The following is a 57,671-nucleotide window of genomic DNA, read 5'->3' as shown; positions in this document are numbered from 1 at the left end:
GTAAGCATTACGCTGAGAAGTACGATAACTATTCCGATAGAAAGAACCACCCAGCCGAATATCTTCCTGTCCATAAGGAAGAGCATTGCGATACCTGCAACTATCGGAAGCATTATCAGTCCGTTGGGAAGTCCGAAACCGCCTATCCTGAAGAAATAGCCGCCATATCCCCATGTGCTCTCTACGACTATATTCTGGAATACCATGAACAAGCCGCCGCCCAGCATAAGCAGTCCCACAAAGAATTTCAGCAGTCGGTTGCCCTCATCTTTTCTTGCGTGGATACTGTCACGGCTCTCAAGAAGATCCTTGTACATTTTATCCAGCTCTTTGTCTTTTGTTGTTTTCGGCATAATACCGCACCCCCTATATCAAATTTACGAGTATATTATACACGAAAACTCATATATTGTCAAGTATACCGCTGTAAAATCATACTGCATAAAATGAAAGTTATGTGAAATTAACAACGTGCTCTTGACAGGGGCAATTAAATAAAGTATAATAAGATTTGAAAATGATTATCATATTCATAAGTGATATACTGATAAAGACTGATATCCCCGCCGTCGGTGGGGATAAAATATGCTTAAAGGAGAATTGAATGACATATAACATGAAAGGTGCTGCGGCGTTATTAGTTCCCGTATTACTCTCAGCCATGCTCATAGGCTGCGCAGCTAAAAAGCCCTCAGACAAGGACGGTAAGCTGAGCATAGTCTGCACAAATTTTTCTGAATATGACTGGACACGGGAGATAATAGGCGAAACAGACAGCGCAAATGTCACCTATCTCCTTGAAAGCGGCATGGATATACATAATTATCAGCCCAGTGCTGAGGATATAATGACTATCTCGGACTGCGATATGTTCATATATGTAGGCGGCGAGTCTGAGAGCTGGGTAGATGACGCACTCAGCACCAAGACCAACAAAAATATGAAGGTAGTAAAGCTTTTTGAAGCTGTAAACGATAATATCAAGCTTGAAGAGCACAAGGAAGGCATGGAAGAAGAGGAAGAACATTACCATGACGAAGATGAGCCCGAATACGACGAACACGTATGGCTCTCCGTAAGAAATGCTGAGTTGATATGCAATGATATCTGCGATAAGCTGTGCGAGCTCGACTCCGCTAACGCTGATACATACAAGGCTAATCTTGCCGATTACACGGACAAGCTCAGGGCACTTGACGGAGAATACAGCAAAATGGCTGAAAACGCAAAGGTAAAGACTCTGCTTTTCGGCGACCGCTTCCCTTTCCGCTATCTTGTTGAGGATTACGGACTTGATTACTACGCAGCATTTAAAGGCTGCTCAGCTGAGACCGAAGCAAGCTTCGAGACTATCGCAAAGCTTGCGGAAAAGCTTGACGAGCTGAAGCTGAATAACGTATTTATAATAGAAAACTCCAGCGATGCTATCGCAAAATCAATAATAAGCAGCTCAGGCAATAAAAATGCAAGCATAGAAAAGCTCAATTCGCTACAGTCCGTAACTTCGGACGATATCAAAAAAGGAGCTACATATATATCAATAATGAAGAATGACCTTGAAACTTTAAAGAAGGTGCTTAACTAAAATGGGAGCATTGTTAAAATGCGAAAACGTCTCTCTCGGATACGAAGGAGATGTAGTTACAAAAAATCTTAATTTTACCGTAAACAGCGGCGATTACCTATGTATAGTCGGCGAAAACGGCTCAGGAAAGAGTACGCTCATAAAGGCTCTTCTCGGACTCAGACCACAGCTCAGCGGTAATATCACCCTCTGCGGCGAAGTCGGCAAGAACGAGATAGGCTACCTGCCGCAGCAGACTATGGTACAGCGCGATTTTCCTGCATCTGTACGCGAGATAGTGCAGTCGGGCTGCATGAGCAGATGCGGCTTCCGCCCTTTTTATAATAAGGAAGAAAAGAAGCTCGCCCACGATATGATGCACAGACTTGAGATAGAGCCCCTTGCAAAACGCTGCTACAGGGAGCTTTCGGGCGGACAGCAGCAGAGAGTCCTCCTTGCAAGAGCACTCTGCGCCGCAAGAAAGATGATACTCCTTGACGAGCCTGTAACAGGTCTCGATCCAAAGGCTACCAATGAGATGTACGAGCTTATCGACAGCCTCAACAAAAAGGACGGCATAACAGTTATAATGGTATCACACGATATGAATGCGGCTGTAAAATATGCTTCCCATATCCTTCACGTAGGCAGAAAGCAGCTGTTCTTCGGCACTAAAGAGGACTACCTCACCAGCAAGACAGGACAGGCTTTCCTCGCTGTAATGGGAGGTGATGACGATGAGTGAGATGATCGAAAAGCTTCAGCTTTACTTCCAGTACCCCTACGTAAGATATGCCATGATAGTAGGACTTCTCATAGCCCTCTGTTCCTCGCTCCTCGGCGTTACCCTTGTAATGAAGCGTTTTTCATTCATCGGCGACGGACTTTCCCACGTTGCATTCGGCGCAATGGCAGTTGCTACAGTAACAGGCATAACCAACAATATGCTCATCATCATGCCTGTGACAATAGTCTCCGCAGTACTGCTCCTTCGAACAGGCAGCAATACCAAGATAAAGGGCGATGCCGCAGTAGCCATGATATCAGTTGGCGCACTTGCTCTCGGCTATATGATGATGAATATAGCAGCTCAGAGCGGTAATAAGCGAATGACCAGCAACGTTTCCGCAGACGTATGCAGCACCCTTTTCGGTTCGACCTCGATTCTGACTCTTTCGCTTACAGATGTGTGGATATGCGTTGCTATGTCCATAGTTGTCGTAACCGTTTTCCTTGTATTCTACAACAAGATATTCGCAGTAACATTCGATGAAAACTTTGCAAAGGCTACGGGAGTACGTTCGGATATGTACAACCTACTTATCGCAGTCGTTATCGCAGTCATCATCGTTATCGCAATGAATTTCGTAGGTTCGCTGCTTATCTCAGCACTTATAATCTTCCCTGCACTTTCGGCAATGCGAGTTTTCAAGAGCTTCCGAAGCGTAATAATCTGCTCTGTCATAATCTCGCTCATATGCGCAGCTACAGGTATCATCGTTTCCATACTTGTGGGAACTCCCGTAGGTTCTACCATAGTTTCGGCAGATATCTGCGTATTCTTCATTTTCAGTCTCATATCAATGGCTCTGAAAAGAGGAAAATGATAAAACACATGACATATATACCAAAAATACTTCCGCAGAAACGGAAGTATTTTTTTTGCAGTATCGCCTGATTACTAAGTGCAAAACCTTGACAAGCCTTTACCAAAAATGGTATAATAAAAGTTACATACACAGAGTAAAAAACTGATTGTCTGAATTGAACAGAAATATGCATGAAAAGCATAAATCTTCTTCTATGAGGCAGGATGATCAGCTTCTGCTGTTTAAAAACTATTATCCAAAAGGAGGTCACGCTATGGAAACTATCAATGAGATCACCGCACGTATCCGCGAGCTTCGTGAGATATGTGACTATACACAGGAAAAGCTTGCAAAGGAGCTGGGACTTACTACAGAGCAATATGCAGGCTATGAAGAGAATGGTGATTTTCCCATAAGCGTCATCTATGAGATCGCAAACAAGTTCGGAGTGGACTTCAATGAACTGGTCACAGGCGAACCGAGCCGTATTGACACATTCCACGTCGTCCGCCGCGGCAAGGGCAGAAGTATAAGCCGTTACGAGGGATACCGTTTCAAGGATCTTGCCTTCCGCTATGCAGATAAGGTAATGCAGCCTCTTCTCGTAACTCTCGAGCCTTCCGATGAACCTGCAAAGCTCGTTACTCATGCAGGTCAGGAATTCAACCTCGTGCTAAAGGGCACTATAGCCGTCACATTTGAAGATCAGGAGATAATCCTGAACGAGGGCGACTCTATATACTTCAACCCCACATACCCACACGGACAGCGTTGCGTTGGAGACAGCAAAGCAAGATTTCTTACCGTTATTGCCGAATGATCGGCTGTATTACGCTTACATAAAAAGGAGTATTTATTATCATGCTTTTAGACCGCTACCTTCCCCGTATAGAATTTGATTCTTACGAGGATTTCAAGGAAAATTACCGCGTTAATGTTCCCGAAGATTTTAATTTCGGCTGGGATATCGTTGACGAATGGGCTAAGCAGGAGCCTGAAAAGAAGGCTCTCATCTGGCTCAGCCACGATAAACAGGAGCGTACCTTCACATTTACAGATATATCCAAGCTGTCAAATCAGACTTGTCACTATTTTAAAAGCCTCGGACTCAAAAAAGGCGATGTAGTTCTTCTCATACTCCGCCGCCGCTGGGAATACTGGGTAATTGCGACAGCACTTCACAAGCTTGGCGTTATCCTTATCCCCGGAAATCTTCTTTTCACCACACATGACATAGCATACCGCGGAAATATGGCAGAGATATCTGCTATCATCGCCTGCGATGACGAGTATATCCGCGGACAGATAGACGCAGCTGCTCCCGAGATAAAGACTCTCCGCGAGAAGATCGCAGTTGCAGAGCCTCGTGAGGGCTGGGACTACTTCGAGGAAGAGATCGCAAAGTATCCCGATACATTTGAGCGTCCTACAGGCGAAGAAGCTACAAAGGCAACCGATACCATGCTGATATACTTCACATCAGGCTCAACAGGTATGCCCAAAATGGTATGTCACAACTTCGCACACCCACTCGGTCACATCGTTACTGCTAAATACTGGCATCAGGTACAGGAGAACAAGCTCCATATGTCTATTTCCGACTCAGGCTGGGCAAAGTTCGGCTGGGGCAAGATATACGGACAGTGGATATGCGGTGCTATCCAGTTCGCATACGACTTCACAGGCAGATTTAACGCAAAGGATATCCTCGAAGTTATCAGCCACTACAAGCTCACTACTTTCTGCGCACCTCCTACAATGTACCGTTTCATGCTCCAAGAGGATATGACAAAGTACGACCTTTCATCTATCCAGAACTTCTGCAACGCAGGTGAACCTCTCAATCCTGAGGTATTCAACCGTATCTACGAGCTTACAGGCAAGAAGATGCGCGAGGGCTTCGGACAGACAGAGGGTACCGTACTTATCGCAAACTTCCCTTGGATAGATCCTAAGCCGGGCTCAACAGGAAAGCCTTCACCTCTTTACAATATCCACCTGCTCCGTGCTGACGGAACAGAGGCTGAGGACGGTGAAGAGGGCAGCATCATGGTATGCGGCATCGACAAGGAGCGTCCTACAGGACTCTTCTGTGGCTACTACAAGAATCCCGAGCTCACAGAAGCTGTTCTCGGCGGCAAGAACTACGATACAGGCGACGTAGCATGGCGCGACTCAAAGGGCTATTACTGGTTCGTAGGAAGAAACGACGACGTTATCAAGTGCTCTGGCTACCGTATCGGACCATTCGAGGTAGAGAGCGCACTTCTCACCCACCCTGCTGTAGTTGAGTCAGCTATCACAGGTGCTCCGGATCCTATCAGAGGACAGGTAGTAAAGGCAACTGTCGTACTTGCTGAGGGATACACTCCTTCACCCGAGCTCACAAAGGAGCTTCAGGATCACGTTAAGCGCGAGACTGCACCATATAAGTATCCTCGCGTTATCGAGTACGTCAAGGAGCTTCCAAAGACTCTCGGCGGCAAGATAAAGCGTGCCCAGATACGTCATCAGGACGAAGAAAACACTCAGAAATAACCATAACATTCCGTTCAGCCATAAAGAAGCAGCCGCATCTTTATGGCTGTTTCTGAACATAAGCTGTTAATTCGGAATGCGGAATTAGGAATTATGAATTAATGGTGTCCGCTATCTCGGACAGATTTAAATATATGTATCATAGGACCATTGAAAGCAACATATATCCAGATCATCGTCGCAGACGATACAACAATTATGAATTCTGCATTCCTAATTCCGAATTTTTTCACTATTACCCCGTTTTTCAAATTATCACTGCGTAAACTATAAGTAATATTGGGGGTGGCAAATATGAATTTTGATGCGCATCAAATCATATCCCGGGTCTACAAGGCAAAAGAAGACAGCCACGCGGCAGACGAACTTATCTCAGATTATATGCCGTTTATAAAATCAGAAACCGCAAAATTCCTCAATCGTCCTCCCGAACAGAGCGATGACGAGTTAAGTATAGCTATGTTCGCATTCTATGAAGCTATCAAGAATTATTCAAAGCTTCGCGGCTCTTTCCTTAAATTTGCTGCATTGCAGATAAAGAACCGCCTGATCGACAACTACCGAAAAGAAAAACGTAATAAAGGACAGATCTCGCTTGACGTTTCTGATGACGAAAAAACAGACCTGAAGGATACAATTCGCGATGAGCACGACGACTATGAAGAAAATGAGATTCGCGAGGCGACCAAACAAGAAATAGAAGAGCTTTCTGCACAAATGAACGACTTCGGTGTATCCATGTCCGATGTTGCGGAAAACTCGCCCCGTCAGCGGCGCACTCTTGAAATATGCAAGAAAGCCGTTGCATACGCCAGAAATAACCCCGATATTCTCGAGGATTTCCTGAGAACAAAACGTGTTCCCCTTGCAAAGCTCGCAGAGGGAGCAGATGTGGAAAGGAAATCTCTCGAAAGACACAGAAGATATCTTGTAGCTGTACTGCTCATATGTACAAACGGCTATGAGATAATGCGCGGACACATCATGCAGGTACTCAAAGGTGGTGAAAAAGTATGAAATATATAGTTATGGAATGTCATGAAGGTTACGCAGTTCTTATGGACGAAGAATCACGTTTTGTGAACGCTGCCAATATGCACTATGAGGTCGGACAGTCCGTCACGGATCCGATCATTATGAATGAAGAACATACTGCAAGAAGAATAACATTCACCGCAGGAAAGCTTATTGCTGCCGCAGCCTGTCTGGTCATCTTCGCTTCCGCAGGCTCGATATACTATTCACGCAACCTGAAGCCTCATTCAACTGTACTTATCTCATCTGATGCAAATATCAGAATGGAGGTAAACAAGAAGGGCAAGGTTTTGCATATCGTCAGCGACAGCGAGATAGGAAAGGATATACTTAAAGACTACGACGGCAAAGGCAAGGATAAACTTACAGTAGCAAACGAGATAATAGAGCTTGAGAAAGAAAAAGGCTATATCTCAGACGGAGATACCATAGATGTATATATTTCGTCTGATAATTCCGACGATTACCGAAGCATAAAGTCTGATCTTGAAAACGGCATCACAGATATAAAGGTAGAGGTACACGGCATAGACAGCCTGAAAAAGAATACAAAGCCAACAGAAGCTGTCAAGAAGCCTGATCCGCCAAAGCCTGATGCTGAAAAGAAACCGGATTCAGGCAAGGCTGACACACCAAAACAGCCTGCTCAGTCAGCAGTTGCACCTCCTGCTCCCGCAGAACCTCCTGCACCTGCTGTACAGCCGCCTAATGCTAATAATAATAAGGTAGAGCCTCCTGCTCCGCCTGTACCTCCGGCTGATGCAGCTGAACCCGAGCCGCCAAAGGCTCCCGAAAAGCAAGCAGAAGCAGGCAAAAACGAAGCTCCGAAGCCGGATACTCCTGCTGAGCCTGCAAAACCTGCTCTCCCCAATGAGGGCGAGCTCCCACACCCTGAACATGAGAAGCTTTCCTCTGATATAGATAAAGAACAACGAATAAGCTTCAGTGATATGAATCCTGTTATGCTCCTGCCCGAGCCTATACAGGAAGAAGAACCCATAGCTGCGGCTGAACCTCCAATGGCAGAGCCTCCTGCTCCCGAACCACCCTCTCCGGAAGCAGAGCTCCCACCTCAGCCGCCAATAGTTCCGTAAGAAAACATGAATATATATAAATGAACGTCCCCGAATTGATCCACCGATCATTTCGGGGGCTTTCTTATTTTTAATAACATTCATAAATGTATTTTTTCATCACTGCGAACTTATAACTAAGCCCTAAACACTAAAAAATAATCACTGTTTTAAGGCTATATACCGAGACATTACAAAACTTTGAAATTTTTTTGAAAAAAATTTCCGTAATACCCCTCTTTTTTATATCCCACTTCGTAAACTGTTTATGTAAAGCAAAACAAAGCTTTTAAACTCCCGGCACGGAGTTAAAAATAATTAAATTGTAAAGGAGTAACCCACAATGAGAAACAAGAAAGTTCTTTCCGCAATCGCAGCTGTTTCTGTTCTTTCATTAGCAACAGGCGTAACTGTATTTGCAGCAACAGCTTCTCCGGAAGCTAAGACAACTGATGAGGCAGTAGTAGTAGAAGAGACAACAGCAGCTGCTGTTGAAGAGACTACAGCTGCAGCTGAGGAAGCTAATGAAGAGACAGAGGCAACTGAAGTAGTTGCTGAGGAAGTAGTACTCGCACCTGTAGAGGCTGAAAAGCCACTCGGTCCTGTAGACCTCGACGTTACAGATTTCTTCAACAACATCAAGGATCTCATCGATGTTGAGAAGTATGACATTATCACAGATACTCTCAAGGAGAACTGGGATAAGATCGAAAAGGTAAAGGTTCACGTTGACTTCAACAAGCCTGTTAAGGACGAAGCTGAGAAGCCAGAGCCACCTGTACCGCCTGTAGCTCCTGCTGAGCTCGAAGACGGCGAGAAGCCAGAGCCACCGGCACCTCCTGTAGCTCCTGCTGAGCTTGAGGACGGCGAGAAGCCAGAGCCACCGGCACCTCCTGTAGCTCCTGAGGACGGCGAAAAGCCAGAGCCACCAGCTCCTCCTGTAGGACCTAAGGACGGCGAGAAGCCAGAGCCTCCAATGCCTCCACACCTCCGCGAAGCTGCTGAAAAGGCTGCTGCTGAGGCTGCACAGACAACAACAGAGGCTGCAACTGACGCTGAGATCAGCGAATAATTGCTGATTAAATAAAACTGTCCTCTCTATCATATAGATTCCCCATAGGACAGATGGTTTTCTATCCAATCCCCTATCCCCATTTACTCTTGGATGCTGTATTTACGGTAAGGTACAGCAAACGGAATAATTTAAAGAACACCTCAGGATCACTCTCCTGAGGTGTTTTTTTGCAGCGTGACGCTGCCCCCTTTCTCCGCGTATATATCTTTCAATATCAGAATTATATCCGCGCGGAACAATACTCAAAATCATGATATCTTCGCGTGATATCGTGACACTGCACCCTAACCACGTTGCCGTTTGTAAACTCGCTCACTTTCATCAAAATCGTTGTTCGTACATCGCTTACGACACTATCCGAAAAACACGGGCGAGCGAAATTTATTCCCAATAGTTACACGGGTGAGCGGAACTCGCCCCTACGATCCCTGTTACTTGCGGACTGCCAAAGGCAGCCCCTACACCATGTTCATGTTACTTGCTTCGTTTTTTCGGAAAGCCGAAGGCGGCGTTCCCTATATTCTCAACTTTCCTGCCTCTGTTGCTTTTTTAGCAGAATTATGTTATAATGTAATTACTTAATAGACACAGACAGCCAAATGGCTGAAACAAGGAGGTAATACAGTGAAAGTTAGATTTCATCTGCCTGATTTTGCACGTCTTTTTAAATTCAATTCAGTTTTTCTCACAATGATGGAGAACAGTCCCGAGTTTTTCCGCGAGGGAGTTGAGATAGCTTCCATATACGGCGTATTTCCGCCGTCAATGTGGAACGGCGGCAGAGTTATGCACGGTATGTGCCATAAGGACTTCGTAAAGGGCGTTACAAACTATTTCAACAAGAAAGGCATACCGCTCCGATTTACGTTTACAAATCCTATGCTCGAAAAGAAGCATCTCAGCGACGAATTCTGCAACATGGTAATGCACATCGCAGATAACGGGCTTAATGAATGTATCGTTATGTCACCCATACTTGAGGACTACATAAGAAAGACCTACCCTAATTTCAAGCTGACAAGCTCGACCTGCAAGCGTATCACAGATCCCGATACTCTCTATGAGGAAGTCTGTAAGGATTATCACATAGTCGTTATCGACTATGATCTCAATAACAAGTTTGATATACTCGAAAAGATACCGAGCAAGGAAAAGTGCGAGATACTTGTAAATGCCTGCTGTAATCCCGGCTGTGCAAACCGTTCTCTCCACTATCAGACCATAGGTACAGAGCAGATTGCATATGCAAATCACGTAAGGAAGTACCCAAATGTTCCGTTTGACTCAAATAAATTTGCAGCAGAGCACCCAGAAGCAAAGGCTATATTTGAATGTAAGTGCGAACACAGAAGCCTCTTTGATATCAAAGACCTCAGTACGCATATCACTCCCGATGATATATGGAACAAATACGTTCCTATGGGCTTCAATCAGTTCAAGATCGAGGGACGCACATTTGATATGTTCAACCTTATGGAGCACTACCTCTACTACATGGTAAAGCCCGAATGTATCGAAAAGGCAAGACTTACATTCCTGCGCAATCTCAGTCTCAACGGAGCAATAATCATACCCGATCACAGCTGAAATAAGTAATATGATACAGTTTTACGCCTCTCATTTGAGAGGCATTTGTATTTATCAATGATTTTTTCTCGGAATACCGTGTGTTCACACGTTTTTCACATTGTCTTGCTATAATATGCTTGTATCTTATCCGAGAACTCGGAAAGGTAACATCTTTTAAGGAGAAAATTGAATATGAAGAACACTGTTTCAACCCTTCTGAAGCAGAAGCAATCAGGTGACAAGATCACGATGCTTACTGCTTACGACTACACAACAGCGAAGATAATCGACGAGTGCGGCGTTAACGCAATACTTATCGGCGACTCTCTCGGCATGGTGATGCTCGGATATGAGAACACACTGCCTGTTACTATGGAGGATATGATACATCATACCGCCGCAGTTTCAAGAGGAGCAGAAAACGCATTCATCGTAGCCGATATGCCGTTCATGTCCTATCAGGTAAGCGTACAGGAAGCTGTTGTAAATGCAGGACGGCTCATCAAAGAGGGCGGTGCAAATGCGGTAAAGCTTGAAGGCGGCGCGGAAGTCTGCGACCAGATAAGAGCTATCGTAAATGCGTCTATCCCTGTTGTAGCTCATCTCGGACTCACTCCCCAGTCAGTAAACGCGTTCGGCGGCTTCAAGGTACAGGGTAAAAGCCTTGACAAAGCCAAGAAGCTCATCGACGATGCACTGATGATACAGGAGGCAGGAGCCTGCGCAGTAGTGCTTGAGGGTATACCTGCAAAGCTTGCAGATATCATCACAAAGAAGCTGTTCATTCCCACTATCGGTATCGGCGCAGGAAATGGCTGTGACGGTCAGGTGCTGGTATATCAGGATATGCTGGGACTCAACACAGGACATACAGCAAAATTCGTGAAGCGTTTCGCAGAAGTCGGCGCACTTATGCGTCATGGCATCTCGGACTATATTAGCGAGACAAAATCAGGTGTATTCCCATCTGAGGAGCATACCTACGCTGTAGATGATGATGTTATCAATGAGCTTATGAAGGAGTGTTAATGATATGAAGATAGTAAAAACTATAGATGAAGTACGCGCACAGGTAAAGGAATGGAGAGCACAGGGACTTACAGTGGGTCTTGTGCCAACTATGGGATATCTCCACGAGGGACACGCAAGCCTTATCGACGCTTCCCACAGAGACAACGACAGGACAGTCGTATCCGATTTCGTAAATCCAATGCAGTTCGGTCCTACTGAGGACCTCGAAAGCTATCCTCGTGATATCGAACACGATGCAAAGCTGGTCGAAGCTCACGGCGGCGACCTTATCTTCAATCCCGAACCGTCTGAGATGTACCATGAGGGCTTCTCATCATTCGTAGATATGACAGTTCTCACGCAGGAGCTCTGCGGACTCAGCCGCCCTGTACATTTCAGAGGCGTATGCACAGTAGTATCAAAGCTTTTCAATATAGTAAAGCCTGACCGTGCTTATTTCGGCAAGAAAGACGCTCAGCAGCTCGCAGTTATCCGCCACATGGTTGACGACCTTAATATGGACATCGAGATAATCGGCTGTCCTATCGTCCGCGAAGCTGACGGACTCGCAAAGAGTTCACGCAATACATATCTCAATGATGCCGAAAGAAAGGCTTCACTTGTACTTTCACAGGCAATATTCCTCGGCATGGATATGGTAAAAAGCGGCGAAAAGGACTGCTCTGCGATTATTTCTGCCATGAAAAAGCACATCGAAGCCGAGCCGCTTGCACGTATCGACTACGTAAAGATAGTTGACTGCGCAACAATGCAGCAGATAAAGGCTCTCGACCGTGCCGCACTCTGTGCAATGGCTGTATATATCGGCAAAACTCGCCTTATCGACAACTTCTTCACCGAAGACGTATAAGGAGGCAGCAATGGAAATATCAATGCTCAAAAGCAAGATACACCGCGCTGTCATAACTCAGGCTGAGCTCAACTACGTCGGCAGCATAACTATTGACGAGGAGCTTATGGAAGCTTCGGGACTTTACGAATACGAGCACGTTCACGTAGTAAATGTCAACAGCGGCAGCCGTATCGAGACTTATGTCATCGCAGGCGAACGCGGAAGCGGAGTTATATGTCTCAACGGAGCAGCAGCCCGTGCCGGACAGAGAGGCGACCATGTTATCATCATGGCATACGCAGCAATGACTCCCGATGAGATAAAAACTCACCGTCCAAAGGTAGTATTTGTAGGCGACAAGAATGAGATAATCAAAGTCGCGGACTACGAAAAGCACGGCGTTTTAATGTAATATACAAATTCAGCCCCGAACAATGTTCGGGGCTTTTACGTTATATTTTAGTGGTCAGTTGTCAGTGATCAGTGCTTAGTTTTCAGGGCGCATTGTAGGGGCGAGTGCCCCTCGCCCGAAAAGAGCAGAAAGTAACATAAACGCACTGTAGGGGCTGCCTTTGGCAGTCCGCAAACATAAATACAAGTAACTTACTTACGATCAGTTAAAGGCTTCATTCAGCCATTTTACAAGGCGTTCTCTTGAATATGGTATATCATCGCAGTAAATACTCATTACCTCTTCAACGTCTGCACCCTCAGTCATTTTTCGGATATCCTCCGTACTGCTTCCGAATCCGCTGCTGCCCTGAGTTGCAATAAGATAAAGCTTCTTGCCGCTGAGATCGCTGTTCTCGAGGAATGTAGCCACAGGCATGGGAACTGTGCCGCACCACAGCGGATAAATAAGTATCACCGAATTATAGCCGCTAATGTCGATAGGCTCTATTTCGGGACGCGAGTCGTTACTAAGCTCCTTCAATGACACCGTTACTGTACTTCCATAGCTTGACGGGTACTTCTTCCCTGTCACTGTTATCGCCTTTGTATCACAGTCTGCCGCATTTTTTATCATCTCAGCAAGCAGCTGATTGCTGCCCATAAGCTCACCGTCTGCGATCAGCAGAGAAGCTCCCGAAACAGCGTCCACATCGTCATCAAAATCCGTATTGCCAACTCTTGTGAAGTACACAACGAGAGGCTTTTCGCTGAGCTGTACTTTTTCGCCGTCTACAGCCTCATTCAGACTTATATCCACTACCTTGAAATGGCGGTTGAGATAAGGCACAAGGGCAAGTCCAACAGAAGCCGCAGCTATAGTTCCCAAAGCGATAAATATGCCGGCTTTCTTCTTTTTCTTCGTCCTTATGTAGCCGCGCATACCGCCATGAAATACGGACAGTGCAAGTACAGCTGTGGCAAGATATTTATGCAGGTCACTGCTTCCCAATGCTCTGAACCACGGGAAAATAAGCCTTGAAACGCCCATGCTGCTCACCATGAGAACTATACTGCAAAGCATGAGCAATATCGTTGAGATATTGAATATCTTTCGAGCCGCAGGCTTTTTCGCGCCGTTGAAAAGCGTTGCATACCATTTCCGCTTTATAATTATGTGTACTACAAGGCACACAAAAAAGCCTATTCCAAGCACTTCATGGACTGTATTTCCCGTAAATACGTACAGCATCTGAGCAAGAAGCAGTCCGTACATGGCTATATCAACGATTATTCCCACTGTTTTTTTAGTTTTTGCTTTATCCACAGACATCACTCCTATACAACATCGAAGCTGTAATCCCCGTGTATGGGGATATTTTTTTCGTCTATGCTTTCGATACTTCCCCATGAATGATTTTCGAGGGCTTCGATAAGCTCGTAAATATCTCTTTCAGTTCCCTCTGCTTCCATTTCAACAGAGCCGTCAGAGAGATTTCTCACCCAGCCCGAAATGCCTAATCTGCGAGCTGTATGGCTTGCCTTCCAGCGAAATCCAACTCCCTGTACATATCCGTAGAAAATAAGATGCTTTCTTACCTTTTCCACTTTATCCACTCCTGCTAAACTTATTTTATATTATTATACAGCATAGCCTCAATGCAGTCAAGCAGATAAAATTAACAGCAGTGCAGTTCTTTACTTTTCCGTTTTATCGTGGTATAATTTACCTATATTAATATAGGAGAGTGGAGCATGAGATATTTCAGAGTTGAAGATGAAGTCATTAAACTTACAGATGATAACGAAGCTTTAAGATACAGCTTCGGCGAAGAAAAATGGGTTATTTCTGTTATTACTGACAGCTGCACTGAAATTACAGAGCAGGAAGCACTGGCTCTTCTTGATAAGCTGCGCACAAAGCTCAGCTCACTTTTAGAGCTTGCAGAAAAAACTGCTGCCGAAAAGCACGCAGGGCAGTTCGATAAAGGCGGTAATCCCTATTTTACCCACCCTCAGGCAGTTGCTGCTCAGCTGAAAAATACCGAATACAAAATAGCAGCATATCTCCACGATGTCTGTGAGGATACTCCCACTACATTTGATGACCTGCTTGAAATGGGCTTTACTCCGAAAATAGTCAATTCCATAAAACTGCTTACAAAATCCGATGATATCTCATATGAAGAATATCTTGAAAAAATAAAGCTCGATGAATGTGCAAGAAATATAAAAATGGCTGATATAAGGCATAATATGGACATTTCGCGTATTCCCTGCCCTACCGAAAAGGACTTCGCAAGACTTGAAAAATACAGAAAAGCTCTGAAATTTCTGGAAGAATAACTACAACTAAAGTCTGCATTTTGCGGACTTTTTTTGATATAAAAAAAATTTTTCGATTTTTTGTTACACTTGCGTAACTTTATGCAAGTAAGGTTTATGAAAGCACTTAATAAACCGATCGGAAGCTTTATAATAAACCTAAAAACTCAGAAGAGGTGGTAATATGACAGATAATGAATACCGTACTATGTACGAAAGATCGCCGCAGGAAGCTCAGACTGCTCTGTTTGACGAGTATCTGAAATATGTATATGCTATAGTTTACAATAAACTCAGAAGCTGCGCAAGCCGCGAGGATATAGAGGAATGTGTGGGAGATACTTTCTCCGCAGTATTTATAAGCTATGACAGAGAAGGAAAATTCGACGGAGACCTTAAAGGCTTTATCGGAACTGTTGCAAGCAGAAAGGCTATACAGATGTTCCGAAAGCTTTCTTCCAAAAGCAATTCCACTGTTTATATCGAGGACGAAGCTACAGAATTTGCAGACAGTGAACGCATGGAAGAAAACGCGGAACGCTCCGAAACTCGCAGTCTCCTGCTGAGGCTCATAAAAAGTCTCGGTGAGCCTGAGTCCACAATGGTGATACAGAAATACTATTATAATATGAATTCAACCGAAATAGCTCAGAAGCACAGTATGTCACCTTCCGTTGTAAGAGTAAAATGCAGCAGGGCTTTGAAAAAGCTGAAAGATCTGCTTTCTGCGGAAGGATATGACCTGAAGGAGGGAAATATATGAAGGGTAACAAGAAAATCGGATTTGATATCCTTGAAAACTCTAATATCAATGACCTTGAAGAAATAGGTGCGGATAATATGATGATAGACAAATCTGCAAGAGATCGTATGCTGAAGATCACAAATAAGAAATATAAAGAGGAAAAAGAAATGCTTGACAAAGAACAAAGAATTGAAAATATATCAGGAAATGAGATCGCTGTTACAGGCGTTGAAAACTACAGCCGCAAAGGCATCTCAAGAATAATCTATACCGCTCTCAGCTCTGCTGCTGTACTGGCTATCGTCTGCGGAAGCATTTATATGTTTGGCAGAAACAAGGGTGTCGCACCTTATACTCCCGAGCCACTTGAAAAAGCGACTACAACCATAGTTTCGGAAACTACTGTAAATACAACTGCGACCGCAACAGGTACAGCTACTGCAACTAAAAACACAGCAACTACAAAGACTTCTGTTACAGAAACAACTGCTGCCAATGCTACTTCTGCCGAAAATACTACAGCCGCAGTTAATAATGAAACTCCTGCAAATAATACAGAAGCTGTCGTAACTGAAATTGATCCGAAATGGATAACAAAATATGACTCAATAGCTCCTGCCGATGCTACACAGGAAAAGCTCGATGCTGCTTTTCAGAGAGCTATGGATAAGTTCATGTTCGGAAAGAACTTCTATGGTTACGGTAAAACAACCAATCCATATGAAGTTGAGATAGACACAGTACCTATATGGGATATAAAGGCTGATATGCGCGATATCAACGGCGATTCAGTTCCGGAACTCTTCATCTCTTATGATATGAGAGGAGAAAGCGGAGCAAGAACAATAATGCTTATCTATGACGGAAATGAGTTCATAGCTCCAACAGTAAAAGGCTGCGACATAGACGGATACGAAATGACACTTTATATAGATGCTCAGTGGATGACTTATGATAAGGAGGATAAATGCCTTTACCTTGAGGACAAGTCAGGATACAGCTTTACACGCAAAATAAAATTCGACAGTGATAATTCGTTTACTAATGTTGCACAATTCAATTATCAGGGTTATTATGAATACGGCGAATTGGTAAACACATACGATAAGTATATTAATAGCGATAATCCTATATACAGCAGTTCAAAAATCGGCGATCTTCCCGGAGATCGAATGAACGCTGAAACATTCTATGCTGACAAGAACATCAAAGCAGAAAGTTACGAGGAAAGAACTTATGACTATCCTGCATTATAATGAGAGAAGGCGCACGATCGTGCGCCTTTTTCGTTTTCATCATATCAATATGCGGACGGCCAATGGTCGCCTCTGCATGATTGATTTATTTTTATTTATATGATAGAATATTTTTTGTTGCACTTTATCTGTTCTCTTTGAGTATATATTATGAAAGCGGAAATGCGCATAACTACTTTTCATATATAGGGGGGATCTGCCATGACAGACAAGGACTACAGAAAACTATTCGATAAATCTCCGCAGGAAGCTCAGAATATGCTGTTCGAGGAGTATTTCAACTACGTTTATACTATCGTTTTCAATAAGCTGAGAAGCTGTGCGTCTAAGGAAGATATAGAAGAATGTGTCAGCGATGTTTTCGCGGATATATTCGCTTACTTCGCAAAGAACTCACAACAGAACGAAAGTATAAAAGGCTTCATAAGTACAGTTGCAATAAGGAAATCCATAAATATGTTCCACAGCCTTACCTCTAAAAGCGGACGGACTGTCTCGCTGGAAGAGGGTGATGCGGACAATATCCGCGATGATACCGATATTGCAGATAATGCCGAACGTGCGGAACTTCGCAGGACTCTCCTGCGGCTGGTGGACGAGCTCGGAGAACCCGATTCAACTATCATTATACAGAAATACTACTACGGCTTGAATTCAAAGGAAATTGCAGAGACTGTTTCCATTGAACCTGCCGCTGTCAGGGTAAGATGCTCAAGAGCCATAAGACGGCTTAAAGATAAGCTGGCTGAACTCGATATATCTTTGAAGGAGGCAGAATTATGAAAGACAACAACAAAGAATTGGATTTCGGTATCATCGAAAATGCCGAACTCAGCGAATTAGAGTCTCTTTCCAAAAAAGTCGCTCCTGTAAGCAGCGATGAAAAGAAAAAAATACTGGAAATGAGCAGAAGAAAGTTCAATATAAATAATAATGACATTGCAGACCATAACGAGGATACCGTAAGCGGTTCTGAGCCTTACCGTCCGAGGACTATGTGGAAGATATTCGCTTCCGCTGCTGCTTGTATCGCTATTGTTGGCGGTATCGCAGGCGGTGCGGCTCTTTTGCACAGGAATGGCAGTATTAACGGCTCGGATATAGAAGAAACTACTGCAAGCGAAGAAGCAACTACCGTGACAGCAGAAGCAGCTACTGTGACCGAAGAAGCTGCTTCTCTTCCGATTGACAGCATCAAGCAGCATGAAGTATTTTTCCGCAAGGGCGACAGTCCCGAAAGTCCTGTTATACTAACGGGAAGTAATATTAAAAAGGCTGAAATGTGTTTGCTTGACGAAAACGACGGATCAGAATATGCTATACAAGTAGCATTTGACGAAGAAGGTCAACAGCTATTTGCAGAGGCTACCTCAGAGATCGCAGGCACAGAAACTCCCATATCCATATGGGTAGACGGTGAATGTATTTCTACACGTATAGTCGATGGAATTATGTCTACAGGTTTCATGATACACGGAAACTTTGATGCTGAAACTGCCATAGCTCTTGCTGACAAGCTCTCAAACTGCAATACCGCTTACGGTCTGACCTCTGACGGCTTGAAATACGGCGATGCCCACGCTGACCTTGTAAATCAGTGCCTGCAGGAATTGATAGACAATTCCAATGGCAGCATCACCGACGCTTTCTATTGCGAATATGACATCAACGGCGATGATATACCCGAACTGTTTGTACAATATTTCACATCAAATGATCCCAAATCAAAAAGCGTATGCGAGCTTTATGCTTTAAAAGGTAATAAATATGAAGCTATCACTACAAAATCTGAAAATATCTGGGTCCACCATAACAATAAAGACGGTATAGTCATAATAAAAGCTAATTCCTCACCTACTATCTATTTGGTATTTAAACTCAATGAAAATAATGAACTTGAACTTCAAACACAGCTTCAATGCTCAGTTGTCGGTGATAAGGAAGTTTATACTATAGATCGTGAAGAATGTACAGAGGAAGAATGGAACGCAAAACTCAGCGAAGTCAAGCCCGAGGACGTTGAATGGCTCGATGAGCTTACAAAGGATTTCTACCACAGATATTAATAAGTGTGAACTGTAAATATAACGCAAGGCTCTCAGTTTTTACTGAGAGCTTTTTGCTGTTTGGCTATAGGTATTGTCTATAAATAACAATAGCCCATTTGTATTGGACAAATACCTATAGGTATGGTATGATTAGTACATAGAAAAAACAAGGAGTGAGAAAATATGAAAATTTACAGAATTATTTTGAATTCGGAGCGAATGCGATGTTGCTGATGTATTCGTGTATAAAATAAGTTTGATTTGAATTTAAGATTTGAAAGGTGATAAATATGAATAAATTTAAGATCGTTTCCGCACTTGCAGCTCTTTCCTTACTTACAGGCTGCGGTGCATTCAATAACAACTCTCAGAGCTCTGAAACAAACACAGAGGCAAAGACAGCTGTTCAGCCTGATGCATCAGCTGCCGAAGAAACAAAGGACTGCTGTGAGGACAAGGATAAGGATTGCTGCAAAGACGGCGTGGCTGACTGCTGCGGCGACAGTGCAGAGGCAGTTCTCGGAAAGCCCGAAAAGACCGACATCAACATCGGCTACCTCAACTCTACAGCTCATCTGCTTGCATTCGTTGCACAGGAGGAGGGCTACTTCAAGGAAGAGGGACTTAAAGTTACACTTACACAGTTCTCCAGTGCTGCTGAGCTTGTAAACGGTCTTGAGTCCGACAAGCTTGACGTTGCATTCATTGGTTCAGTACCAACACTTACATTCCAGAGTCAGGGACATGACGTTTCAATATTCGGCGGAGCAATGACAAACGGTCACGGCTATGTTATCAAGTCACAGTTCGCTGACAAGGACGAACTTGGCGTAGAGATACTCAAGGGCAGAAACGTTGCTTCCGTAAAGAACAGCGTACAGGACGCAGAGCTCCAGATACTTCTGAAAGATGCAGGTATTGAAATAGGTGAAGGCAAGGACAAGGTAAACATCGTTTACTTCGACAGCCAGAAGGACGCTTATGCAGCTCTTCTGAATGATACCATAGACGCAGCTTCCGTATACTCGCCATACGCTTCACTTGCAAAGTCTCAGGGCTACAAGGTAGTTTACTACTGCGCACATGAAAAAGCTCTTGAAAACCAGCCTTGCTGCCGTCAGGTAGCCAAGACATCAGCTCTCAGCAGCAGCCCGAATACATATACTGCTATTGAAAGAGCATTCATCAAGGCTTATCACTTCACTCAGTCCGACCATGACAAGACTATCAAGGACGTTAAGAAGTACATCGACATTGAAGAGGAGTTCATAGATACAGAGGTTTACGGCGGATACAGCGTATCAAGCCCAGACCCAGACAAGCAGGGTACTCTCACACTTAAAGATACTATTATAGAGCTTGGATATACAAACGATTACGATATCGAACCATATTACAATACAGAGATATACAAGAATGCACTTAACAGTATCTTAGCTGAGAACTCCGATGATATTTATAAATCGTTAGAGGAGCATTTCAATGACTACGAATAAGATAGAGATAAAAGATCTCACAGTTAATTATATCGAAAACAAGCGCAGCTTCAATGCACTTCATGACGTTTCGTTCGGCGTTGCTGACGGCGAGTTCGTAAGCGTTATCGGTGCAAGCGGCTGCGGTAAATCAACTCTGCTCAGTGTGCTGGAGGGGCTTTATGCCCCTGCCGGCGGCACAGTACAGATAGACGGTAAGGAACTTCACGGCACAGGTACAGAGCGCGGAGTAGTATTCCAGCACTATTCACTGTTCCCGTGGATGACTACAAGAAAGAACATAGAATTCGGCATAAAGCAGTCAAGACATGATGTAAAGCGCAGTGAACGCGCTAAGATAGCTGACGAATTCCTCACAAAGGTAGGACTTACAGGCTTCGGCAGCAAGTATCCCTCACAGCTTTCAGGCGGTATGCAGCAGCGTGCAGCTATTGCAAGAGCACTTGCAATGGATACACAGATACTTCTCATGGACGAACCGTTCAGTGCTATCGACGCAAAGAACCGTGTTATTTTACAGGATCTTCTTCTTAAACTCTGGGAGGGCGACGGCTCTGAGCCTCGCAAGACAGTCGTATTCGTTACTCATGACATCGACGAGGCTATACTTCTTTCCGATAAGATCGTAGTCCTCACAGCTCACCCGGGTACTGTAAACGAAGTCGTAAACGTACCTTTTGACCGTCCACGCAGACGTGATGACTTAGTTAAGACCGATGAATACGGCAAGTTCAGAAACAAGCTTCTCTCATTGCTTTACAGCGATATTGCCGAGCGTATCGGCGGAGATGAGGTGGTATTATGACATTTGCAAAGCGTTATCTCCGTATCACACACCTGCTTTTCATAATACTGCTGCTGATACAGCTTCTCCCGAACAAGTCCACAAAGGACGTATTCACAAGCTCACTTGTTACCTTTGCTATCGGACTTGAAGTAATCGTGCTTGCAGTATCTCCATTCATAAAAAAAGAAGAAGCACTTGCTCTTCTGCTTGATATTACTGGATTTGTATTCGTTATCCTTTCGGTATGGTCACTTGCTACAGCTAAGTACAATGTGCTGAACGACCTGCTTTTCCCTGCACCGGGTAAAGTTATACACCAGTTCGTTGAGGATAAGGACAAGATATGGGTAAATATCATCAGCTCACTGGGTACAACTATCAAGGGCTTCCTTATCGCAGTTGCAGTAGCTGTTCCTCTGGGACTTTTCATTGGCTGGAGCGCAAGAATAGGCGGAGCTGCCACATACATCACAAAGTTTTTCAGCTCAATACCGCCTATAGTTTACATACCTTACGGTATAGCACTTCTCCCCACATTCAAATCAGTATCGGTATTCGTTATCTTCCTCGCAACATTCTGGCCTGTATTTGCAGGTACAATGAGCGGTGTGCTGGGAGTTGACAAGAAGATAATCGACTCGGCAAAGGTACTCAACGTAAGCAAGCCCGAAATGCTGTTCAGAGTTATACTTCCTGCTTCATTACAGCAGATATTCCTCGGCTGCAATCAGGGTCTGAGCGTATCGTTTATTCTCCTTACATCTGCCGAGATGATCGGTGCGCGTGATGGAATGGGCTATTATGTGAAGTATTATTCAGATTTCGGAGACTATACACGCACAATAACAGGACTTCTCGTTATCGGTTTTGTAGTAATTGCAGTTACATTCCTTTTCAACAAGCTCCAGAACCGACTTTTAAGGTGGAAACGATGAATAAATATAAAATGATAAAGCCGAAGAGCGATGAGTGTTCGTTCTTTGGCTTTTTTATTTACCTGACTAATTCTCCATTCCCCTCTTCCCCTCTTCCCCTCTTCCCCTCTTACTATATATTCTATGCAATGCACTTTAATGATTTAAACCATTCAATAGTGCAAGGAAGGAAGAGGGAATGTTTTTATTGTTCTCTCTTGCAGCGTAAGGCATACACGGGCGGATAATATCTGACAGTACAGGTTAACGGTTAAAGGCTCGGGAGCCCGAGGGCGGGCTCCCCTACAGTGCGCTCATGTTACTCACATTGTGGCTTGCGGACTGCCAAAGGCAGCCCCTACACATGATATCATGTTATTTGCATCATCAGGCATACACTGGCGCACGGAATGCGCCCCTACAATTCCGAATTCCGAATTAAATCCGCCGCCCCTACAGGCTAATGGCTAACGGCTAAGGGCTAAGCCAAGCGGACTGCCAAATAAGCAGTGCCCCAAATCTGTGATTTGGCTGGCAATGCTATATGCAGAGCTGGCAGCCCCTACACATGATATCATGTTATTTGCAGTGTAAGGGATATACGGGAGCCCGAGGGCGAACTCCCCTACAGACTAAGCAGTAACCACTCGGAACGCCGAGGGCGGCGTTCCCTACAATACTACTTTCTACTCACTACTTACTACTCTCTACTCACTAATCACTATGCACTAAAAACTAACCACTCCACCGCAAGTTCTACAAAGACTATAAGAATAATAGGATAATTCTATAACTATTGCCGAATATAGTCTACACCTATTGACAAAATAGGTGAACTATGTTATAATTCATATAGTTCCGATAGGAATACAGAGTTTAACAGAAAGGACGGCTGAACATGAAAACTTATAATATGTGTTGTTGTATGTGTAATATTATCTCACCACGCATTCCGCTTACTTATGCTCAGCGATGTTGCGCTTTTTCTGATGTCATTAAGTAAGTTCGGCTAAGCTGTTATGCGTGGAATGTGTCATACATTCTGCGCTTTTTTATATTACGGAGGTTACTATGGTCAATGAAAGAGAAAGCGTTACAGCTAAAATATGTGCGTTCGTGAGAGCATGGCACTCCAACCGTTCACACCAGAAAATATACGACGATTACCTTGCCTATGATATGCTTGGCAAGGAAGAGTACGACAGTATATATGAGCTTATCAGCAGCGGTCTTGACGGCTCGCAGCAGTTCTCCCGTGAGGACACCGAGCAGATAATAAGCGAATATTTCGCTCCCATACCGCTGTCAAGGATACACTTCAACGAGAGCAGGCTTGCGGACTTCGCAAAGGAAAACGGAAAAGTCCAGTACGTCATCTGCGGTGCAGGCTCGGATACTTTTTCATTCCGCAACGATAATGAGGATATCGAGGTATTCGAGATAGATCACCCCGACACACAGCGTTACAAGCTTGAAAAAATAAAAGAGCTTGAATGGAATTTACGTTCCAATGTACACTATGTACCTGTTGATTTCGAGAAGGAGCGAATGTGCGACAAGCTCTTATCAGCAGGATTTGACCCGAATAAAAAGACTTTTTTCAGCATACTTGGAGTTACCTATTATCTGACACTTGATGTGTTCACGGATACGCTGAGACAAATGGCTGAGCTTTCAGCTCTGGGCAGTGCGGTAGTCTTTGACTATCCTATAAAAACGGGAGAATTCCCACGCAGAGTCGAAAGGCTCGAACTTATGACGGAAGCACTTGGCGAGGTCATGCGCGGCGGTTACGATTACAGTGAAGTTTCACGCGCACTTTACTCCCTCGGTTTCCAGATAGATACCTATATGCCGCCCGAGAAGGTGCAGAAAGAGTACTTCGACGGACGACAGGACGACTTGAAAGCATTTGAAAACGTCAGCCTGATATCGGCAACATACACCGCAGGCTACGATTACGAATAATACTGTAGGGGAGGGCGTCCTCGCCCTCCCGATATAATAACAATAACCCCGGGAGCCCGAGGGCGGGCTCCCCTACAGCATTGAAAAGGAGAATAATTATGAGTAATTATAAAAATACAGAAACAGCACTTATCCACGGAGGTATCTCCATTGACGAACGTACAGGCGCAGTAAATGTGCCGATCTATCAGACTTCCACCTACAAGCAGGACGGTCTCGGAAAAATGCGCGGCTATGAGTACTCACGAACAGGCAACCCTACCCGTGAAGCTCTCGAAGCTCTCATCAAAGACTTAGAGGGCGGCTATGCAGGCTTCGCTTTCGGCTCGGGAATGGCTGCTCTCACAGCAGTTCTCAGCCTGCTCCACAGCGGCGACAGAGTACTTATTTCCAGCAACGTCTACGGCGGTACATTCCGCCTGCTGAGCAAGGTGTTCGATCACTTCGACTTCACCTACACTATTGCAGACACCGAGCACCCTGATGTTTACGAAAGCCAGATAACCGATGATGTTAAAGCTGTCATCATCGAGAGCCCTGCAAATCCGCTGATGACAATTACCGATATAAAGGCAATTGCAGAGGTATCACACAAGCACGGACTTCTCGTTATCGTTGACAATACATTCATGACACCATATTTGCAGAAGCCCCTTTCACTGGGCGCAGATATCGTCGTACACAGTGCAACAAAGTACCTCGGCGGACACAGTGACGTTGTATCGGGACTTGCAGTCATAAGCACTCCCGAGCTTGCAGAGAAGATAGCATTTATTCAGAATTCCACAGGCGGAGTCCTCGGACCATTCGATTCATTCCTGCTTATCCGCGGTATCAAGACACTTGCAGTCCGCATGGACAGACACGTTGAAAATGCAGAAAAGGTATCGGAGTATCTCCTTAACCACAAAGCAGTGAAGAACGTCTACTATCCCGGACTTAAAAGCGACAAGGGCTACGAGATCAACAAAAAGCAGGCTAAGAACGGCGGTGCGATGATATCCTTTGAGCTTCATGAAAACTACGATATAAACACTTTCTTCGAGAGCCTTGAGCTTGTATCTCTTGCCGAGAGTCTCGGCGGTGTGGAGTCACTTGTATGCCACCCTGCAACAATGACTCATGCTTCTATCCCTGCGGATATACGCAAGAAAGTCGGCATCACTGACGGACTTATCCGCCTTTCAGTGGGTATCGAAAATATTGAGGATATTATAGCAGATATCGAACAGGCTATTGCAAAATCCGAGAGAAAGTGAGATAATAGATATGAGATACTATGATTCAATGCAGGCTCTCATCGGTAATACTCCCCTTGTGAGACTTGAAAATATAGTTCAGAGCGAGGGCGTTAACGTATTTGCAAAGCTTGAACTCTACAATCCCTCGGGAAGTGTGAAAGACCGCACAGGTCTGTACATGATAAACGATGCCGAGAAAAAGGGGCTTCTAAAAAAGGGCGGCACTATCGTTGAAGCCACAGCAGGCAACACAGGTCTCGGAATAGCCTTTGCGGCACTTAACCGCGGCTATAAGATAATATTCGTAGTTCCTACAAAATTCTCGGCAGAGAAGCAGTCTCTTCTCCGCGCTCTCGGCGCAGAGGTAGTGAATACTCCCCGTGAGCTTGGTATGCTTGGGGCAGTTGCTAAGGCTGAAGAGATAAAGGCGCAGATACCCGACTCCATTTCGCTGGAGCAGTTCAAGAACCAGAGCAATCCCCTTGCTCATTACGAGACTACAGGTCGTGAGATATACGAATCACTTGACGGTCATATAGACTACGTTGTAGCAGGTGCAGGAAGCGGCGGCACTTACACAGGCATACTCCGCTATATCAAGGAGAGAAATCCACAAACCAAGGGTATACTTGCTGATCCCGTTGGCTCGACTATGGGCGGCGGTGAACACTCCGACTACAACATCGAGGGTATCGGCAACGACTTTATCGCAGAAACTATGGATATGTCCCTTGTGGACGATGTTATAAAGATGAACGATGAAGAAGCATTCAGCACAGCAAGGCTGCTGGTAAAAACCGAGGGTATCATCGCAGGCTCGTCCTCGGGAGCGGCTATGGCAGCAGTACTGAAACTCATAGAAAGCGGCGCAAAGGGAAATATCGTTACTGTATTCCCTGACCGCGGCGACCGCTATTTCAGCACAGGACTCTTTGATTAGTGAGTAAAAAGTAGTAGAACTAAGAACTAAGAGCTAAGAACTATAGGTAGGGGGCGTTCCGCCGCCCGTATTTCCTCAAATGAGAATAAAACGGAGGTAAACAATGACTTTACAGCAGTTAAAATATATTATCGCAATATCTTCAACAGGCTCAATGAACAAGGCTGCGGAACAGCTTTATGTATCACAGCCTTCCCTCACCTCATCGGTACAGGAGCTTGAAAAGGAGATAGGCATTAAGATATTCAACCGCAGCGGACGCGGTGTTACTCTGACCAATGACGGAGCTGAGTTCGTACAGTACGCCCGTCAGGTAGTCGGACAGTTCGATGTGCTTTCCGAAAAATACAGCGGCAAGGGCAATGTCAAGAAAAAGTTCGGAGTATCAACTCAGCACTATTCCTTTGCTGTAAAGGCATTCGTGGAAATGGTCAAGGAGTTCGATACAGCGAAATATGAGTTCGCAGTCCGCGAGACAAAGACCGCTGAGGTCATCAGCGATGTTGCCACCATGAGGAGCGAGATAGGCATTATCTACCTCAACGACTTCAACCGTAAGTCCATTACAAAGCTGCTCCACTCAAACGGTCTTGAATTCCACACGCTGACAAAGTGCAGTCCTTTCGTTTACCTCTGGAAAGGTCACCCGCTTGCAAAAGAAAAGAAGATAACCTTCGAGCAGCTTGCCGACTACCCATGCCTTTCCTTTGAACAGGGCGACAACAGTACATTCTATTTAGCAGAGGAGCTGCTGAGTACAGCTGATTATCAGCGCACCATCAAGGCTAACGACCGCGCAACTATGCTAAATCTGATGATAGGTCTGGACGGCTACACACTGTGCTCGGGCATTATCTGCGAGGAACTCAACGGCGATGATTATATTGCAGTACCTTTCGATGACGAGTCTGACGAAGTAATGGAAATAGGCTATATCACGCTGAAAAATGTCATTCTCAGTGAAATGGCTGAAATATATATCCGTGAGATAAAAGCATATCTTGGTATAGACTAAGCCTATAGCTCTGCATAGAAGTCCCGTATTGGACAGAATATGCGGACAGGTGTATAATTAATTCATACTAAAATAATAGGAGAACTACTATGTCAAGTCTCAATAATAAAAACGGAGCTTCAAGCTCGGAGATAATTTGGCTCGGACGCGGCGGACAGGGTGCATTCACTGCCGCTAAACTCCTCGGAGCAGCCTATACCATAGACGATGATAACAAGTACGCACTTGCTTTCCCCTCGTTCGGTCCCGAAAGACGAGGTGCTCCCGTAAGAGCCTTTACAAAGCTAGATACAAAGCCTGTTGTGGACAGAAGCCAGACCGAAAAGGCTGACTTTATAGTTATAATAGACGATACGCTTTACAGCCCTCAGCTTCATGGACTTCTCAAACCCACAGGCAAAATAATAGTTAACTCAAAGAACAACATCGACGGTGCTCTCACATTCGACGCTGACAGCATTGCGGCTGAGTTCAGACTTCCCACTGCAAACACTATAATGCTTGGACTTCTTGTGGGACTTTCAAACGTTGTCACATCAGATGAAGCAGTGGAAGCTATAAAGGGCTATATGCCGAAGAAAATACAGGAGCGCAACATAAACGCACTTCTCAGAGCAGTACAGGAGGTGGCAGAATGAGACCTTACATCAGAGAGAAAAAGGACTTCTCGTTCAGCGAAGTTCCCGAGAATACGTCCTTTGAAGCAGGCTATCTCACCACTGTAAACAGCGGCTGGAGAAGTATCAGACCTGTTATAAAAGAAAAATGTGTGGGCTGTGAGCAGTGTTACCTCTACTGTCCCGACGGTGTAATATCAGTTAAAGACGGCAAGGCAGCCATAGATTACGACTTCTGCAAGGGCTGCGGAATATGCGCTAAGATATGTAAAATAGGAGCAATAGAAATGGAGGCGGAGCGCAAATGAGCAAGAAATTCTTATCAGGAAACGAAGCATTTGCCGAGGGCATACGCCTTGCACGTCCGCAGGTCATTTCAGCTTACCCCATAACACCGCAGACTATAGTCGTTGAGCGTCTTTCGGAAATGGTGGAGGACGGCAGTCTCAATGCCGAGTACGTTCATGTTGAGTCAGAACATTCTGCACTCTCATGTGCTATCGGAGCAAGTGCCGCAGGTGCAAGAGCATTCACAGCAACTTCATCACAGGGACTTCTCTATATGGCTGAATGTCTTTACTATGCAGCAGGCGGACGCTTCCCTATAGTTATGATGAACGCAGACCGCTCCACAGCTCTCCCGTGGAATATCTACGGCGACCAGCGTGACAGCCTTTCACAACTCGACAGCGGCTGGATACAGTCCTACGCTGAGAATGCACAGGAAGCTCTTGACCTCGCGCTCATGAGCTATAAGATCGCAGAGGATAACCGTGTTCAGACTCCGTATATGGCTAATCTGGACGGCTTCGTCCTCACTCATACATACGAAACAGTTGATATCCCCACAAGGGAACAGGCTGACAAGTTCCTGCCGCCCTATGAGACCGATAACTGCATAGACTTCGATAACCCGAAGAATATGGCGTTCTCAGCAGGTCCTGATACGAACTACATATTCAAATATAAGGAGCATAAGGGACTTCTTGCGGCAGCTGAGGTCATCAGTGAGACTGAAAAGGAATTCGCTGACATATTCGGAAGAAAATACAGCGGACTTACCGAGAATTACCGCACAGACGATGCTGAATACATCATCGTTACTCTCGGAAGTATCGCAGGTCTGTGCCGTGAAACTGCGGATAAGCTCCGCGAGCAGGGCATAAAGGCAGGCGTTGTGCGTATACGATACATGAGACCTTTCCCGAACAAGGAAATTGCCGATGTTCTGAAAAACGTCACGGCTTACGCGGTACTCGAAAAGGACATCAGCTTCGGCAATGAGGGCACTGTATTCACTAATGTGAACTCCGCACTGAAAAAGGCTGAGCTCAACGTAAAGGGCTACAACTTTATAGGCGGACTTGGCGGACGCAACATCTCCGCTGGCGACATTGAAAATATTTACACAAGCATCGCAAAGGGCACGGAAAGTGTCAATTTTATCGGCATAGGAGGCGAGGACAATGGCAAATAAGGTCGCAGAAAGCATTTCAAGGGAAGAGTTTTTCTACGGACACAAAGCCTGTGCAGGCTGCGGCGGAAGTCTTGCAGTAAGAGCTGCACTTAAACTCCTCGGACCCAATGCAGTATCTGTACTGCCTGCCGGCTGTATGTCAGCGGTTGGCTTTAACTTTCCGCAGCTTTGTTTCTCAAACAATTCCATAATTTCCACATTTGCAGGTACAGCTTCCATGCTCACAGGAGTTGAGGCAGGTCTCCGCGCAAGAGGATACAAGGACTTCACAGCAGTAGGCTTCGCAGGTGACGGCGGTACTGCGGATATCGGAATACAGGCTCTTTCGGGAGCTATCGACCGCAACGACAACATCATCTACATCTGTTACGACAACGAAGCCTACATGAACACAGGCATACAGAAAAGCGGACTTACTCCTTTCGGTGCTAAGACCACAACTACTCCCGCAGGCTCGAATATCCACGGAAATATCCGTCCGAAGAAGAATATGTTCGAGATAGCCGCTGCACACGATATCCCTTACGCTGCAACTGCAAGCGTAGGTTATCTGCCTGATTTTATTGCAAAAGTGCAGAAGGCTTCACAGATACAGGGTACAAAGTATATCCACGTTATCGCCCCATGTCCTACAGGCTGGGGAGTTGCTCCCGATGCAACAGTTGACATCGCAAAGGAAGTCGTTGACTGCGGACTTTGGTATCTTGCCGAATACGAAAACGGCTCATTCAAGCTTAACCACAAGCCAAAGGAATTCACTGATGTGACAACTTATCTGAAAAAGCAGGGTCGCTTCAAGCATCTCACAGATGACGATATACAGATAATCACAGCTTCCCGCGACAAGAAATGGGAGTTTATAAACAAAAATTTTGAGTTTTAATTTACGGGGCGATGTAGGCATCGTCCCCTATAATTAACTTTAGTAGGGGACGGCGTCCTCGACGTCCCTAAATGATACAATTCGAGTTATAAAAAAAGTTTATAACTCATCATAGTCCATTGGTATTGGACAAATACAGAAATGTGCTGTATAATATAATCATACCAAACAGATATGAAATATATGATAATGGAGGATAAAACAATGAGCAGAGATATTAATAACAAATTCTGGGACGAAGAGCTTGAAACTCTTCCCCGTGAGGAACTTCAGAAGAGACAGCTTGAAGACTTAAAGGAGATCGTTAAATTCGCATACGATAACGCTCCTTACTACAAGCGTTCATTTGATGAGGCAGGCGTTAAGCCCGAGGACATCAAGACTCTCAAGGACATCGAGAAGCTTCCTTTCATCAATAAGAAAACACAGCGTGATACTCAGGGCGTTGGCTCATTCTTAGGTGAGCTCGCAGCAGTTCCCGAGGAGGACGTAGTATTCGTATCAACATCATCAGGTTCAACAGGTGTTCCTACAATGAGTCCGTTCACAAAGAAGGACTTCGATGAATTCCAGGATACTGAGAGCCGCTGGTTCTGGCAGATAGGAATGAGACCAAATGACCGTTATGTTCACGCCCTTAACTTCTCACTCTACGTTGGCGGTCCTGACGTAATCGGTGCGCAGAACTTAGGTGCTTTATGTATCTGGGGCGGTACTCTCCCAAGTGAGAGACTCCTCTTCATCTTAAAGACATATCAGCCTACAGTTATCTGGACTTCTCCTTCCTACGCTTGGCAGCTCGGTGAAAAGGCTCTCAAGGCAGGATATGATCCAAAGAAGGATTTCAGCATCAAGAAGATAATCGTTGCTGGTGAGCTCGGTGGTTCTATCGACGCTACAAGAAAGGCTATCGAGGATATCTGGGGAGCTGAGGTATTCGACTTCTATGGTCTGTCCGATATTTTCGGTGCTTGCGCTGCACAGTGCGAATACCACGACGGACTTCACATCGCTGAGAACCATATCCTCGTTGAGACAGTTGATATCCACACAGGTGAGGTTCTTGAACCGGGTCAGACAGGTGAGCTCGTATTCACAACTCTCCGCAAACACGCTCGTCCTCTTATCAGATTTAAGACAGGCGATATCGGACGCATCGACACTACACCTTGCAAATGCGGACGTACACACGGCAGAATACATATCCTCGGCAGAAAGGACGATATGTTCATTGTTTCAGCTGTTAACGTATTCCCAAGCGATATCGAGGCTGTTATCCGTGAGCAGAGCGACCTGACAGGTGAGTATCTCATTCGTATCTTCGAGAAGGACTTCACAAGCAAGTACGCTGTTGAGGTCGAGAAGGCAACAGGTGTTGACAAGGACGATGATACAGTTGCAGCAGAGGTCAGCGCAGCTCTCAAGGCTCGTATCGGTGTTAAGCCTGCAAGAGTAGTCGTTCACCCTGACGGCGGTCTGAATACACGTTCAGAGCATAAGTCAAGACGTGTTATCGACGAAAGAAATATTGACTACAACATTTAATGATGATATAATAGTAATTCGGAATTCGGAATTAGGAGTTCGGAATTGTGGAGTTGGCTTCGCCAACGGATCAAAAATTCAGATCCTTACGCCGTAAGGCGGACTCCATTAATTCCGCATTCCGAATTCCGAATTCTTAATTTTTTAAAACCGGAGGTTTTTATATGCCACAGCTTTCAAACAGAACAGCGACTTTTACCGATTCCGTCATCAGACGTATGACAAGAATTTCAAATAAATACGGTGCGATCAATCTATCACAGGGATTTCCTGATTTTGAGCCGCCAAAGGAGATACTTGACCGTCTTGCTCAGGTAACAAAAGAGGACTTCCACCAGTACTCAATAACATGGGGTGCTCAGAACTTCCGTGAAGCCCTTGCCGAAAAGCAGTCCCACCTTATGGGAAGAAATATCGACCCAAACGGCGAGATAGTTGTCACCTGCGGAAGCACAGAAGCCATGATGGCGGCTATGATGTCCGTTACAAACCCAGGGGATAAGGTCATCGTGTTCTCCCCTTTCTATGAGAACTACGGCGCAGATACCATACTCTCGGGAGCAGAGCCTATTTACGTTCCACTTATACCGCCTGAGTTCAGCTTCGACGCAGATGTACTCGAAGCAGCTTTCAAGCAGCACCCAAAGGCACTCATTCTCTGTAATCCGTCCAATCCGTGCGGAAAAGTGTTCACACTTGAAGAATTGCAGATAATCGCTGACCTCGCCAAGAAGTATGATACATTCGTTATCACCGATGAGGTCTACGAGCATATCGTTTATGCTCCGCACAAGCACATATATTTTGCTTCACTTCCCGATATGTGGGAGAGAACTATCTCCTGCTCTTCCCTTTCAAAGACCTATTCTATCACAGGCTGGAGACTTGGCTATGTTATAGCTCCGCCTAATATAATTGATACAGTGAAAAAAGTCCATGACTTCCTCACAGTCGGAGCTGCCGCACCTTTGCAGGAAGCCGCAGTTACGGGACTTCGCTTCGGTGACGATTATTACAAGTGGTTACAGGACAAGTATACAGAGAAACGTGACCTGTTCTTAAAGGGCCTTGATGATATCGGCATACATCATACTGTTCCGCAGGGAGCTTACTATATTCTCCTTGATATCTCGGAGTTCGGCTACAAGAGCGACCTTGTTTTCTGCGAAAAGCTGGCTGAATACGTGGGAGTGGGAGCTGTCCCCGGTTCAAGCTTCTTCAAAGAGTCTGAGAACCGTTATATCCGTTTCCACTACGCTAAGAAGAACGAAACGCTCAATGCGGCACTGGAGCGTCTTAATGATATCAGAAAGAAAATGCCGAAGGAGTGAGGATATGAAAACTATTGCAAGTTTTACTGTTGACCACGACAAGCTGGAAAAGGGTATGTACATCTCCCGTATAGACGGTGACGCTGTTACCTATGACATACGCATGAAAAAGCCCAACGGCGGTGACTATCTCACTAACGGCGCACTTCATACCTTCGAGCATTTATTTGCCACTTATGCACGTAACAGCGAATACTCAGACAGCGTTATATACGTCGGACCTATGGGCTGCCTGACAGGTTTTTATCTCATACTCCGCGATAATGTATCGTCTGAACAGGCAATACGCCTCGTACAGGACAGTTTCCGCTTTGTGGCTGATTTCAGCGGCAAGATACCCGGCTCTGAACGTAAGGAGTGCGGAAACTACCTGCTCCATGACCTTGACGGTGCAAAGGCAGTCGCAAAGGATATGCTGACCGTGCTTGACGGATATACCGCCGAAAAACTGAATTACTGAAAAAGCTGTGCTTAGGCACAGCTTTTTTTAGCATTTAGCTTGACATTTGTAAAGTCTTGTGCTATAATATACTATGTTGATAGGATATATCTATATACTATATATGGAGGAACACAATGGAAAAAAGATTCATATACGCCGATAATGCGGCAACTACGGCTGTTTCCGAGGAAGTTCTCACAGCTATGCTTCCCTACTTCCGTGAAGGCTACGGAAATGCTTCAAGCATTTACAAGCTTGGCAGAGACGCTCAGAAAGCTGTTGAGACTGCGCGTGAAAAGGTGGCAAAAGCTCTCGGTGCAGAACCGAGGGAGATATACTTCACAAGCTGCGGCTCTGAGTCCGATAACTGGGCTATAAAGGGTACTGCTGAGCTTATGGCTAAGAAGGGCAAGAAGCACATCATAACTTCCGTTTTCGAGCATCATGCTGTTCTGCACACCTGTGAATACCTCGAGAAGCACGGCTTTGAGGTGACTTATATCCCCGTAAGCGACAAGGGACTTTTAGATCCCGAGGACATTCGCAAGGCAATACGCGAGGATACTGCTCTTGTCACAATAATGTATGCCAACAACGAAATAGGCACTATCCAGCCTATTGACGAGATAGCAGCCATATGCCATGAAAAGGGCGTACTGTTCCACACGGACGCTGTACAGGCTGTGGGTCACATTGATATAGATGTCCATAAGCAGGGCATTGATATGCTTTCACTTTCGGGACACAAGATACACGCACAGAAAGGAATCGGTGCGCTTTATGTCCGCAAGGGCATCGCACTTCCGAATTTTGTCCACGGCGGCGGTCAGGAACGCGGAAAACGTGCAGGTACGGAAAATGTTCCTGCAATTGTGGGACTTGGCGTGGCTATCGAAGCTGCTACCCGTGATATCGCAGGTAAAAATGCAGTTATAACTCCTCGCAGAAACAGACTTATTGACGGCATACTGAAGCTCCCCTATACACGCCTTAACGGTGACAGGGACAAGCGTCTTCCGGGAAATCTCAATATCTCAATCGAGGGCATCGAGGGTGAGTCACTGCTGCTTCTGCTGGATATGAACGGTATATGTGCATCATCAGGTTCAGCTTGTACATCAGGCTCACTTGATCCGTCACACGTATTGTTGTCTATAGGTCTTGAACACGCAGTTGCACACGGTTCACTGAGACTTTCCATTGAGGAAAATGTAACAGATGAGGACGTGGACTATATTCTTGAAGTTATCCCCAAGGTCGTTGACAGACTTCGTTCTATGTCGCCTGTATGGGAAAAAATGATGAAAGGTCAAAAATACGCATAAAGGAGTAAAAATATGTTATACAGTGAAAAAGTGCTCGACCATTTCTCAAATCCGAGAAATGTCGGTGAAATAGAGGACGCAGACGGTGTTGGCGAGATAGGCAATGCCAAGTGCGGAGATATCATGAAAATGTATCTTAAAATTGACGACAATATTATCACAGACGCAAAGTTCAAAACATTTGGCTGCGGTGCAGCTGTTGCAACTTCTTCAATGGCAACAGAGCTCATCAAGGGCAAGTCCATAGACGATGCGCTCAAGCTGACAAATCAGGCAGTTGTTGAGGCTCTTGACGGTCTCCCTGCTGTAAAGATACACTGTTCTGTTCTGGCAGAACAGGCTGTTCGTTCAGCTCTTTCCGATTATTATACCCGTCAGGGCATTGATCCCATTCCGATAGTCGGCGAGATAAAAGAGCCTGAGGAATAAAAAATAACCGTTACACATAAAAAGGCGGCTGCTTCTTGAAAGCAGCTGCCTTTTATTGTTATAGCTTACCACGTAGTATCAGTTTACCTTTTGGATATAGATATCATCGGCATCTAACGTATCACTACTTTTATCATAACTGAAAAATCCCACCATATCGATCACATCGCCTTCTTTCAGATCATAAATGTCATCATATTCCATTCCGTCGGTAAGATTTGTATACAAGAACCAGTTCCTGCCGTCCTCTGATATCTTATTGAAACCGTCTGCTTCTGCTATTTTCAGTCCTGTCACCTTTATCTTTATTATAGGCATATCTTCATATGTTTCGCCTGATGTCAGCATTGACGGATCAGCAAGTATATCCGCATAATCAAGTGCAGGTACAGAATCATCGTATTTCAGCTGACGCAGCTCTTTTTCTTTGTTTATAGGATCAGGGGCAGGTATTGGTGCTCCTCTGAACTCATCGGTAACAGGCTCGGTATACTCGCCGCTCACTTCATCATAAGAAGGAGGTTCTATCCACCTCTGCTCAGCTTCAAAATAACCGTCAAGATAATAGTAGATATTGCAGCTTTGGTCGTATGCAAAGCTGCATCTGTAGAATATTATGTCATCAACTTTGAACAAGCCTCTAAGGTCGTATTCTCCGTATATGAAGCTTACCTTATAGCCGTTGCTGAGTGTAACGGTATCGTAGTCTGCTTCAACTACTCTCGTATCCAACGCCACCATATAAACCCTCTTCATATTATCAGTAGGTCCTGTAACTATAGTTGTAGTTGGTTCGGTAACAGGTTCGGTAGTAACAATCTCTGTAGTAGTTGTCGTTTCTGTTTCTGTCTCAGATGTAGTCTCGGTGGTTATCTCCGATGTTGTGGTATGTACAGCAGTTGTTGTAACAGGCTGTGTGGTGATCTGTGTAGTCGCAGGCTCTTCATCTGTCCATACACTGCTTACAAACTTAGGTATCGACTTTATTGCATTGCTGATACTCTCATTCTGCATACACACAACCACAAGCACAGCAGCCGCACTTGTTGCAGCTAATGTATTGCGCTTTATTCTCATTGAGCGGCGTTTCTTCTCAGCCATGCGCTCCTCAGCTTTGCTAAAGACGCTTTCACTTACCTGAATATAATCCTTCATAGACAAAGCCCTCCTTCTCAAGCTGCGCTTTCATAGCCTTTTTTCCGCGGCAGACAAGATTTTCGACCTGTTTTTTTGTCTTTTTCATTACCTGAGCGGCTTCCTTTATGCTCAGCCCCTCGATATATACAAGATGCAATGCCTGTCCGTAATCCGTGTTTACTTTGCTGAGTGCTCTGTATAAAGCTATATTCTGCTCGCGCTGTATGTATGACCTTTCAAGATTTTCCTCATCTGAAACTTCATACAGCTCATCTATGGGAAGATCATAATTCTTTGAACGTTTTTTAAGATAATCATATGTAATATTTCTGCCGATAGCATAAAGCCATGTCTTAAAGGAGCTTTTTCCCGAATACTTAGGCTTTTTCATTATAAGCTCGACAAATGTCTCCTCCATAAGCTCCTCTGCTTCACAGATATTGCGTACCATACTGTTGATATATAATGAAAGACCGTCCTTGTACTCGCGGATAAGCTCGGTCATTCCGTCATTGTCACCTTTTATAAATCTGTCGTAATCGCTCGCGCCTTTATCGCTCTTTATCCTGTCAGCTGATGTGGCTTCAAAAAGCCTTTCAAGGACTGTAAGACAGCCTGACTGCAAAAATATATCCTGTACAGCAGCAAAAATATTACGATACAAAGCAGCTCCGCCGCTGTATGTTTTCAGATCTTTTCCAGGGAAGGCGATCTCGTTTTCAATAAATAAACTCACGCTCCTGCCTCCTATACATTATACCATTTATATATTAGTCTCATTTTTTTGAAAAAACACTCACCTTTCAAATATATTTTTTATTTTAAACTATTAAAGTTACTATGTAATTTAGCCCTTAGCCTTTAGCCGTTAGTTATTAGCCGAAGGCGACACATCAGGCTAACGGCTCAATCTTGTTCGATACCTTGCATTAAATGCCTATATACCTTGCTTTACACACTTTTTAAAAAAATCCGAAAAATTTTTTTGAAAAAAGTGAGTGTTTTTTCATTTTTCTCAGACTAATAAGTGTAAAGGTTTTAAAGCCGCATTTCTTATCTATAGATATTTTTGAGAGGACGCTCTCAAATTCTCCCCCCCAGATGCAGGCGTGATATTTTCAGATCATGTCCGCATAATTCTACCACATTCATAAGGAGGTATTATAATGAACATCAAAAGAAGTATAGCCGCTGTGCTTTCATGCGCTATGGCTCTTACTCCACAGATCACTGCGCCACTTTCTGCGAATGCCGCTGTTTCAAGTCCTTCAATAATTGTTGCGATCGGTGTAGATCCTCCTGATCCAAATGCTGAAGCACCCGTATCAAGCGGTATCGTGCTCCCGAGAGTCGAGCTTGATTACGAATGTGCAGAAATAGTTGACGCTTCCTATGAAGTCATCACTCTTGATGACGGCAAAAAGCTCTACGTTAACTGCGGCGAAAAGAAGCTCTATACAGGTATGTTCCAGAAGGGCAACAAGGTAAGTATATCAGGCGAATTCGCTTACAGTGAAGGTCAGGATCTCTACCTTAACTGCACAGGTGATATCAAACTCGTTCAGAGCGAAACCAAGGAAAACAAGGAGCTTGATACTAAGATCGCTGAATTACCGCACATTGAACTTGGTTCTTTCGGAACTTACGTTATTGATGCGGATAAGGATACTATCACCGTTGATAACGGTATGAAAGTATTCGTAAGCAGCGGTTTACAGAATTACACCGATATGTTCAAGGTAAACAATTACATCAGCCTTGAAGGTGAATACGCTTACGACAAGGAAACCGATATGTTCTATAACGTTGACAGCTATATCGGTCTATGCGACTACGTTATAGGATATAACGGCTACTCTGTTGAAGATGAGGACGGTAACTGGGTCGAGCAGGAAATAGTTACCACAACTACAAATGTAAATGACATCACTACTTGTCCTACAACTACAACTACTACTGCTCCTGAGTTAAGATACATCTCAGATGAAAAGCAGCCCGAAGGCAAATACCCTATCCATTTCTACGACTATACACTTTACAAGTTTGAGAGGGAAGTAACTGTAAAGGAAATAGACGCATTTGTTATCGTTGCCGATGATGGTACAAGATGGAGCTTTAGCACGGCTGACCATGATACCTATGAGCTCGGCAGAGGCGATGTTATAAAGGTTTCGGGATATTTCTTCTACTACGCAGGTATGGACGCTTTTGGTGCTTTTACAGGCGATTATGAAATAGTTTCCGAAAGCAATGATTACGAGAAATATGCAAAGATAGAGATCCCGGAGGATTTCAGCAAACACAGAATTATAGATAAAAGACTTGCTGCTGATCACATGATCCAGTATGCTCCCGAGTTAGAAGACGTTAAGATAATAGGCATAGAATACGATGATATCTACACAGTTGAGGGCGGATACAAATTCGCTTTCATGACAAATAACCCAGGGCTCGATGAGCTCAAGATAGGCACTCATATCAATATATCAGGCTGGTTTGAATATGATTCTTACTTCGGTTGGTACAGCGCAGCAGACTATCATACCCCTGAGGGAGAGGCAGGAAAATTCACTATCGTAAGACAGCCTGAAAAGGACGAATTTACCGATACTTCTGAATTCAAGCCTTTAAAGGTCAAGCTGTATGATCCTTTTGAAGAAGAGATCGAAGAAGAACCTGTTTCAACAGTTGAAGGCGATGCCAATATCGACGGCGGTAAGGATCTTTCTGATACTGTTATCATAATGCAGTCTCTGGCAAATCCAAACAAATACGAGCTCACTGAACAGGGCAAGAAAAATGCCGATGTTACAGGAAATAATGACGGCGTTACTCTTAATGACGCTCTCGCAATACAGATATCTCTTCTGTATAATGAATAAAGCTTTCATCATATCCCACATTCCTTGATACACTCCCCTTTGGCGCAGTTTAATTTCTCCGACTGTGCTGAGGGGGATTGTTGTTTTTTTCAGAGTATTATGCCCCTAATTACTATAATCGTATAATACAGACAGATTTGGACATCCTTTCTCTATATACAGACAAAAAAACACCAGATATTTCTATCGGGTGTTTAAATGATCTATCACTTTTTGATATTTGTCTCGAACTTTGCGCCTTCGTAGTCTTCCTTGATGGAATCTCTGAGCTTTTCAAGTGTCTCAAATCCGTCAAAGATGACATTTCCCTTCTTAAATCCTTCGCCGTATATCTCGCCGAAGAAAACATCACTGTCGGGAACTTCTATGGAAATTCCGCTGAAATCACTTCCCTTGCCGTTATCAGGTGTTATTACGTTCTTGAAAAGAGTGTAGTAATAATATGTAAATGTATTATCGTCCTTCTTAGCTTCGGTAGTCTTTTCCTTGTCCTCAGACTTTGTCGTTGTTTCAGTTTCTTCCTTCTTCTTATCGTCAGCAGCTGTTGTAGTTGTCTCTTCCTTTTTCTCCTCAGCCTTTGTGGTAGCTTCCTCGGCAGCCTACAAGTACAACTGCAAGCGGTAATACAGCTGCCATTTTCAAATTCATCTTTTTCATAAAACTCATACCTCTATATTCTTCGGACATATGTCCTTAATATCATAATATATTATAACAAACATTATTTTTTACGTCAATTGACAGTTTGTATCAATTTTCTGACAATATAAGACTTGTTTTATGTAGCACGAAAGGTGTTTTAAGTGTAAAATGTACTCGTTTATGACAAAATAAAACTCTCCCCCGACCTGAGCCGAAGGAGAGCTGCTGTTAATGTGTTATTTTTTGTGCGAAAACTGTTCCGTTTTCATCAAGGAAAAGTATCAGACAGCTTCCGTCATGTAAAAGATCACTGCAAGTACAAGTCATCCAGTTATTGTTGTTTACATAGTCATCGGTTATGATCTCTGTATCCTCGTAAAGCTCGTCGGTGTAATCCCATACAAACTTGCCTGTATAATCATACTCGCTCTTTGCATATTCCTTTGCATTTATATATGCTTCATTAGTGTCTATATCGTTAGTCTCAGATGGATGAATCAAAGAACCTGTCAAAGGTAATCCTGAATTGAGCTCTTCTTCTGAAAATTGACCTGTAAACTCAATAGATGTTAATATTTTCCATGCTCCGTCATCGTCCTTCTGGAATACTACATCAAGAACAGTTAGATCGTTTTCGCCAACACCATAACCATAATCGTCCTGTGCGGGAGTAACTCTCTCCCACTGGAATGAGTCTGAGCTTACGAAATACGCTTTTTCTGATATAGGCTCTATGTCTGAATGATCGGGTATCCAGCTTTTTAAATTCCTGTGAATGTATAATTCACCGCCCAGTTCAATGACATCAGGTATGTTTTCATCATTTGCCAGTACTGAAATATCATCGCCTTCTAATACTTTACAATAGAAATCTCTCGTCGGATCAATGAAATACTGGTTGTAGTACTCTATCAGGTCATTGTATGATGTGAAACGATCATCGCCGATCTTCTCATAAACAATGTCCTCATTAAAGTATGCTGAATTAAGTGTCACTGTCTCTCCGCTAAGATCTGTACGATCCATGGAAAGGAAATTATACGACTCTGATTCATAAAGTACGGGAAGAAGTCTGTCAAATGTCGCTTTCATCTCTTCTTCAGTAGGAAGAGCTTCTGCATCTGTCGTTGCTTCTGTGGTCTGAACTTCAGTTGTAACTGCTTCGGTCGTAGCTGCAACATTGTTCTGGTCATGATCATTGAACTGATTTACCTTAGTCCCGTTCAGTAATGTGAACATACCTACTCCGCCGGCAATGAATACAAGAGCTGCCGCAATGCTTAACGGTTTGTACCACATTGGTCTGCGGTACTGTTCAACACCGCGAACGCTTATTTCGTTTTCTGTTGTTTCTGAACCTCTCTGTAATTCTGCTAATTTTTTCTCGCTCATTGCAAGTATTCGCTTTTTAGTCTTTTTGTCATCTGACGAAAAAGGAACAAGTCTATCAATGATATCATCATCTGCTCTGTCAAGTATGCCAAGCTTAAGATCTTTCATATCATTTCCTCCTTTATACCTCTCTTAACAAGTATACTGCGAAGTTTTTCAACTGCTCTTTTGCATCGCATCCGCACTGTTGACGGTTTCATTGAAAGTAATTCTCCGATCTGCTGTGACCGTTTAGCATAATAGTACTTCTGTATTATTATGGTAGAATCGGGTTCTCCCAACAAATTGATGCTATCCATCAGTATACGCCTGAGTTCAGTCCTTTCACTTTCGCTTACAAGGTCTTCGTCCGAACTCAGTTCACGGCTCGTATCTTCGTCTATTGAAAATGTTTTATCAGTATGACGCATAAGACTCCTGTAATGGTCAATGCTGATCCGCTTAGCCACTACTCCTATAAATGGCTTCATGTCGCCGTTGTTATACTTTTCACCGAATGTAAAGAATATACGTGCAAATATATCACTGATACATTCCTCCACATCCTCATTCGTACCAACGCTCCTGAGCCTGTTATATGCTATTGCACGGACATAGCTGTAATATTCCTCAAACAGTTTCTCATGCGCTTTCTTCTGAGACTTTTCCAGAAGATCAAGATATTCGCCGCCTGTCATGCGGTACCCTCCTTTTTGTTTTTTGCAGTCATGACCTGTGTACCAGATCACAGCCGCTTAAAGCTTCCATGGTAGCTTTCACTCTATACAAACGTCAAGATGCAGCATTTCGTCACAAAAAATTTTTCAGGATTTTAAAACAGAAAGAGCCGACCACTGGGATCAGCTCCATAATCTGCGATTTATTGGTATTTATAGCTTATTCAGCTCCTGACACCTCATCAATATAAAAATCAGTAAGACTGTCGGGAGACTCTACATAGAGCTGTAGCATCTCTGCTCCCTCGGGGATAACATATGCATCATTTGAAAGTGTTACCCATTCGCCGCTCTTGGCTGTTACCAATGCCACCTCATCGTACTTTTCTGTACCGTCGTTGTACTGCATGGTCAGCTTCATCGTTACATCTTCGCCGCTTTTCTGCATTGCCTTTGCCGAGAATTTATACGCTTTGCCCGGCTTGTAGGTGTCACTGCTGAGCATTATGGCTGCACCGTTCCAGTTATCCGTTCTTCCGCTGACAAACAGCGACTGTTTTCCGTCAGATGCATTTTCCTTGTCAACAGTTACAAGTGAGCCGCCGCGTGGTATCCAGCCCTCAGCTCCCTTTTCAAAGCTTGTATCAAAGAAGCCTGCTTCAGTGGGATCCCCCTCTGAGACTGAGCTTTCAAGCTTAGCGATAGCGTCATAGTCAACTGTTACATCTATATCATTTGCCTCGGAATATGTTCCACCGACTTTCAGCTCATTCTTATATATAGCAGCCTTGCCCTGTGACTGATAGCCCTCTATGGTAAGTGCTACTTCATACATTTTTCCAAGCTCAAGTCCGCATTTTTTCCATGCATCGAAATGCTTGGATATTGATATAGTGCCTTCGATCTTATTGCCGCTGCTGTCAGGCTTTTTGCGCCTTACGCTCCAGTACTGGTCAAAGGTCTGAGTGCCGTCAATGGAAGGCTGTTCGTATCTTGTTGTCTTATATATATCATAAGTACCGCCGTCAACTGTAACTGTTCCCAGTGCAGCAGGTGCTCCGGGTGGTCTCCAGCTTCCCCATGATTCAACTATGTAATACTCTACAAGGGGCTCTCTTGTCCAGCCGTATACGCACATATATGAATTGCCCACAGGCTGATAGTCCACGCCGTAATCTATGGACATATTTCCAAGCTCCTGATAGGTCTTTGTGCAGTCGTACTTCTTTCCGCGGCGGAAAAGAGCGTTGTTTATATTCTCCCATTCGCACGAGAAATTACCGCCGCCCGACTCTACATTGAAGGTGGTATCACCCTCGTCCTTCCAGAGCTCGTAATCGTATCCGTCAGCAGTACCTGTAATATTCTCGTGGAATACCTGAGTCTTTCCGCTGTTTTCTTTATTATTCCGGCTACAGCCTGTGAATGTACTCATGATACAAGCAAATGCCGCAGCTATAGATATCTTTTTCAGAACATTTCTGATCATTCGGCAAATTACCTCGCTTTCTATTTCTGCTCATTAATTTGATTTTAACATATAGCATTATTTTTACAAGTCATTTTTTGCGGTGGGCAAGTCGAAATTTGCGGTAACACTTATGTTTTCCGACATAAATCTATACATTTAGAACACACTGTTATAATAATTTAACGCATATAAAGGAGTACATTAATTATACTCGTTTTAAATAACAGAAGATGATTTTTGTTGTACAAAACGCTGAAATCAAAAAAATAATGACACATTTTCTTTTTTTATGTCGTTTGTATGATATGAAAGCTGCGGTACATTTTTCGCGTACCTATAGCTAAATACAATAAATAGGAGATAATATTATGAAAAAAAGATTATTTTGTGTACTTATGATGACAATGCTGCTTTGCGGCTGCGGTGAGGAAGAAACTCATCAGAAGCAGAAACATTCTTCCACAGCTGCAACTACTGCCGCAGCTGCCGCTGAAGAGGCAACTACAGCTCCACAGGAGGCTGCTGAATCTGTAACTACTGCTGCTGATACAGCTGCCGCAGAAAATACAGACACAGAGACTGCAACAGCAGCCGATCAATCTGCCGAAACGACCGATGCTGCTTATGAGTCAGCAGGTTCACACGTTAATTTAGACACTAATGACCTTTTCGCAGGTCAGTTCTTCGATGAGAACAGCGATCTCACTATGGTCTTAGACAATATAGGAAACGGCTACAAGGTCAATATCTCATGCAAAGTATCCGATACACAAATAGATCACTGGTACCTTACAGGTCAGTTTGACGGAAGAGCTGTTCTTCACTATAACAATTGCTCAAAGTACATCGTTACTCTTGACGAGAATGGCATGACTTCCTCGACCGATACTGTCTATACCAACGGAACAGGCTATATCGCTATCTCCGAAAGAGGTGCAGACGATACCGGCTATGTATGGTCGGACGATGTCGATAACGCAGGCAGTGGAGCTTTCTTTAAAAAGTAAGCTTTTCTGAATATAATATAGTAATGGACAAACGGCAGAGTTTCAATGGCTCTGCCGTTTGTCTTGGTTTTACACTTATCAGATCCCTTTGAAGGTTATCTTTTTGTATTTTTCAAGCTTTTGAGCGACCTCTGCACGGGCATTTGGATCCATGAAAAATCCGCCCTGTACCTCGGCTATCTCATCGCAGTGTATTCCTCTGCCTTCCTCGGTAGTTCTGTCACGCTCAAGTCCGTTTGGAGCTATTACGAATTTCCACTTTCCGTCAGGAGTCTTTTCAAGATCGCCGCCTGCTCCGCATACGGTACACTCGATAGGGTACCGGAGTCCCTTCCACTGAACATCACCTAAGCACAGGCTGTTGCTGTGACAGTTAGGACACCAGCCTGCGTCGGGATCACCCAGCCACTTTCTTTCAGCAGCAGGTGTATTCAGTGCCTTCATTACATTCTGTCCTATCTCTCTTGCACGTGCAAGCTTCTCCTCGTGAAGAAGTACCTGTGCAGGTGCAGGGACAGCCGTAGCCATATACATATCAACTACCTTGAAGCTGTTTGTAACTGTGGTTATCTGCATACATTCAAGAGCAAGCGACTGCCATGAACGATAAGAACCGCCTACAGATATAAGTGCGCCTACACGGTCACGTGGCTCGATAGCACCGATCTGTGTAAGGAATGCCGACTCATATGCTAAATTTCTGTGCATGAATTTAAGGAACAATGATGAGGGCATAAGCGCATATGTAGGTGCAGCAAATATAACTGCGTCCTGATTGAGCATTACCTGCATTATCTTGTCCTTATCATCTTTATTTTTCAGTGAACAGCCGGTGTTCTTTCCCATTGACATTCCCATAGTACATGAAGTACAGCCTGTACAGTCAAGGAGATCATAGTCCTTTAAATTTATCATTGTGATCTCAGCACCCATTTCCTGACAGACCATAAGTGCTTCTTTAAGAAGTATCTCGCAATTACTGTCTTTACGACCGGCAGTTACGCCCATTACTGTAAATCCCATAATAAAAACTCCTTTTCAAATAAAATAAATACCGTATTTCTGCTATGAATGGGTGGACTACGGTAATCTCCCTTTTCGGTTCTACATTTGCCTATTTATATTCTTTCTTTTAATTATTATACTTTATTTTTTATAAAAAATCAATAGTTTTACAGTGTTAAATCTCACAATATTTCATCAAAAAATTCGTGATTGTTTAAACTTGAAGTATTCGGTGGATTATGCTATAATATTTATTGTAGGGGCAAAGCAGCTCTGCAAAACGACACAATAATTATACATAAAGTTATCAAGCTCTGCGGCAGTATCACCGCAGAGCTTTTCTCATATCAGCATATCATTTTACCCTTGAAATGGGGAACATTGCAGATAATATCCTCTTCTCCGTCTATTATCTTCCTCAGATCATACTTTACAGGTACTCCTTCCGTGCTGCCGAATGACATACACCATATAAATACAGGTACGTGTCCCATTTCCCTATTGCTGTGTACAGCGATAACATAACCGAATTTCCACTTTTCACGGGGCATTTCACCGAAGCAGAAGTCTTTCGCAAGTTCAAGGAAGTCCTGCCAAAGCTCCTCACTGTCGATGTAAAACCATACCTTTTCCTCAGTTCCCAGTAATTCTTTGATAGTACGCATATCCATACTCTCCTTAAAAATTATTCCATAAGAGTACAAAAGCGACCCCATCGTCACGACAGGATCGCTCATCAGCAGTATTATCCCATCGTTCAAGCTTTAGCACCTTACTATCGCAGGTTGCTGTGCGGTCAACGGGCTTGTCCCTCACGCACTCTTTATGGTACCTATATTATATCGCATCGTTCGTTAAAAATCAAGATGTACAATGAAAAGTTTTTGTTTTTTTCGCAGCAGATCTTTACAGCTGCCTTTGGCATTATATTAAAAACAAATTACCGAAATAATATTTATATGACCTTTTTTCGGCACGATCATTGCTGTATACCATTTATTATGGTATAATGAATAATACAGATATATATTATTGCATCATCACAATACTACAACAAAGCAAAGAAAGCAGGAATTAATTATGAAAATATGTGTTCTAAACTGTTCGCCTAAAAAAGATCTATCGATCACACTACAAACTATTCTTTACCTAAAAAAATGGTATCAGGAAAAGCTCAATGAAGATGAGTTCGAGATCATTCCCGCATTCAGCGGAACAGTGACCGAAAATATCGAAGAAGCTGTAAAAAAATCTGAACTCATCATCATGTCAGGTGCTGTGTTCCATTTCGATGTACATAGCAGTATGGGAGAATTACTTGATGTGCTGTCTGATAATTATCATGACATGATAAAAGACAAGCCTGTTACCTTTCTGTCCACTTCAGGTATGCTGGGCGATACTATGGCTCATAACAGATTTGAACTATGGGCAAAAAGGAATGGTCTGAAATACATCAACAGCCTGAGTCTGGAAAGTATGGAGATACTCTCCCCTACAGGCCGTGAAGAGCTGTTTTGCTGGTTCAAGTATACAAAGGCAATGGCAGAATACTATAAAAGCAGAACTATGCCAAAAGCAAAAATCAAGGGCAGAGTAGTTTTAATGGATACCTGCGAAAAAGAGATCACTAAGATCACTTCCGCAATAAAAGCTGCAAAACAGAGATTTGAAGCCAGCGGCTTTGAAACTGAGGTCATTACTTTAAGAGAAAAGGATATCCGCCACTGTACAGGCTGCCAATGCTGTTTCAGCAACAGGACCTGTGTCTTTAACGATGACTGGGAAAAAACATTTGAAAAGCTGTATCTCAATACAGATATGATAGTGTTCTTCGGAGAACTGCACTATGCAACTCTCGGCAACTGCTACAAAACATTCCTCGAAAGACACGCTTGTCTTGGACGTTCGGGAATTGAAGACGAAGTAATAAAATCATACTTCTTTATACTTGACGACAAGTACGACAGAGAAGATATTTCCGCATTCAAGATCAACTGCGAGACCTTCGACGGCTTGAACTGCTCTTATCTGAGTGATGTCTGCGAAATTGATGATAACGAGAAAATGCAGGAGCTGTACGATAAAATGACAATTGCTTATAACTCCGATATCATGCCGCAGAACGGCTTCCTGAAAAACGGTATCAGAACAGGCTTTGCCAAAGTTGCAGCAAGTGTAAAAAACCGCTGTCCGGGTGATTACAGTTACTTTAAAAATTTAGGCTGTTATGATACTATTCAGGCAAGTCCTCATATTCAGTGGCTGGACAATGCGGAAGATGCAAAAAAGGACAGAGAAGCAAGACTTATCCCGTTTAAAATGACCTTATCCCACCTCGAGGACCTTCCTGCTATCACAGAAAGAAGAAAATTCAAAAGCCTTTCTGTCATAGAAAGACAGAGAGCTGCCGCAAGAGGCACTGAGATATATAATCATTAATAAGCTGAACTATTACAGCAAAAGTTTTTCGCAAAATATAGCGGCTCACTTAAAGTGAGCCGCTGTTTTTTACGTTTTGAACTGATAAACGAAAGTATCATGTTATACGCGAAAAAGCCATGTTACAACAGATCATTCCATCTGTCTTTTATATTGTTCTTCCTCATCTGCCTTCATGCTTTCATATAGCTGTCCAACATCTTCCATAGTGAAATCAGGCGAGTCGAACTCATAATCATCAAGCTTGAATATGGTTTTATAGCTCGGACCAATGTTTTCATAAGATATAAGCTGTCCTCTTTCAGTCAGGATAATACGTGTGTAAAAGCCGTCTGTTGCTCCATGTGAATATAATTCGATCTTTCCGTTGCTTTCCGTGATCTGATAATTATTCTGTTTAGCAGAATTATATTCATTAAAGCCTCTCGGTGTAAGACTTTTCTCTAAACTCTTACACAGATAGGCATAATTATCGGGCAGAGGAATTGAACTTCCGCTGCTGTATCTGTATGTTCCAACGCGGTCTATGTTACCCGTTTCTTTTTCTACAGTTCTGTAAGCAGCGTTATCATGCCCGTTCATTATGAGCTCTATGGTGTTTTCTTTTTCCTGATAGAAAAGATGTCCGTCACCTTTCATGTACAGCTTTTCATTCTTAGCGTCATAGCTCATATATCCGTCAATTATTTGATCTTCATCTCCATAGGTTTTTTCAAACGTAAAATGGCCTCTGAGGTTATCGTAATTTGTCATGCCGCTGCATATCTTTTCGGCGATCTCTGATTCTTTCTCCATGATCAGATATTTGTCAAATATCGCTGCAAACTTTTCAGCATCGCTTTCATTTTTCAGTTTAAAGCGACCTGCTGTACTAATTATATAACCTAACGGATAAAAGGAGCCTGTTCCACCAAAACTATTTTCTGTAATTCCAAAATTATAAGCTCCTTTTAAGTTCATCATGCCATGATCATAAAAATATGCTTTTTCATCTATCTCAAGACTATCACAGGTCACCCATTCAAAAGATGCTATCTCATTGATAAAGCTCTCTCCGTCATTCAAAGTATAATAACGGGCTGTAGTCTCATAGTTTTCTCTTCCCTGAGGTACATAGTCAGGTCCGCTGCGCCATTGCGCCAATGTACCGGTGGTTAATTCCTGTAATGCATTTTTTATATCTTCGCTTGATACATCACTGCTATCCACAGCATATCCAAGCACGGATCTTATCTCAGCTGCAAGCTTTTCACTTTCATCTTCGTACTTCAGCTTATAGCAGCCATAAGGATCAGGATCGTTACCTACTGCCATAAGATATCCATTTTCTGATATTCTGATACCCATATCATACCAGTCGTAATATTCAAATTCACTTTCTTTTATCTTTACCCATTCAAAATTCATTAAAGCATCAGTGAGAGCTTCTTTATCTGTGATGCTGTATTTTTTTATCTCACATTCCTCTGCACTCTGCCACGGATAATACACTACCTTGCCATCGCATTTTTCCAAATGATTGGTAACAAAGTTCTCTATTTCTTCTTGTGATACCTTGTTCATAGCTTCCACAGTATCGCTGTCTGCAACGTTAAGCGCCTCTTCAAACAGCTTTTCAAATACATCCTTGCCGTAATAGTAACTTTCTATGTTCGGAGGTGTCATTACTGCATTTTCGTCTCCATTTGTTTCCTGCCAGAAACCGTATCCGTTCTCACGCAGAGAAAAATCATACTTCTTTCCGCTCTTATCATCACTGAATGTAAAAAGAACACATCTGAAAGAATTCGGGTATTCTTCAACTTTTTTTACGCCCTCAATGCTGTCTAAATATTCAAATAATTTGTCCTTGTAATCGTTTGCTTCTCTTACAAAGCTAATTTCCGCTGATGAATAATTACATACATATTCATTCATATCGTAGGAATCTTTATTTTCCTTTACCGTTTCATATATCGAAGCATAATCGTTCTCAATTTCTTCGTTTACAACAGGCTTATCCTTCATCTTATTGAAATGATATATCCCGCCGCCTACAGCTCCTAAAACTATGACCAGTGAAGCTGCAATGCCAAGGCACTTTTTCCAGATATTTCTGTGATATACATCAACACCTGAAACGACAGCTGAGTTCTCATCTTCGCTGAAAGAAACTTTAGTATCGTCGGCTTCTGTCTTGCCTGTATACGGAGTATCGGCTTCCTTTACGAGATCTTCGTCTATCATGCTCATAGCTTTCATAAAGTTATTATTATTCATAGTCATATCCCTCCTTCTTCAGAAATACTTTCAGTTTTTTCCTTGTTCTAAAAAGATAGGTGCTGACTGTACTCTCGTTCAGTGAAAAGCGTTTTGCGATCTCTGCCACCGAATCACCATAAGTATAGCGGCGCACAAAAATTCTGCGCTGAAGTTCGTCCTGTGTGCGCAGAAAACGGCTGATAGCATCTGCAAGTTCGGACAGTGTGATATTATCGTCAGCATCGGCAGGTACACACTCGGATATTTCATCGAGAGATACCGTGTAGCGGCTGTCACGTTTTGCAGCAGAGTTGTACTCAAGCCTGTTTATCGCAATATTTCTTACGACGCTGCATAAATAGCTTTTAAGATCGTTTGGCTTTGCAGGCGGGATACTGTCCCATATCTCATAACAGGCGGAATTCACACATTCTTCAACGTCCTCGTGCTGAGAAAGAACGTTTCCTGCGATATATGTACAAAGCCTTTCGTACTTCTGACGCAGTTCATTGATAGCGGATTGATCTCGTTTTTGTAATAATTCAATTATTGATACATCATCCATATAATTGCCTCCTTTCATGAGGAGCTTTCGTCCTCTGCTTATATAGACAGGATTTAGCAGGAGAATATCTCAACATTCGCAAAAAAATTTTGAAATTTTTGAAAAATCGTTCTTTCTCTCAAATTACAGCAGTTCATAATACTTTGATTATATCATAAAAGCGAAGCGTTATGATATAATTGCCCGATATGCAGGGAGCAAATCTATGATTTGCGTATCTGCAAGGGCTTTAAATAAAATATAATGAATGCATTTGCATTCATTATATCATAAACAGTCCTGCCTTTTCAATAGACAGGCATATCAATGGAATACACTGGCGATCATAATAAAATATCAGTAAAACACGAAAAGGCACTTATGATAATTCATAAGTGCCTTTTCATAAGGAATGGAATATATTGCACAGAAAGATCTGCATAATGAAAAAAGCGTATTTGAAATAATAGTTGATGAACTATTACCGCAATCGACAATACTTATTATAAAAATGACGCAATCGCTCTTTCAGGCGGTTCACATTCATATAGATCAACTATTCTCAGAAGAGGTATATCAATATTTTCAGTCTCATGGTGCTGTACTGTTATATCAGCAGTTACAGTTACCCATTTCTCGCTTTGTACGTTGTAATATTGGTTGTATAAAGAAACGAACCAGCAGAATTTCATATCAGCTTCGCAGCAGATCATTATATAGCGTCCAACTGCAAAAACATTATTTGGAAGCTCAGGACGTGAAGATATGATCGCCTTGAATTTCACTGTCTTACCGTTATATTTCTTCGCATCGTTCATAATGTCGCTGTACCATATTGCATAATCAGTATCCTTTATGACTATGGTCGGAGCTTCAATATCAAATGGCAGCGGATCTTCTATATCATCAACGATCATCATTCCGTTATCGGCTTCGTAATATATCTCTGATCTTCTGTTGATGGAGCGTATGATCTTATGAAGTTCATTGACATCGGCTCTTTTAGCATAACGATTGAAGATAACAACATCGCTGACGTTGACCTTGTCGATAACCAGACTTCCAAAGTTTTGCAAGTATATCTGAAATGTGGACGCATCGGCAATGAATACCGTCTTGAATATCTTCCAGCTCTCGGGCTTGTTAAGAAGCAAGTCCGTTAGATGCCACATACCGTTGTATTCGATCATTATTTTATCTGCGTCACATTCGTCCGACAGCTTCAGAAGCAGCTGTTCGTCAAGCTCGGACTTATCCTCAATTGTACGAAGTCTAATGCTTTTACCGTCGAATCGTGATATATCGTACTCTTCTATCCCCTCTTCACAGATCACAAGAAGAATATTTTCGTCGATCCCGAAACGTTTATTGGATATCGTTTCCTGAATAAACTTCGTTTTGCCCCCTTCAAGAAAACCAAGAAAAAGATATACGGGTATCGCCTTGCTGCTCATATTGTAAGGCATCTTTCAAGCTTTGCAAGGATATCCGCTTTTTTATAGCCCTTTCCGATGAATACAAGCTGATTGATACGGTCTCCGTAGACCTCATGCCAGTCGTCTTTCAGATCAGGATAATTCTCGAACATAGTGTCCAGCTCCTCCTTAGGGCAAGCTGCAAGCCACTCGTTAAGCTCCGTAACACTGGCGTTTCTGCCAGCCTGTTCAAAGAGCTGTATATGTACGTCATCATCTGCGAACCAAACATAGCCCTTTGTACGGATAAGCTCCTTGGGATATTCGTCAACTAAGTCCATGAATTTATCACGGTCGAAAGGACGAGCCTCCTCAAAAACAAATGAGGTTATACCATACTCGTCCATGCAGGCTTCTTTATCTGTAGGCTCGTTGGTGTTGAGAGCGCGCTGTACCGATGATGAAGCAAGTACTGCATGATAGTCGAATTCTTTTCCGTGCATGATCTTTTCTGTATCGACTTCACTGTTGATACAGGGGATAATCTCCGCTTCTGACTGTATATCGCGGATAGCCTTTGTTACTTCTTCTATCTGCTGAGCACTGAGCAGGTCTGTTTTGTTGAGGATAATAAGGTTGCAGAACTCTATCTGGTCGATAATAAGGTTGATAATGTCGCCTTCCTCGGTATCGTTCTCCATTGAGATCTCGCGCAGAAATTCATTATATATACGGTCAGCATCGACAACAGATACAACTGAGCTGAGGTATACATTGGTGTCGGGGTTATCCTCTGTATAAACAACGAAAGATGCTGCGATATTTGAGGGTTCGCTTATTCCCGAAGCCTCTACGAAAACAGCTTCTATATCGGGGAGCTTAGATATACGCTCGATCTCTGCAATGAACTCGTCTCTGAGAGTGCAGCATATGCAGCCGTTCTGGAGCTCGACCATTTCAACGGAAGATATTCGGTCACGGTTTTTATTGAGGAGAGCAGCGTCTATGTTGACGCTGCCCATATCATTTACGATAAGTGCTATCTTACGCTGTTCCTGTTTCAGAAGGTTCTGCATAAGAGTAGTCTTTCCCGAACCAAGATAGCCTGTGATAAGTATAACGGGGATCTTTTTATTATTCATTCTGTACCTCATTTCATAACGCCTGCAAGAACACCGCAGTTCTTTTCTTAAACATGGGATAAGAACCTCTGAATTGAATGATATATATTATTTGTGTCCTGTAACGATAAATTATCATTCAATTCAGACGTTCTATTTCTTCACTTCTTTCTAATTCGAAAATGATTATCAATTTCATTTTGACATTGATTATTATATCATAACTGTTTTGAATGTCAATACTTTCACATGATTTTTCACATACTTTTCACAATTGAGAATGATTATCAAATTCAAACATAAAAAAGCAGCTCTGAGAAAGCAATAGGCTCACTCAGAACTGCTAAGGTATTATTTACTGATATCAGTCATAACGCTCGTCGATAACGCGGGCTGTCTTTTTCATACTTCTCGGAAGCACACCGATCTCAACGATCTTTACTATAGGTGTAAAGCCGATACGGCTTTTAACCTTTTCAGCTATGCGGCTGCTGAGAGATGCCCAGTCGTGATCGCCGCTTGCTTCAACGTATATACGCATAGTATCCTTACCGTCAAGGTGAGAGATACGTATCTGATACTCGCTGGAGATCTCATCGAATGAACCGATGACCTCTTCTATCTGGCTCGGGAACACATTTACGCCCTTTATTTTCATCATGTCGTCAGTACGTCCCATGATAACATCAATTCTCGGATAGCAGCGTCCGCACTTGCACTTTCCTGGAACTATCCTTGAAAGGTCATGTGTACGGTAGCGGATAAGAGGAGCTCCCTCCTTAACGAGTGTGGTGATAACTATTTCACCTATTTCGCCGTCAGGAACATTCTTTCCTGTTGCAGGATCAATTATTTCAAGATAGAGGAAATCGTCCCAGTAGTGCATAGCTGTCTCACCCGGGCAGTTTATGCCTATACCCGGTCCGTAGATCTCGGTAAGTCCATAGATATCGAAAAGCTCGATACCAAGCTCATTATGGATACGCTCACGCATCTTGTCGCTCCAACGCTCAGAGCCGATAACACCTTTTTTGAGGTGTATTTTATCCTTTATACCACGCTTTTCTATCTCCTCTGCAAGAAGAAGTGCATAGGAAGATGTCGAGCAGAGTACAGTACTTTTCATATCCTGCATCATCTGGAGCTGTTTATCGGTATTTCCGGGGCCCATAGGTATTACCATAGCTCCAAGCTTTTCTGCACCGTTCTGGAAGCCTATACCAGCTGTCCAAAGTCCATAGCCGGGAGTTATCTGTATACGGTCCATATTTGTTATGCCTGCTGTTTCGTAGCAGCGCTTGAACATTATTGCCCAGTCGTCAACGTCTTTGGCTGTATATGGGATAATAACAGGTGTACCTGTTGTGCCTGATGATGAATGTATACGGACTATCTCCTCCTCGGGAGCTGTCATAAGTCCCAGCGGATAAGCCTCACGAAGGTCGCTTTTTTCAGAAAAAGGAAGTTTTTCAAAGTCCTCTGCCGAGTGTATCCCTGTTATACCTGCCTCCTTGAGCTTCTTTCCATAGAAACTGCCAGCCTTTACAAGTGCTTGTATACGATCGTTTACAAGTTCGATCTGTTTTTCTGATATCTGCACAGTATATCATTCCTTTCGTAATTATACATTATGTCTGAGAGCCTTTTCGTTGAGTTCAACGAACTGAGGCTTAACATTCCTCTTCATTGCTTCAACAGCATCATCTATTGTGAACGGTAAGATACCGCTCCTTATGGCTTCACCAAGCATTACCATATTGAGTACCTTTGGAGAACCCAATTCACGGCATACATTGTCACCGTCAACTGCCATAACATTGTCAGTATATTTTCTGAGATAGTCGAGCATCTCTGTTCCGTTATAGTCTGATGCTTTAAGTGAAGCTGTAACAGGCATTATCGGGTGCGTATTCACGATGACTGTTCCGCCGTCTCTGAGATAAGGCAGCATACGTACAGCCTCCGCAGGTTCAAAAGCGATCATAATATCAGCCTGCTTCTGACCGAACATAGGACAGTATATACCTTCACCGATACGCAGGAAGCTGAAAACGCTTCCGCCTTTCTGAGCCATACCGATAGTCTCGGCACTCATTATCTGCATACCTTTTTCCATAGCACATGAAGCCGTGAGCTTTGATGTAAGGACGATACCCTGTCCGCCCACTCCGCAGAGAAGAATATTTTTATTCATTTCGCTCACCTCCGATAGCATTTACGGGGCATACCTGACTGCAAAGTCCGCAGCCTGTACATAACGAGCCGTCTATCTTTACACTGCCGTCGGATATGACGATACCGGGACATCCGAGGCTGTTTATACATTTCTTGCAGCCGATACACTTATCACTGTCAATAACAAAAGGCTTTTCGGGCTTGATAAGTACAGCGCAGGGCGACTTGAAAATAATAGCCTTAACGCCTTTTTCATCAGCAACACGTCGTACTGTTTCAATAGCCTTATCCAGTTCGAGAGGGTTCACGGTCTCCACAGTTTTAAGACCTATTCCGCGCAGAACGGCTTCGATATTGACTTTATCAACGACCTGTCCCATCATTGTTCTTCCCGTACCTGGGTGAGGCTGATGACCTGTCATTGCGGTTGTGGAGTTATCCAACACGATGAGAGTCATATCTGCCTGATTATATACTGCATTTACAGCACCTGTTATAGCTGAGGCAAAGAAAGTTGAATCGCCCACAAATGCGAAACAGCTCGTATCGGGCTCTATCTTGCCGATACCCTGAGTTATATTCACGCCTGCGCCCATGCAGAGACAGGTATCGACCATATCGAGGGGCATTGCGTTTCCGAGAGTGTAGCAGCCTATATCGCCGCAGAATACGGACTTTTTGCCTTTCATCGCCTGTTTTACGGCATAGAAGCTTGCTCTGTGAGGACAACCTGCGCAAAGTACAGGCGGACGTACAGGCAGTTCGGGAGCAGCAGGAAGTTCAGCAGGAGCTTTTTTCTCCCAGCCCATAAACTCTGCAATATCATCAGCAACACTGTCGCAGGTGTTCTCTCCTGCATTTCTCACATTTCCTGTCAGCTTTCCGAGTATTTTTGTACTGAGGTGATACTTGCCGCATACGTATGTAAGCTCACGCTCGATGACAGGATCAAGCTCCTCGATACAAAGCACCTCATCAAGTCCCTCTAAGAACTTCACAGCAGCCTGCTCTGGGAACGGGAAAGGCGTTGAGACCTTTAATACTTTCGGCGAATTCTTATCGGCTATAGCTTCCTGTACGTAAGTAAAGCTGATACCATGTGAAGCTATTCCCTTACGGCAGTTTGTATCAGAAGCAGGTATTATCCTGTTGCGGCTGTACTCAGAAAAGACCTGTGAGAGCTCAACGTTGCGCTTCTCTATGTGCATATGAGCATTATAGGAAAGACGCGGAAAAATTACCCACTTTGATGAATCCTTGACAAAACCTTCGGGAGTGTTCTTTATACATTCACTATCGTCCTTTACTTCGATAGAAGCATAACCATGACAGACTCTTGTGGTAGGTCTGAACAGTACGGGAGTATGGTATTTTTCGGAATACTCAAATGCCTCCTGTATCATATCATACGCTTCCTGAACAGATGAAGGATCAAAACACGGCAGCTTGGAGAATGCTGCAAAATGACGTGTATCCTGTTCTGTCTGAGATGAGATAGGACCCGGATCATCTGCTACCATTATGACCATTCCGCCTTTTACACCGATATATGCAAGGCTCATCAGCGGATCAGACGCAACATTAAGTCCGACTTGCTTCATAGTTACCATTGAACGGGCACCGCAGTAGGCTGCGCCTGCTCCCAGCTCAAGAGCAGCTTTTTCGTTGACAGACCATTCAACGTAGATACTTCCGTTGTTTATTTTTGCTGTTGTTTCAAGTACTTCCGTAGAAGGTGTACCGGGATAGCCGCTTATAACATTAAGACCTGCGGCAGCAGCTCCGCGGGCAATAGCGGCATTTCCCATAAGAAATTCCTTATGCATTTTAACCTCCTTGATATATTAACTATATATAAAATATGACTTTACACCTAAAGATTATTATAGCATTATACCGATAAAAAGTCAATGACTTGGTGAAATGGAAGGATCATGATATAAGAAGTGTGGCACTGCCCCTTTTTCGCGTCAAAATATCAAAAAATCCGAACTTTTATGCCGTGCACGTTGCTATTTCCGAGCTTTTATGATATAATGAATGCATAAGCATTCATTATA

General features: G+C 43.6%; 52 protein-coding genes, 1 pseudogene and 1 riboswitch (1 of these 54 cut by a window edge). Of the genes and pseudogenes, 36 read left to right on the top strand and 17 right to left on the bottom strand.

What is annotated here, in order from left to right; translation table 11 throughout:
• On the bottom strand, window positions 1-353 hold the 5' portion of the coding sequence (locus BLW60_RS12040) for a hypothetical protein (RefSeq protein WP_074717661.1). 109 nt of this gene lie to the left of the window's left edge; the window shows 353 of its 462 coding nt (coding positions 1-353); its start codon is at window positions 351-353; its stop codon lies off the left edge, out of view.
• A gap of 251 nt (window positions 354-604) precedes the next feature.
• Between BLW60_RS12040 and BLW60_RS12035 the strand changes: the two genes are divergently transcribed.
• The 12 genes from BLW60_RS12035 (at window position 605) to panD (ending at window position 12,719) form a co-directional block, all read left to right on the top strand.
• On the top strand, window positions 605-1,585 hold the full coding sequence (locus tag BLW60_RS12035) for a metal ABC transporter substrate-binding protein (protein ID WP_242872876.1): 981 nt from the start codon (window positions 605-607) through the stop codon (window positions 1,583-1,585).
• 1 nt (window position 1,586) lies between these two features.
• Complete coding sequence (locus BLW60_RS12030; RefSeq protein ID WP_074717659.1) at window positions 1,587-2,309, top strand: metal ABC transporter ATP-binding protein; 723 nt, start codon at window positions 1,587-1,589, stop codon at window positions 2,307-2,309.
• On the top strand, window positions 2,302-3,171 hold the full coding sequence (locus BLW60_RS12025; protein ID WP_175460934.1) for a metal ABC transporter permease: 870 nt from the start codon (window positions 2,302-2,304) through the stop codon (window positions 3,169-3,171). The genes BLW60_RS12030 and BLW60_RS12025 overlap by 8 nt, the downstream gene beginning before the upstream one ends.
• 256 nt (window positions 3,172-3,427) lie before the next feature.
• The gene (locus BLW60_RS12020; protein ID WP_074717656.1) at window positions 3,428-3,973 is read left to right on the top strand and encodes a helix-turn-helix domain-containing protein; all 546 of its coding nucleotides are present in this window, start codon (window positions 3,428-3,430) and stop codon (window positions 3,971-3,973) included.
• Window positions 3,974-4,014: 41 nt separating this feature from the next.
• Window positions 4,015-5,691 carry an AMP-binding protein gene (locus tag BLW60_RS12015; RefSeq protein WP_074717653.1) on the top strand — a complete coding sequence of 559 codons (1,677 nt, stop codon included), beginning with the start codon at window positions 4,015-4,017 and terminating at the stop codon, window positions 5,689-5,691.
• Between the two features lie 294 nt (window positions 5,692-5,985).
• Window positions 5,986-6,708, top strand: coding sequence for a sigma-70 family RNA polymerase sigma factor (locus BLW60_RS12010; RefSeq protein WP_074717650.1), 723 nt, complete (start codon window positions 5,986-5,988; stop codon window positions 6,706-6,708).
• On the top strand, window positions 6,705-7,820 hold the full coding sequence (locus BLW60_RS12005; RefSeq protein ID WP_074717648.1) for an anti-sigma-I factor RsgI family protein: 1,116 nt from the start codon (window positions 6,705-6,707) through the stop codon (window positions 7,818-7,820). Before BLW60_RS12010 ends, BLW60_RS12005 begins: the two co-directional genes overlap by 4 nt.
• Window positions 7,821-8,142: 322 nt before the next feature.
• Window positions 8,143-8,871 carry a hypothetical protein gene (locus BLW60_RS12000; RefSeq protein WP_074717645.1) on the top strand — a complete coding sequence of 243 codons (729 nt, stop codon included), beginning with the start codon at window positions 8,143-8,145 and terminating at the stop codon, window positions 8,869-8,871.
• 627 nt (window positions 8,872-9,498) lie between these two features.
• Window positions 9,499-10,461 (top strand): hypothetical protein, encoded by a 963-nt coding sequence (locus BLW60_RS11995; protein ID WP_074717643.1) that lies wholly within the window; start codon window positions 9,499-9,501, stop codon window positions 10,459-10,461.
• Between the two features lie 174 nt (window positions 10,462-10,635).
• Window positions 10,636-11,472 (top strand): 3-methyl-2-oxobutanoate hydroxymethyltransferase, encoded by an 837-nt coding sequence (gene panB, locus BLW60_RS11990; protein WP_074717641.1) that lies wholly within the window; start codon window positions 10,636-10,638, stop codon window positions 11,470-11,472.
• A 4-nt stretch (window positions 11,473-11,476) separates the two neighbouring features.
• Window positions 11,477-12,325: a pantoate--beta-alanine ligase gene (panC, locus tag BLW60_RS11985; protein WP_074717637.1), complete on the top strand. Its 849-nt coding sequence runs from the start codon at window positions 11,477-11,479 to the stop codon at window positions 12,323-12,325.
• 10 nt (window positions 12,326-12,335) lie between these two features.
• On the top strand, window positions 12,336-12,719 hold the full coding sequence (gene panD, locus BLW60_RS11980) for an aspartate 1-decarboxylase (RefSeq protein WP_074717635.1): 384 nt from the start codon (window positions 12,336-12,338) through the stop codon (window positions 12,717-12,719).
• Between the two features lie 201 nt (window positions 12,720-12,920).
• Here panD and BLW60_RS11975 read toward each other — a convergent pair whose 3' ends face one another.
• Both BLW60_RS11975 and BLW60_RS11970 read right to left on the bottom strand, forming a co-directional pair.
• On the bottom strand, window positions 12,921-14,024 hold the full coding sequence (locus tag BLW60_RS11975) for a flavodoxin (protein WP_074717631.1): 1,104 nt from the start codon (window positions 14,022-14,024) through the stop codon (window positions 12,921-12,923).
• A gap of 11 nt (window positions 14,025-14,035) precedes the next feature.
• Window positions 14,036-14,305: an acylphosphatase gene (locus BLW60_RS11970; protein ID WP_074717629.1), complete on the bottom strand. Its 270-nt coding sequence runs from the start codon at window positions 14,303-14,305 to the stop codon at window positions 14,036-14,038.
• A gap of 147 nt (window positions 14,306-14,452) precedes the next feature.
• On the opposite strand from BLW60_RS11970, the gene BLW60_RS11965 reads away from it, so the two are divergent.
• From BLW60_RS11965 to nifU, 21 genes are all read left to right on the top strand, one after another.
• Window positions 14,453-15,043, top strand: a complete 591-nt coding sequence (locus BLW60_RS11965; RefSeq protein WP_081348233.1) for an HD domain-containing protein — start codon at window positions 14,453-14,455, stop codon at window positions 15,041-15,043.
• A gap of 163 nt (window positions 15,044-15,206) precedes the next feature.
• Window positions 15,207-15,785, top strand: coding sequence for an RNA polymerase sigma factor (locus BLW60_RS11960; RefSeq protein ID WP_074717627.1), 579 nt, complete (start codon window positions 15,207-15,209; stop codon window positions 15,783-15,785).
• Window positions 15,782-17,023 (top strand): hypothetical protein, encoded by a 1,242-nt coding sequence (locus BLW60_RS11955; protein WP_074717624.1) that lies wholly within the window; start codon window positions 15,782-15,784, stop codon window positions 17,021-17,023. Before BLW60_RS11960 ends, BLW60_RS11955 begins: the two co-directional genes overlap by 4 nt.
• 201 nt (window positions 17,024-17,224) lie before the next feature.
• A complete protein-coding gene (locus BLW60_RS11950; RefSeq protein ID WP_074717622.1) occupies window positions 17,225-17,806 on the top strand; it encodes an RNA polymerase sigma factor in 582 nt (193 codons plus the stop codon).
• Window positions 17,803-19,089 (top strand): SecDF P1 head subdomain-containing protein, encoded by a 1,287-nt coding sequence (locus BLW60_RS11945; protein ID WP_074717620.1) that lies wholly within the window; start codon window positions 17,803-17,805, stop codon window positions 19,087-19,089. The genes BLW60_RS11950 and BLW60_RS11945 overlap by 4 nt, the downstream gene beginning before the upstream one ends.
• Before the next feature lie 272 nt (window positions 19,090-19,361).
• Window positions 19,362-20,567 carry an ABC transporter substrate-binding protein gene (locus BLW60_RS11940; RefSeq protein ID WP_074717618.1) on the top strand — a complete coding sequence of 402 codons (1,206 nt, stop codon included), beginning with the start codon at window positions 19,362-19,364 and terminating at the stop codon, window positions 20,565-20,567.
• Window positions 20,554-21,372: an ABC transporter ATP-binding protein gene (locus BLW60_RS11935; RefSeq protein WP_074717616.1), complete on the top strand. Its 819-nt coding sequence runs from the start codon at window positions 20,554-20,556 to the stop codon at window positions 21,370-21,372. The genes BLW60_RS11940 and BLW60_RS11935 overlap by 14 nt, the downstream gene beginning before the upstream one ends.
• Window positions 21,369-22,289 carry an ABC transporter permease gene (locus tag BLW60_RS11930; protein ID WP_074717614.1) on the top strand — a complete coding sequence of 307 codons (921 nt, stop codon included), beginning with the start codon at window positions 21,369-21,371 and terminating at the stop codon, window positions 22,287-22,289. Before BLW60_RS11935 ends, BLW60_RS11930 begins: the two co-directional genes overlap by 4 nt.
• Before the next feature lie 1,050 nt (window positions 22,290-23,339).
• On the top strand, window positions 23,340-24,236 hold the full coding sequence (locus tag BLW60_RS11925; RefSeq protein ID WP_074717612.1) for a class I SAM-dependent methyltransferase: 897 nt from the start codon (window positions 23,340-23,342) through the stop codon (window positions 24,234-24,236).
• Window positions 24,237-24,334: 98 nt separating this feature from the next.
• On the top strand, window positions 24,335-25,495 hold the full coding sequence (locus BLW60_RS11920; protein WP_074717610.1) for a trans-sulfuration enzyme family protein: 1,161 nt from the start codon (window positions 24,335-24,337) through the stop codon (window positions 25,493-25,495).
• Window positions 25,496-25,505: 10 nt separating this feature from the next.
• A complete protein-coding gene (locus BLW60_RS11915) occupies window positions 25,506-26,417 on the top strand; it encodes a PLP-dependent cysteine synthase family protein (protein WP_074717608.1) in 912 nt (303 codons plus the stop codon).
• 103 nt (window positions 26,418-26,520) lie between these two features.
• Window positions 26,521-27,432, top strand: a complete 912-nt coding sequence (locus BLW60_RS11910) for a LysR family transcriptional regulator (protein ID WP_074717607.1) — start codon at window positions 26,521-26,523, stop codon at window positions 27,430-27,432.
• Window positions 27,433-27,521: 89 nt separating this feature from the next.
• Window positions 27,522-28,070: a 2-oxoacid:acceptor oxidoreductase family protein gene (locus tag BLW60_RS11905; protein WP_074717605.1), complete on the top strand. Its 549-nt coding sequence runs from the start codon at window positions 27,522-27,524 to the stop codon at window positions 28,068-28,070.
• Entirely contained in the window at window positions 28,067-28,357 is a 291-nt protein-coding gene (locus BLW60_RS11900) for a 4Fe-4S binding protein (protein WP_074717603.1), read from the top strand. Before BLW60_RS11905 ends, BLW60_RS11900 begins: the two co-directional genes overlap by 4 nt.
• Window positions 28,354-29,526 (top strand): transketolase C-terminal domain-containing protein, encoded by a 1,173-nt coding sequence (locus BLW60_RS11895; RefSeq protein WP_074717601.1) that lies wholly within the window; start codon window positions 28,354-28,356, stop codon window positions 29,524-29,526. The genes BLW60_RS11900 and BLW60_RS11895 overlap by 4 nt, the downstream gene beginning before the upstream one ends.
• On the top strand, window positions 29,516-30,409 hold the full coding sequence (locus BLW60_RS11890; protein ID WP_074717599.1) for a thiamine pyrophosphate-dependent enzyme: 894 nt from the start codon (window positions 29,516-29,518) through the stop codon (window positions 30,407-30,409). Before BLW60_RS11895 ends, BLW60_RS11890 begins: the two co-directional genes overlap by 11 nt.
• A 204-nt stretch (window positions 30,410-30,613) precedes the next feature.
• Entirely contained in the window at window positions 30,614-31,954 is a 1,341-nt protein-coding gene (locus BLW60_RS11885) for a phenylacetate--CoA ligase family protein (protein ID WP_074717597.1), read from the top strand.
• A 164-nt stretch (window positions 31,955-32,118) separates the two neighbouring features.
• The gene (locus BLW60_RS11880) at window positions 32,119-33,285 is read left to right on the top strand and encodes a pyridoxal phosphate-dependent aminotransferase (protein ID WP_074717595.1); all 1,167 of its coding nucleotides are present in this window, start codon (window positions 32,119-32,121) and stop codon (window positions 33,283-33,285) included.
• A gap of 4 nt (window positions 33,286-33,289) precedes the next feature.
• A complete protein-coding gene (locus BLW60_RS11875) occupies window positions 33,290-33,745 on the top strand; it encodes an S-ribosylhomocysteine lyase (protein ID WP_074717593.1) in 456 nt (151 codons plus the stop codon).
• Between the two features lie 116 nt (window positions 33,746-33,861).
• Window positions 33,862-35,052 (top strand): cysteine desulfurase NifS, encoded by a 1,191-nt coding sequence (gene nifS, locus BLW60_RS11870; RefSeq protein WP_074717591.1) that lies wholly within the window; start codon window positions 33,862-33,864, stop codon window positions 35,050-35,052.
• Window positions 35,053-35,064: 12 nt separating this feature from the next.
• A complete protein-coding gene (gene nifU / locus BLW60_RS11865) occupies window positions 35,065-35,481 on the top strand; it encodes a Fe-S cluster assembly scaffold protein NifU (RefSeq protein ID WP_074717589.1) in 417 nt (138 codons plus the stop codon).
• 78 nt (window positions 35,482-35,559) lie between these two features.
• On the opposite strand, the gene BLW60_RS11860 is transcribed toward nifU, so the two are convergent.
• Window positions 35,560-36,636 carry a hypothetical protein gene (locus BLW60_RS11860; protein ID WP_074717587.1) on the bottom strand — a complete coding sequence of 359 codons (1,077 nt, stop codon included), beginning with the start codon at window positions 36,634-36,636 and terminating at the stop codon, window positions 35,560-35,562.
• A complete protein-coding gene (locus tag BLW60_RS11855) occupies window positions 36,611-37,354 on the bottom strand; it encodes an RNA polymerase sigma factor (protein WP_347496530.1) in 744 nt (247 codons plus the stop codon). Before BLW60_RS11855 ends, BLW60_RS11860 begins: the two co-directional genes overlap by 26 nt.
• Window positions 37,355-37,784: 430 nt before the next feature.
• Between BLW60_RS11855 and BLW60_RS11850 the strand changes: the two genes are divergently transcribed.
• Window positions 37,785-39,500 carry a hypothetical protein gene (locus BLW60_RS11850; RefSeq protein ID WP_074717585.1) on the top strand — a complete coding sequence of 572 codons (1,716 nt, stop codon included), beginning with the start codon at window positions 37,785-37,787 and terminating at the stop codon, window positions 39,498-39,500.
• 870 nt (window positions 39,501-40,370) lie between these two features.
• Here the strand turns inward: BLW60_RS11850 and BLW60_RS11840 are convergent.
• From BLW60_RS11840 to BLW60_RS11830, 3 genes and pseudogenes are all read right to left on the bottom strand, one after another.
• Window positions 40,371-41,642, bottom strand: a complete 1,272-nt coding sequence (locus BLW60_RS11840) for a hypothetical protein (protein WP_074717581.1) — start codon at window positions 41,640-41,642, stop codon at window positions 40,371-40,373.
• Window positions 41,639-42,211 (bottom strand): RNA polymerase sigma factor, encoded by a 573-nt coding sequence (locus BLW60_RS11835; RefSeq protein ID WP_074717579.1) that lies wholly within the window; start codon window positions 42,209-42,211, stop codon window positions 41,639-41,641. The genes BLW60_RS11840 and BLW60_RS11835 overlap by 4 nt, the downstream gene beginning before the upstream one ends.
• A gap of 220 nt (window positions 42,212-42,431) precedes the next feature.
• Window positions 42,432-43,625: pseudogene (locus tag BLW60_RS11830) on the bottom strand (glycoside hydrolase family 11 protein); the annotation flags it as partial.
• Window positions 43,626-44,029: 404 nt separating this feature from the next.
• On the opposite strand from BLW60_RS11830, the gene BLW60_RS11825 reads away from it, so the two are divergent.
• Entirely contained in the window at window positions 44,030-44,668 is a 639-nt protein-coding gene (locus BLW60_RS11825) for a hypothetical protein (RefSeq protein ID WP_074717575.1), read from the top strand.
• Window positions 44,669-44,746: 78 nt separating this feature from the next.
• Here the strand turns inward: BLW60_RS11825 and BLW60_RS11820 are convergent, their stop codons facing one another.
• Both BLW60_RS11820 and BLW60_RS11815 read right to left on the bottom strand, forming a co-directional pair.
• The gene (locus BLW60_RS11820; RefSeq protein ID WP_074717573.1) at window positions 44,747-45,691 is read right to left on the bottom strand and encodes a flavodoxin family protein; all 945 of its coding nucleotides are present in this window, start codon (window positions 45,689-45,691) and stop codon (window positions 44,747-44,749) included.
• 329 nt (window positions 45,692-46,020) lie between these two features.
• On the bottom strand, window positions 46,021-46,338 hold the full coding sequence (locus tag BLW60_RS11815; RefSeq protein WP_074717572.1) for a hypothetical protein: 318 nt from the start codon (window positions 46,336-46,338) through the stop codon (window positions 46,021-46,023).
• An 82-nt stretch (window positions 46,339-46,420) separates the two neighbouring features.
• Window positions 46,421-46,505: riboswitch (SAM riboswitch) on the bottom strand.
• Window positions 46,506-46,753: 248 nt separating this feature from the next.
• Between BLW60_RS11815 and BLW60_RS11810 the strand changes: the two genes are divergently transcribed.
• Window positions 46,754-48,115: a flavodoxin family protein gene (locus BLW60_RS11810; protein ID WP_074717570.1), complete on the top strand. Its 1,362-nt coding sequence runs from the start codon at window positions 46,754-46,756 to the stop codon at window positions 48,113-48,115.
• Window positions 48,116-48,247: 132 nt separating this feature from the next.
• Here the strand turns inward: BLW60_RS11810 and BLW60_RS11805 are convergent, their stop codons facing one another.
• From BLW60_RS11805 to iorA, 7 genes are all read right to left on the bottom strand, one after another.
• On the bottom strand, window positions 48,248-50,374 hold the full coding sequence (locus tag BLW60_RS11805; protein ID WP_074717568.1) for a hypothetical protein: 2,127 nt from the start codon (window positions 50,372-50,374) through the stop codon (window positions 48,248-48,250).
• Window positions 50,367-50,921, bottom strand: a complete 555-nt coding sequence (locus BLW60_RS11800) for an RNA polymerase sigma factor (protein ID WP_074717566.1) — start codon at window positions 50,919-50,921, stop codon at window positions 50,367-50,369. Before BLW60_RS11800 ends, BLW60_RS11805 begins: the two co-directional genes overlap by 8 nt.
• A 482-nt stretch (window positions 50,922-51,403) precedes the next feature.
• The gene (locus tag BLW60_RS11795; protein ID WP_074717564.1) at window positions 51,404-52,366 is read right to left on the bottom strand and encodes a TIGR03943 family putative permease subunit; all 963 of its coding nucleotides are present in this window, start codon (window positions 52,364-52,366) and stop codon (window positions 51,404-51,406) included.
• Window positions 52,351-53,457 carry a CobW family GTP-binding protein gene (locus tag BLW60_RS11790; RefSeq protein WP_074717562.1) on the bottom strand — a complete coding sequence of 369 codons (1,107 nt, stop codon included), beginning with the start codon at window positions 53,455-53,457 and terminating at the stop codon, window positions 52,351-52,353. The genes BLW60_RS11795 and BLW60_RS11790 overlap by 16 nt, the downstream gene beginning before the upstream one ends.
• 343 nt (window positions 53,458-53,800) lie before the next feature.
• On the bottom strand, window positions 53,801-55,036 hold the full coding sequence (locus BLW60_RS11785) for a phenylacetate--CoA ligase family protein (protein ID WP_074717560.1): 1,236 nt from the start codon (window positions 55,034-55,036) through the stop codon (window positions 53,801-53,803).
• A gap of 21 nt (window positions 55,037-55,057) precedes the next feature.
• Window positions 55,058-55,630 (bottom strand): indolepyruvate oxidoreductase subunit beta, encoded by a 573-nt coding sequence (locus tag BLW60_RS11780; RefSeq protein ID WP_074717558.1) that lies wholly within the window; start codon window positions 55,628-55,630, stop codon window positions 55,058-55,060.
• The gene (iorA, locus tag BLW60_RS11775; RefSeq protein ID WP_074717556.1) at window positions 55,623-57,437 is read right to left on the bottom strand and encodes an indolepyruvate ferredoxin oxidoreductase subunit alpha; all 1,815 of its coding nucleotides are present in this window, start codon (window positions 57,435-57,437) and stop codon (window positions 55,623-55,625) included. Before iorA ends, BLW60_RS11780 begins: the two co-directional genes overlap by 8 nt.
• Window positions 57,438-57,671: the final 234 nt, after the last annotated feature.

The organism is Ruminococcus flavefaciens (assembly GCF_900108555.1).
GTDB lineage: Bacteria > Bacillota > Clostridia > Oscillospirales > Ruminococcaceae > Ruminococcus > Ruminococcus flavefaciens_P.
The sequence above is the reverse complement of the archived record's forward strand: the minus strand, read 5'-3'. Positions and strand labels throughout refer to the sequence as shown.

Excerpts from the sequence above, each read along its gene's own strand:
- BLW60_RS11925 (WP_074717612.1), top strand. The coding sequence starts at position 23,340 with ATGGTCAATGAAAGAGAAAGCGTTACAGCTAAAATATGTGCGTTCGTG.
- BLW60_RS11950 (WP_074717622.1), top strand. The coding sequence starts at position 17,225 with ATGACAGACAAGGACTACAGAAAACTATTCGATAAATCTCCGCAGGAA.
- BLW60_RS11840 (WP_074717581.1), bottom strand. The coding sequence starts at position 41,642 with ATGAAAGATCTTAAGCTTGGCATACTTGACAGAGCAGATGATGATATC.
- BLW60_RS11955 (WP_074717624.1), top strand. The coding sequence starts at position 15,782 with ATGAAGGGTAACAAGAAAATCGGATTTGATATCCTTGAAAACTCTAAT.
- BLW60_RS12000 (WP_074717645.1), top strand. The coding sequence starts at position 8,143 with ATGAGAAACAAGAAAGTTCTTTCCGCAATCGCAGCTGTTTCTGTTCTT.
- BLW60_RS12025 (WP_175460934.1), top strand. The coding sequence starts at position 2,302 with ATGAGTGAGATGATCGAAAAGCTTCAGCTTTACTTCCAGTACCCCTAC.
- BLW60_RS11945 (WP_074717620.1), top strand. The coding sequence starts at position 17,803 with ATGAAAGACAACAACAAAGAATTGGATTTCGGTATCATCGAAAATGCC.
- BLW60_RS11875 (WP_074717593.1), top strand. The coding sequence starts at position 33,290 with ATGAAAACTATTGCAAGTTTTACTGTTGACCACGACAAGCTGGAAAAG.
- iorA (WP_074717556.1), bottom strand. The coding sequence starts at position 57,437 with ATGCATAAGGAATTTCTTATGGGAAATGCCGCTATTGCCCGCGGAGCT.
- BLW60_RS11800 (WP_074717566.1), bottom strand. The coding sequence starts at position 50,921 with ATGGATGATGTATCAATAATTGAATTATTACAAAAACGAGATCAATCC.
- BLW60_RS11930 (WP_074717614.1), top strand. The coding sequence starts at position 21,369 with ATGACATTTGCAAAGCGTTATCTCCGTATCACACACCTGCTTTTCATA.
- BLW60_RS11860 (WP_074717587.1), bottom strand. The coding sequence starts at position 36,636 with ATGAAGGATTATATTCAGGTAAGTGAAAGCGTCTTTAGCAAAGCTGAG.
- panB (WP_074717641.1), top strand. The coding sequence starts at position 10,636 with ATGAAGAACACTGTTTCAACCCTTCTGAAGCAGAAGCAATCAGGTGAC.
- BLW60_RS11960 (WP_074717627.1), top strand. The coding sequence starts at position 15,207 with ATGACAGATAATGAATACCGTACTATGTACGAAAGATCGCCGCAGGAA.
- BLW60_RS11965 (WP_081348233.1), top strand. The coding sequence starts at position 14,453 with ATGAGATATTTCAGAGTTGAAGATGAAGTCATTAAACTTACAGATGAT.
- BLW60_RS11815 (WP_074717572.1), bottom strand. The coding sequence starts at position 46,338 with ATGCGTACTATCAAAGAATTACTGGGAACTGAGGAAAAGGTATGGTTT.
- BLW60_RS11920 (WP_074717610.1), top strand. The coding sequence starts at position 24,335 with ATGAGTAATTATAAAAATACAGAAACAGCACTTATCCACGGAGGTATC.
- BLW60_RS11890 (WP_074717599.1), top strand. The coding sequence starts at position 29,516 with ATGGCAAATAAGGTCGCAGAAAGCATTTCAAGGGAAGAGTTTTTCTAC.
- BLW60_RS12015 (WP_074717653.1), top strand. The coding sequence starts at position 4,015 with ATGCTTTTAGACCGCTACCTTCCCCGTATAGAATTTGATTCTTACGAG.
- BLW60_RS11895 (WP_074717601.1), top strand. The coding sequence starts at position 28,354 with ATGAGCAAGAAATTCTTATCAGGAAACGAAGCATTTGCCGAGGGCATA.
- BLW60_RS11795 (WP_074717564.1), bottom strand. The coding sequence starts at position 52,366 with ATGCCTTACAATATGAGCAGCAAGGCGATACCCGTATATCTTTTTCTT.
- BLW60_RS11885 (WP_074717597.1), top strand. The coding sequence starts at position 30,614 with ATGAGCAGAGATATTAATAACAAATTCTGGGACGAAGAGCTTGAAACT.
- BLW60_RS11915 (WP_074717608.1), top strand. The coding sequence starts at position 25,506 with ATGAGATACTATGATTCAATGCAGGCTCTCATCGGTAATACTCCCCTT.
- BLW60_RS11790 (WP_074717562.1), bottom strand. The coding sequence starts at position 53,457 with ATGAATAATAAAAAGATCCCCGTTATACTTATCACAGGCTATCTTGGT.
- BLW60_RS11900 (WP_074717603.1), top strand. The coding sequence starts at position 28,067 with ATGAGACCTTACATCAGAGAGAAAAAGGACTTCTCGTTCAGCGAAGTT.
- BLW60_RS12035 (WP_242872876.1), top strand. The coding sequence starts at position 605 with ATGACATATAACATGAAAGGTGCTGCGGCGTTATTAGTTCCCGTATTA.
- BLW60_RS11935 (WP_074717616.1), top strand. The coding sequence starts at position 20,554 with ATGACTACGAATAAGATAGAGATAAAAGATCTCACAGTTAATTATATC.
- BLW60_RS11940 (WP_074717618.1), top strand. The coding sequence starts at position 19,362 with ATGAATAAATTTAAGATCGTTTCCGCACTTGCAGCTCTTTCCTTACTT.
- BLW60_RS11780 (WP_074717558.1), bottom strand. The coding sequence starts at position 55,630 with ATGAATAAAAATATTCTTCTCTGCGGAGTGGGCGGACAGGGTATCGTC.
- BLW60_RS11905 (WP_074717605.1), top strand. The coding sequence starts at position 27,522 with ATGTCAAGTCTCAATAATAAAAACGGAGCTTCAAGCTCGGAGATAATT.
- BLW60_RS11820 (WP_074717573.1), bottom strand. The coding sequence starts at position 45,691 with ATGGGATTTACAGTAATGGGCGTAACTGCCGGTCGTAAAGACAGTAAT.
- BLW60_RS11910 (WP_074717607.1), top strand. The coding sequence starts at position 26,521 with ATGACTTTACAGCAGTTAAAATATATTATCGCAATATCTTCAACAGGC.
- BLW60_RS11810 (WP_074717570.1), top strand. The coding sequence starts at position 46,754 with ATGAAAATATGTGTTCTAAACTGTTCGCCTAAAAAAGATCTATCGATC.
- BLW60_RS12005 (WP_074717648.1), top strand. The coding sequence starts at position 6,705 with ATGAAATATATAGTTATGGAATGTCATGAAGGTTACGCAGTTCTTATG.
- BLW60_RS11835 (WP_074717579.1), bottom strand. The coding sequence starts at position 42,211 with ATGACAGGCGGCGAATATCTTGATCTTCTGGAAAAGTCTCAGAAGAAA.
- BLW60_RS12030 (WP_074717659.1), top strand. The coding sequence starts at position 1,587 with ATGGGAGCATTGTTAAAATGCGAAAACGTCTCTCTCGGATACGAAGGA.
- nifS (WP_074717591.1), top strand. The coding sequence starts at position 33,862 with ATGGAAAAAAGATTCATATACGCCGATAATGCGGCAACTACGGCTGTT.
- BLW60_RS12010 (WP_074717650.1), top strand. The coding sequence starts at position 5,986 with ATGAATTTTGATGCGCATCAAATCATATCCCGGGTCTACAAGGCAAAA.
- panC (WP_074717637.1), top strand. The coding sequence starts at position 11,477 with ATGAAGATAGTAAAAACTATAGATGAAGTACGCGCACAGGTAAAGGAA.
- BLW60_RS11825 (WP_074717575.1), top strand. The coding sequence starts at position 44,030 with ATGAAAAAAAGATTATTTTGTGTACTTATGATGACAATGCTGCTTTGC.
- BLW60_RS11805 (WP_074717568.1), bottom strand. The coding sequence starts at position 50,374 with ATGAATAATAATAACTTTATGAAAGCTATGAGCATGATAGACGAAGAT.
- nifU (WP_074717589.1), top strand. The coding sequence starts at position 35,065 with ATGTTATACAGTGAAAAAGTGCTCGACCATTTCTCAAATCCGAGAAAT.
- BLW60_RS12020 (WP_074717656.1), top strand. The coding sequence starts at position 3,428 with ATGGAAACTATCAATGAGATCACCGCACGTATCCGCGAGCTTCGTGAG.
- BLW60_RS11880 (WP_074717595.1), top strand. The coding sequence starts at position 32,119 with ATGCCACAGCTTTCAAACAGAACAGCGACTTTTACCGATTCCGTCATC.
- panD (WP_074717635.1), top strand. The coding sequence starts at position 12,336 with ATGGAAATATCAATGCTCAAAAGCAAGATACACCGCGCTGTCATAACT.
- BLW60_RS11850 (WP_074717585.1), top strand. The coding sequence starts at position 37,785 with ATGAACATCAAAAGAAGTATAGCCGCTGTGCTTTCATGCGCTATGGCT.